This is a genomic window from Microvirga sp. P4_G7 (genome assembly GCF_056401005.1).
On record NZ_JBFUKD010000002.1, the window covers coordinates 1 to 51,098 of the forward strand.

General features: G+C 59.5%; 72 protein-coding genes, 1 tRNA gene and 2 pseudogenes. 25 read left to right on the forward strand and 50 right to left on the reverse strand.

Annotation, left to right across the window (positions count from 1 at the left end):
• Together AC1DT3_RS00265 and AC1DT3_RS00270 are read left to right on the forward strand one after the other, a co-directional pair.
• Positions 1–163, forward strand: a pseudogene (locus AC1DT3_RS00265) (5-aminolevulinate synthase); the annotation flags it as partial.
• Positions 164–281: 118 nt separating this feature from the next.
• Positions 282–356, forward strand: a tRNA-Thr gene (locus tag AC1DT3_RS00270).
• 140 nt (positions 357–496) lie between these two features.
• On the opposite strand, the gene AC1DT3_RS00275 is transcribed toward AC1DT3_RS00270, so the two are convergent.
• A complete protein-coding gene (locus AC1DT3_RS00275) occupies positions 497–721 on the reverse strand; it encodes a hypothetical protein (protein ID WP_477463212.1) in 225 nt (74 codons plus the stop codon).
• Positions 722–1,455: 734 nt separating this feature from the next.
• Here AC1DT3_RS00275 and AC1DT3_RS00280 point away from each other — a divergent pair.
• The 3 genes and pseudogenes from AC1DT3_RS00280 to AC1DT3_RS00290 all read left to right on the forward strand — a co-directional run.
• A pseudogene (locus AC1DT3_RS00280) lies at positions 1,456–1,605 on the forward strand (helix-turn-helix domain-containing protein); the annotation flags it as partial.
• 30 nt (positions 1,606–1,635) lie between these two features.
• Entirely contained in the window at positions 1,636–1,878 is a 243-nt protein-coding gene (locus AC1DT3_RS00285; RefSeq protein ID WP_477463284.1) for a hypothetical protein, read from the forward strand.
• A 378-nt stretch (positions 1,879–2,256) separates the two neighbouring features.
• Positions 2,257–3,045 (forward strand): calcium-binding protein, encoded by a 789-nt coding sequence (locus AC1DT3_RS00290; protein WP_477463213.1) that lies wholly within the window; start codon positions 2,257–2,259, stop codon positions 3,043–3,045.
• A gap of 4 nt (positions 3,046–3,049) precedes the next feature.
• Here the strand turns inward: AC1DT3_RS00290 and AC1DT3_RS00295 are convergent, their stop codons facing one another.
• From AC1DT3_RS00295 to AC1DT3_RS00365, 15 genes are all read right to left on the reverse strand, one after another.
• Positions 3,050–3,334, reverse strand: coding sequence for a DUF6378 domain-containing protein (locus AC1DT3_RS00295; protein WP_477463214.1), 285 nt, complete (start codon positions 3,332–3,334; stop codon positions 3,050–3,052).
• Positions 3,331–3,657: a DUF7768 domain-containing protein gene (locus tag AC1DT3_RS00300; RefSeq protein WP_477463215.1), complete on the reverse strand. Its 327-nt coding sequence runs from the start codon at positions 3,655–3,657 to the stop codon at positions 3,331–3,333. Before AC1DT3_RS00300 ends, AC1DT3_RS00295 begins: the two co-directional genes overlap by 4 nt.
• Positions 3,654–4,739: a hypothetical protein gene (locus AC1DT3_RS00305; protein WP_477463216.1), complete on the reverse strand. Its 1,086-nt coding sequence runs from the start codon at positions 4,737–4,739 to the stop codon at positions 3,654–3,656. Before AC1DT3_RS00305 ends, AC1DT3_RS00300 begins: the two co-directional genes overlap by 4 nt.
• 162 nt (positions 4,740–4,901) lie before the next feature.
• Positions 4,902–5,279, reverse strand: a complete 378-nt coding sequence (locus AC1DT3_RS00310) for a hypothetical protein (protein ID WP_477463217.1) — start codon at positions 5,277–5,279, stop codon at positions 4,902–4,904.
• Positions 5,279–5,788, reverse strand: coding sequence for a hypothetical protein (locus AC1DT3_RS00315; protein WP_477463218.1), 510 nt, complete (start codon positions 5,786–5,788; stop codon positions 5,279–5,281). Before AC1DT3_RS00315 ends, AC1DT3_RS00310 begins: the two co-directional genes overlap by 1 nt.
• Positions 5,754–6,398, reverse strand: coding sequence for a hypothetical protein (locus AC1DT3_RS00320; RefSeq protein ID WP_477463219.1), 645 nt, complete (start codon positions 6,396–6,398; stop codon positions 5,754–5,756). Before AC1DT3_RS00320 ends, AC1DT3_RS00315 begins: the two co-directional genes overlap by 35 nt.
• Positions 6,399–6,475: 77 nt before the next feature.
• Positions 6,476–6,817 (reverse strand): hypothetical protein, encoded by a 342-nt coding sequence (locus AC1DT3_RS00325; RefSeq protein WP_477463220.1) that lies wholly within the window; start codon positions 6,815–6,817, stop codon positions 6,476–6,478.
• A complete protein-coding gene (locus tag AC1DT3_RS00330; protein ID WP_477463221.1) occupies positions 6,817–8,793 on the reverse strand; it encodes a hypothetical protein in 1,977 nt (658 codons plus the stop codon). Before AC1DT3_RS00330 ends, AC1DT3_RS00325 begins: the two co-directional genes overlap by 1 nt.
• Positions 8,794–8,818: 25 nt before the next feature.
• Entirely contained in the window at positions 8,819–9,007 is a 189-nt protein-coding gene (locus tag AC1DT3_RS00335) for a hypothetical protein (RefSeq protein ID WP_477463222.1), read from the reverse strand.
• Positions 9,004–9,468 carry a hypothetical protein gene (locus AC1DT3_RS00340; protein ID WP_477463223.1) on the reverse strand — a complete coding sequence of 155 codons (465 nt, stop codon included), beginning with the start codon at positions 9,466–9,468 and terminating at the stop codon, positions 9,004–9,006. Before AC1DT3_RS00340 ends, AC1DT3_RS00335 begins: the two co-directional genes overlap by 4 nt.
• Positions 9,465–13,364, reverse strand: coding sequence for a host specificity factor TipJ family phage tail protein (locus AC1DT3_RS00345; RefSeq protein ID WP_477463224.1), 3,900 nt, complete (start codon positions 13,362–13,364; stop codon positions 9,465–9,467). Before AC1DT3_RS00345 ends, AC1DT3_RS00340 begins: the two co-directional genes overlap by 4 nt.
• 4 nt (positions 13,365–13,368) lie before the next feature.
• Positions 13,369–13,779 (reverse strand): hypothetical protein, encoded by a 411-nt coding sequence (locus AC1DT3_RS00350; RefSeq protein ID WP_477463226.1) that lies wholly within the window; start codon positions 13,777–13,779, stop codon positions 13,369–13,371.
• A complete protein-coding gene (locus AC1DT3_RS00355; protein ID WP_477463227.1) occupies positions 13,772–14,278 on the reverse strand; it encodes a DUF1833 family protein in 507 nt (168 codons plus the stop codon). Before AC1DT3_RS00355 ends, AC1DT3_RS00350 begins: the two co-directional genes overlap by 8 nt.
• Positions 14,279–14,282: 4 nt before the next feature.
• On the reverse strand, positions 14,283–14,660 hold the full coding sequence (locus tag AC1DT3_RS00360; protein WP_477463228.1) for a hypothetical protein: 378 nt from the start codon (positions 14,658–14,660) through the stop codon (positions 14,283–14,285).
• A gap of 1 nt (position 14,661) precedes the next feature.
• Positions 14,662–16,584, reverse strand: a complete 1,923-nt coding sequence (locus tag AC1DT3_RS00365; RefSeq protein ID WP_477463229.1) for a tape measure protein — start codon at positions 16,582–16,584, stop codon at positions 14,662–14,664.
• 59 nt (positions 16,585–16,643) lie between these two features.
• Between AC1DT3_RS00365 and AC1DT3_RS00370 the strand changes: the two genes are divergently transcribed.
• Positions 16,644–16,853, forward strand: a complete 210-nt coding sequence (locus tag AC1DT3_RS00370; RefSeq protein WP_477463230.1) for a hypothetical protein — start codon at positions 16,644–16,646, stop codon at positions 16,851–16,853.
• On the opposite strand, the gene AC1DT3_RS00375 is transcribed toward AC1DT3_RS00370, so the two are convergent.
• From AC1DT3_RS00375 to AC1DT3_RS00455, 17 genes are all read right to left on the reverse strand, one after another.
• A complete protein-coding gene (locus AC1DT3_RS00375) occupies positions 16,854–17,015 on the reverse strand; it encodes a hypothetical protein (protein ID WP_477463231.1) in 162 nt (53 codons plus the stop codon).
• 5 nt (positions 17,016–17,020) lie between these two features.
• A complete protein-coding gene (locus AC1DT3_RS00380) occupies positions 17,021–17,422 on the reverse strand; it encodes a gene transfer agent family protein (protein WP_477463232.1) in 402 nt (133 codons plus the stop codon).
• Entirely contained in the window at positions 17,422–17,883 is a 462-nt protein-coding gene (locus tag AC1DT3_RS00385) for a phage tail tube protein (RefSeq protein ID WP_477463233.1), read from the reverse strand. The genes AC1DT3_RS00380 and AC1DT3_RS00385 overlap by 1 nt, the downstream gene beginning before the upstream one ends.
• A gap of 26 nt (positions 17,884–17,909) precedes the next feature.
• Positions 17,910–18,305 carry a DUF3168 domain-containing protein gene (locus tag AC1DT3_RS00390; protein ID WP_477463234.1) on the reverse strand — a complete coding sequence of 132 codons (396 nt, stop codon included), beginning with the start codon at positions 18,303–18,305 and terminating at the stop codon, positions 17,910–17,912.
• Positions 18,302–18,772, reverse strand: coding sequence for an HK97-gp10 family putative phage morphogenesis protein (locus AC1DT3_RS00395; protein ID WP_477463235.1), 471 nt, complete (start codon positions 18,770–18,772; stop codon positions 18,302–18,304). Before AC1DT3_RS00395 ends, AC1DT3_RS00390 begins: the two co-directional genes overlap by 4 nt.
• 135 nt (positions 18,773–18,907) lie before the next feature.
• Entirely contained in the window at positions 18,908–19,261 is a 354-nt protein-coding gene (locus tag AC1DT3_RS00400) for a phage head closure protein (RefSeq protein WP_477463236.1), read from the reverse strand.
• Positions 19,261–19,833, reverse strand: a complete 573-nt coding sequence (locus tag AC1DT3_RS00405; RefSeq protein ID WP_477463237.1) for a head-tail connector protein — start codon at positions 19,831–19,833, stop codon at positions 19,261–19,263. Before AC1DT3_RS00405 ends, AC1DT3_RS00400 begins: the two co-directional genes overlap by 1 nt.
• A 1-nt stretch (position 19,834) precedes the next feature.
• Entirely contained in the window at positions 19,835–20,179 is a 345-nt protein-coding gene (locus tag AC1DT3_RS00410) for a hypothetical protein (protein ID WP_477463238.1), read from the reverse strand.
• Positions 20,166–20,381: a hypothetical protein gene (locus tag AC1DT3_RS00415; RefSeq protein ID WP_477463239.1), complete on the reverse strand. Its 216-nt coding sequence runs from the start codon at positions 20,379–20,381 to the stop codon at positions 20,166–20,168. The genes AC1DT3_RS00410 and AC1DT3_RS00415 overlap by 14 nt, the downstream gene beginning before the upstream one ends.
• 63 nt (positions 20,382–20,444) lie before the next feature.
• Entirely contained in the window at positions 20,445–21,647 is a 1,203-nt protein-coding gene (locus tag AC1DT3_RS00420) for a phage major capsid protein (protein WP_477463240.1), read from the reverse strand.
• 30 nt (positions 21,648–21,677) lie between these two features.
• On the reverse strand, positions 21,678–22,334 hold the full coding sequence (locus AC1DT3_RS00425) for an HK97 family phage prohead protease (RefSeq protein ID WP_477463241.1): 657 nt from the start codon (positions 22,332–22,334) through the stop codon (positions 21,678–21,680).
• Positions 22,321–23,565 (reverse strand): phage portal protein, encoded by a 1,245-nt coding sequence (locus AC1DT3_RS00430; protein WP_477463242.1) that lies wholly within the window; start codon positions 23,563–23,565, stop codon positions 22,321–22,323. Before AC1DT3_RS00430 ends, AC1DT3_RS00425 begins: the two co-directional genes overlap by 14 nt.
• Entirely contained in the window at positions 23,562–25,094 is a 1,533-nt protein-coding gene (locus AC1DT3_RS00435) for a terminase large subunit (RefSeq protein ID WP_477463243.1), read from the reverse strand. Before AC1DT3_RS00435 ends, AC1DT3_RS00430 begins: the two co-directional genes overlap by 4 nt.
• Positions 25,095–25,141: 47 nt before the next feature.
• Positions 25,142–25,576 (reverse strand): phage terminase small subunit P27 family, encoded by a 435-nt coding sequence (locus AC1DT3_RS00440; RefSeq protein WP_477463244.1) that lies wholly within the window; start codon positions 25,574–25,576, stop codon positions 25,142–25,144.
• A 147-nt stretch (positions 25,577–25,723) separates the two neighbouring features.
• Positions 25,724–25,954, reverse strand: coding sequence for a hypothetical protein (locus AC1DT3_RS00445; RefSeq protein ID WP_477463245.1), 231 nt, complete (start codon positions 25,952–25,954; stop codon positions 25,724–25,726).
• On the reverse strand, positions 25,951–26,262 hold the full coding sequence (locus AC1DT3_RS00450) for an HNH endonuclease (RefSeq protein WP_477463246.1): 312 nt from the start codon (positions 26,260–26,262) through the stop codon (positions 25,951–25,953). The genes AC1DT3_RS00445 and AC1DT3_RS00450 overlap by 4 nt, the downstream gene beginning before the upstream one ends.
• A gap of 203 nt (positions 26,263–26,465) precedes the next feature.
• The gene (locus AC1DT3_RS00455; protein ID WP_477463247.1) at positions 26,466–26,702 is read right to left on the reverse strand and encodes a hypothetical protein; all 237 of its coding nucleotides are present in this window, start codon (positions 26,700–26,702) and stop codon (positions 26,466–26,468) included.
• A gap of 276 nt (positions 26,703–26,978) precedes the next feature.
• On the opposite strand from AC1DT3_RS00455, the gene AC1DT3_RS00460 reads away from it, so the two are divergent.
• Both AC1DT3_RS00460 and AC1DT3_RS00465 read left to right on the forward strand, forming a co-directional pair.
• Positions 26,979–27,254: a helix-turn-helix domain-containing protein gene (locus AC1DT3_RS00460; RefSeq protein ID WP_477463248.1), complete on the forward strand. Its 276-nt coding sequence runs from the start codon at positions 26,979–26,981 to the stop codon at positions 27,252–27,254.
• Positions 27,255–27,339: 85 nt separating this feature from the next.
• Entirely contained in the window at positions 27,340–27,651 is a 312-nt protein-coding gene (locus AC1DT3_RS00465) for a hypothetical protein (RefSeq protein WP_477463249.1), read from the forward strand.
• A 465-nt stretch (positions 27,652–28,116) separates the two neighbouring features.
• Here AC1DT3_RS00465 and AC1DT3_RS00470 read toward each other — a convergent pair whose 3' ends face one another.
• The 8 genes from AC1DT3_RS00470 to AC1DT3_RS00505 all read right to left on the reverse strand — a co-directional run bounded on the left by AC1DT3_RS00470 (position 28,117) and on the right by AC1DT3_RS00505 (position 35,240).
• Entirely contained in the window at positions 28,117–28,818 is a 702-nt protein-coding gene (locus AC1DT3_RS00470; RefSeq protein WP_477463250.1) for a hypothetical protein, read from the reverse strand.
• A gap of 102 nt (positions 28,819–28,920) precedes the next feature.
• The gene (locus AC1DT3_RS00475; RefSeq protein ID WP_477463251.1) at positions 28,921–29,355 is read right to left on the reverse strand and encodes a VRR-NUC domain-containing protein; all 435 of its coding nucleotides are present in this window, start codon (positions 29,353–29,355) and stop codon (positions 28,921–28,923) included.
• A 205-nt stretch (positions 29,356–29,560) separates the two neighbouring features.
• Entirely contained in the window at positions 29,561–31,876 is a 2,316-nt protein-coding gene (locus tag AC1DT3_RS00480) for a bifunctional DNA primase/polymerase (RefSeq protein WP_477463252.1), read from the reverse strand.
• On the reverse strand, positions 31,869–32,063 hold the full coding sequence (locus AC1DT3_RS00485) for a hypothetical protein (RefSeq protein ID WP_477463253.1): 195 nt from the start codon (positions 32,061–32,063) through the stop codon (positions 31,869–31,871). Before AC1DT3_RS00485 ends, AC1DT3_RS00480 begins: the two co-directional genes overlap by 8 nt.
• Entirely contained in the window at positions 32,060–32,395 is a 336-nt protein-coding gene (locus AC1DT3_RS00490) for a hypothetical protein (RefSeq protein WP_477463254.1), read from the reverse strand. The genes AC1DT3_RS00485 and AC1DT3_RS00490 overlap by 4 nt, the downstream gene beginning before the upstream one ends.
• A 309-nt stretch (positions 32,396–32,704) precedes the next feature.
• A complete protein-coding gene (locus AC1DT3_RS00495; RefSeq protein WP_477463255.1) occupies positions 32,705–33,034 on the reverse strand; it encodes a DUF6511 domain-containing protein in 330 nt (109 codons plus the stop codon).
• Positions 33,031–33,624, reverse strand: coding sequence for a hypothetical protein (locus tag AC1DT3_RS00500; protein ID WP_477463256.1), 594 nt, complete (start codon positions 33,622–33,624; stop codon positions 33,031–33,033). Before AC1DT3_RS00500 ends, AC1DT3_RS00495 begins: the two co-directional genes overlap by 4 nt.
• A 20-nt stretch (positions 33,625–33,644) precedes the next feature.
• Complete coding sequence (locus tag AC1DT3_RS00505; protein ID WP_477463257.1) at positions 33,645–35,240, reverse strand: DEAD/DEAH box helicase; 1,596 nt, start codon at positions 35,238–35,240, stop codon at positions 33,645–33,647.
• Between the two features lie 31 nt (positions 35,241–35,271).
• Between AC1DT3_RS00505 and AC1DT3_RS00510 the strand changes: the two genes are divergently transcribed.
• Positions 35,272–36,489, forward strand: a complete 1,218-nt coding sequence (locus AC1DT3_RS00510; protein WP_477463258.1) for a DUF6161 domain-containing protein — start codon at positions 35,272–35,274, stop codon at positions 36,487–36,489.
• Between the two features lie 5 nt (positions 36,490–36,494).
• Here AC1DT3_RS00510 and AC1DT3_RS00515 read toward each other — a convergent pair whose 3' ends face one another.
• The 7 genes from AC1DT3_RS00515 to AC1DT3_RS00545 all read right to left on the reverse strand — a co-directional run bounded on the left by AC1DT3_RS00515 (position 36,495) and on the right by AC1DT3_RS00545 (position 40,358).
• Positions 36,495–37,448 (reverse strand): oxidoreductase, encoded by a 954-nt coding sequence (locus AC1DT3_RS00515; RefSeq protein ID WP_477463259.1) that lies wholly within the window; start codon positions 37,446–37,448, stop codon positions 36,495–36,497.
• Complete coding sequence (locus AC1DT3_RS00520) at positions 37,448–37,609, reverse strand: hypothetical protein (RefSeq protein ID WP_477463260.1); 162 nt, start codon at positions 37,607–37,609, stop codon at positions 37,448–37,450. Before AC1DT3_RS00520 ends, AC1DT3_RS00515 begins: the two co-directional genes overlap by 1 nt.
• 78 nt (positions 37,610–37,687) lie before the next feature.
• On the reverse strand, positions 37,688–38,197 hold the full coding sequence (locus tag AC1DT3_RS00525; protein WP_477463261.1) for a DUF669 domain-containing protein: 510 nt from the start codon (positions 38,195–38,197) through the stop codon (positions 37,688–37,690).
• 13 nt (positions 38,198–38,210) lie between these two features.
• Positions 38,211–39,011: an ATP-binding protein gene (locus AC1DT3_RS00530; RefSeq protein ID WP_477463262.1), complete on the reverse strand. Its 801-nt coding sequence runs from the start codon at positions 39,009–39,011 to the stop codon at positions 38,211–38,213.
• 87 nt (positions 39,012–39,098) lie between these two features.
• Positions 39,099–39,638: a hypothetical protein gene (locus AC1DT3_RS00535; protein ID WP_477463263.1), complete on the reverse strand. Its 540-nt coding sequence runs from the start codon at positions 39,636–39,638 to the stop codon at positions 39,099–39,101.
• A 10-nt stretch (positions 39,639–39,648) separates the two neighbouring features.
• Positions 39,649–39,873: a hypothetical protein gene (locus tag AC1DT3_RS00540; protein WP_477463264.1), complete on the reverse strand. Its 225-nt coding sequence runs from the start codon at positions 39,871–39,873 to the stop codon at positions 39,649–39,651.
• A 101-nt stretch (positions 39,874–39,974) separates the two neighbouring features.
• Positions 39,975–40,358 carry a hypothetical protein gene (locus AC1DT3_RS00545; RefSeq protein WP_477463265.1) on the reverse strand — a complete coding sequence of 128 codons (384 nt, stop codon included), beginning with the start codon at positions 40,356–40,358 and terminating at the stop codon, positions 39,975–39,977.
• A gap of 124 nt (positions 40,359–40,482) precedes the next feature.
• Between AC1DT3_RS00545 and AC1DT3_RS00550 the strand changes: the two genes are divergently transcribed.
• The 10 genes from AC1DT3_RS00550 to AC1DT3_RS00595 all read left to right on the forward strand — a co-directional run bounded on the left by AC1DT3_RS00550 (position 40,483) and on the right by AC1DT3_RS00595 (position 45,296).
• A complete protein-coding gene (locus tag AC1DT3_RS00550; protein ID WP_477463266.1) occupies positions 40,483–41,160 on the forward strand; it encodes a helix-turn-helix domain-containing protein in 678 nt (225 codons plus the stop codon).
• 375 nt (positions 41,161–41,535) lie between these two features.
• Positions 41,536–41,688, forward strand: a complete 153-nt coding sequence (locus AC1DT3_RS00555; RefSeq protein WP_477463267.1) for a hypothetical protein — start codon at positions 41,536–41,538, stop codon at positions 41,686–41,688.
• Positions 41,685–42,092 (forward strand): hypothetical protein, encoded by a 408-nt coding sequence (locus AC1DT3_RS00560; RefSeq protein WP_477463268.1) that lies wholly within the window; start codon positions 41,685–41,687, stop codon positions 42,090–42,092. The genes AC1DT3_RS00555 and AC1DT3_RS00560 overlap by 4 nt, the downstream gene beginning before the upstream one ends.
• Before the next feature lie 412 nt (positions 42,093–42,504).
• Positions 42,505–43,119, forward strand: a complete 615-nt coding sequence (locus AC1DT3_RS00565; RefSeq protein ID WP_477463269.1) for a hypothetical protein — start codon at positions 42,505–42,507, stop codon at positions 43,117–43,119.
• Positions 43,116–43,520: a hypothetical protein gene (locus tag AC1DT3_RS00570; RefSeq protein ID WP_477463270.1), complete on the forward strand. Its 405-nt coding sequence runs from the start codon at positions 43,116–43,118 to the stop codon at positions 43,518–43,520. The genes AC1DT3_RS00565 and AC1DT3_RS00570 overlap by 4 nt, the downstream gene beginning before the upstream one ends.
• A 232-nt stretch (positions 43,521–43,752) precedes the next feature.
• Positions 43,753–43,995 carry a hypothetical protein gene (locus tag AC1DT3_RS00575; RefSeq protein WP_477463271.1) on the forward strand — a complete coding sequence of 81 codons (243 nt, stop codon included), beginning with the start codon at positions 43,753–43,755 and terminating at the stop codon, positions 43,993–43,995.
• The gene (locus tag AC1DT3_RS00580) at positions 43,988–44,389 is read left to right on the forward strand and encodes a hypothetical protein (protein WP_477463272.1); all 402 of its coding nucleotides are present in this window, start codon (positions 43,988–43,990) and stop codon (positions 44,387–44,389) included. Before AC1DT3_RS00575 ends, AC1DT3_RS00580 begins: the two co-directional genes overlap by 8 nt.
• A 184-nt stretch (positions 44,390–44,573) precedes the next feature.
• Complete coding sequence (locus tag AC1DT3_RS00585) at positions 44,574–44,834, forward strand: DUF3850 domain-containing protein (protein ID WP_477463273.1); 261 nt, start codon at positions 44,574–44,576, stop codon at positions 44,832–44,834.
• A complete protein-coding gene (locus tag AC1DT3_RS00590) occupies positions 44,831–45,028 on the forward strand; it encodes a hypothetical protein (RefSeq protein ID WP_477463274.1) in 198 nt (65 codons plus the stop codon). Before AC1DT3_RS00585 ends, AC1DT3_RS00590 begins: the two co-directional genes overlap by 4 nt.
• The gene (locus AC1DT3_RS00595; protein ID WP_477463275.1) at positions 45,018–45,296 is read left to right on the forward strand and encodes a hypothetical protein; all 279 of its coding nucleotides are present in this window, start codon (positions 45,018–45,020) and stop codon (positions 45,294–45,296) included. The genes AC1DT3_RS00590 and AC1DT3_RS00595 overlap by 11 nt, the downstream gene beginning before the upstream one ends.
• A gap of 2 nt (positions 45,297–45,298) precedes the next feature.
• On the opposite strand, the gene AC1DT3_RS00600 is transcribed toward AC1DT3_RS00595, so the two are convergent.
• Entirely contained in the window at positions 45,299–45,550 is a 252-nt protein-coding gene (locus AC1DT3_RS00600; RefSeq protein ID WP_477463276.1) for a DUF982 domain-containing protein, read from the reverse strand.
• A gap of 47 nt (positions 45,551–45,597) precedes the next feature.
• Between AC1DT3_RS00600 and AC1DT3_RS00605 the strand changes: the two genes are divergently transcribed.
• From AC1DT3_RS00605 to AC1DT3_RS00625, 5 genes are all read left to right on the forward strand, one after another.
• Positions 45,598–45,978, forward strand: a complete 381-nt coding sequence (locus tag AC1DT3_RS00605; RefSeq protein WP_477463277.1) for a DUF2493 domain-containing protein — start codon at positions 45,598–45,600, stop codon at positions 45,976–45,978.
• Positions 45,979–46,168: 190 nt separating this feature from the next.
• A complete protein-coding gene (locus AC1DT3_RS00610) occupies positions 46,169–47,368 on the forward strand; it encodes a tyrosine-type recombinase/integrase (RefSeq protein ID WP_477463278.1) in 1,200 nt (399 codons plus the stop codon).
• Positions 47,365–47,763: a hypothetical protein gene (locus AC1DT3_RS00615; RefSeq protein ID WP_477463279.1), complete on the forward strand. Its 399-nt coding sequence runs from the start codon at positions 47,365–47,367 to the stop codon at positions 47,761–47,763. Before AC1DT3_RS00610 ends, AC1DT3_RS00615 begins: the two co-directional genes overlap by 4 nt.
• Positions 47,760–48,065, forward strand: a complete 306-nt coding sequence (locus AC1DT3_RS00620; protein ID WP_477463280.1) for a hypothetical protein — start codon at positions 47,760–47,762, stop codon at positions 48,063–48,065. Before AC1DT3_RS00615 ends, AC1DT3_RS00620 begins: the two co-directional genes overlap by 4 nt.
• Positions 48,066–48,756: 691 nt before the next feature.
• Positions 48,757–50,040, forward strand: coding sequence for an epoxide hydrolase family protein (locus AC1DT3_RS00625; protein ID WP_477463281.1), 1,284 nt, complete (start codon positions 48,757–48,759; stop codon positions 50,038–50,040).
• Between the two features lie 76 nt (positions 50,041–50,116).
• On the opposite strand, the gene AC1DT3_RS00630 is transcribed toward AC1DT3_RS00625, so the two are convergent.
• The gene (locus tag AC1DT3_RS00630) at positions 50,117–50,476 is read right to left on the reverse strand and encodes a diacylglycerol kinase (protein ID WP_477463283.1); all 360 of its coding nucleotides are present in this window, start codon (positions 50,474–50,476) and stop codon (positions 50,117–50,119) included.
• 298 nt (positions 50,477–50,774) lie between these two features.
• Here AC1DT3_RS00630 and AC1DT3_RS00635 point away from each other — a divergent pair, with 298 nt between their 5' ends.
• Positions 50,775–50,972 carry a hypothetical protein gene (locus AC1DT3_RS00635; protein ID WP_477463282.1) on the forward strand — a complete coding sequence of 66 codons (198 nt, stop codon included), beginning with the start codon at positions 50,775–50,777 and terminating at the stop codon, positions 50,970–50,972.
• The last annotated feature ends 126 nt before the right edge of the window (positions 50,973–51,098 follow it).

Sequence of the window (51,098 nt, forward strand, 5' to 3'; positions counted from 1 at the left end):
CAACTACCCGACAGTCCCCCGCGGCGAGGAGCGGTTACGGATCACACCCACCCCCCTCCACACCGAGGCGCATATTGCCGCGCTGGTGTCGGCGCTCGTGGAGGTCTGGAATGCCCTGGGACTCCCCCTCGATCCTAAAGCCGCCGCGGAGGCCGCCGCCTGAGGGCGCGGCCCCTAGCCTGCACGACACTTGTGCCTCTCGGAAACGCCCGAACAAATTTCACATTCAAACTTGCGCCGGCCGTCGCCCTGTGGCACTAACCGGCCCGCTTCAACAGCGCGCTGCCGTAGCTCAGTGGTAGAGCACTCCCTTGGTAAGGGAGAGGTCGAGAGTTCAATCCTCTCTGGCAGCACCATTTAATTTCATTGAAAATCAATTAGTTAGATCATAGGGCAGCTCAAAACTGAGCTGCCAATTTTTGCTCATGCACGCGGAACAAAGCGCGAAAAGTCGTGCAGATCCGTGCAAAATCCGTGCACGTAAATCGGTCTTTGTTCACGTCTCGCGCTGCCACCGATTTCGAAGTCGCTCTTCGATCGCTTCGACGTAGGCTCCGGCCAACGATGGCGGCGCTCCCGGCATATGGAAAGCGCGGTGCGCGTCACGCGCGATCGATAGCAGCATACCCATCGTGACAGGCGAATCGTCGGTGAAGGCTTGGCGTTCTACGCGCACGTCCTCGGTCGCGGCGTCTTGGCGCCGCGTTGCAGCTTCAAACATTTTTGGCAGTCCCCCATGACCCGGCCTGGTGGCCGGGGTTCCCACAGGTTTGCAGACCGATGTACGCGACACCGGCACACCCAAGGGTGTCCCGTGGCCCCGGCCGAAGGGCCGTTGCCGTCGCGTATTGGTCGGGCTGCAAATCCCGGTCCGCGCTCTTTCTGAGCGGACCGTAGGGATATATCACGTTGCGTTCGCCGCCTTCAATTTCGATCCGGCGGGCGGCGCATCAGCAAAAGGACGGGATATCGCAAAAGCGATGGAAACCTAAAATATCGCGCGCAAGGCGCATAGGATAAATTGCTTAAGACTTTGATCTTATCGCGCGGCATCCGCGCTTAGCGGTGCTGTATGAGCAGCCGAGCCGTCTCGCTACTTCCCCGGCCGTCAGGGATGGCTCAGACGCCAACAGCGTGGAGATCGCTTCCCGGAACACCGCAGGCCGCCCCTGCCCGGCCCAGGGGTTCCTCACGCGATCCTCCGCAGCGTCGAGGAGGTTCATTTCGAACCGCCCGTTGTGCCCCGGCATGAACGTTGCCCGGTTGGCCGTGCGGATAAGGTCGATCAACGTGCCGAGCGTGACAACCTGCTCGGAAGGGGTAGAGGCGGCTCTGCTCGTCATTGGTCTCTTTCCACGATTTTCGTTAACTGTGGAAACGGTAATCGTGATTCGCCACAACGTCAATGATAAGCGTGCACGTTGACGAAAATCGTTATTTTGCTAATAAGAAACTATGACAATAACACCGGCACAATCTCGCGCAGCGCGCGGACTCCTTGAGTGGTCTCAAACCGAGTTGGCTACAAGGGCCGGCCTCAGTGAGAGTACGATTCGAGATTTTGAGAAGGGCAGGCGAACGCCTTCTGAATCTAATCTTGATGCTATTGAGCAATGCCTCGTTTCGGGGGGTATCTTGTTTGTGCCCGACGAAGGAAGGGAGGGCGGCCCCGGCGTGCGGTTCAGTTTTGACGTCCGCAGTGCAAAAATCGCCCGCGTCGAACGGCATCTAGCCGCGTATGTCACTTTGGAGAGGGGCCTCGAAAAACTGCTTCTTGACGACGACGAGGAGGACGCGGGAATCAAGTCTATCTTGGATGAGGCCTATCGCGCACGCTGCAAAACGGAAGAGCTTCTTTCCAAGTTGAAGAAAGAGTAGCGATTCGACTCCCTCCCGACTCCGCGTTATGTTCTCTTTTTGTTCACGGGAGAGAGGACATGGACGAGTCGTGGACACTGACGCGCCTACAAGGCGCGGGATGGTCCGACATCGAGGGGTATTGCCCGCACTGCCGCCTTCTGTATGTCAGGCCCATAGACCCTTTGGTCGAGGAATTCGGCAATTTGCCGTTTGGGGAGTTCGCCAGCCGACTGATTTGCCGGGAGTGTTGGGCGCGGATGGAGAATGCCCGCCCCTGCCTGCATGGCTCCGCGAAGTACGAGGCGCCGAAACATCTGAAATGGCCGACTGAAGGTGTCTGGCCGAGCTAGACAGGCCCGATGTTACTCTGGCACTGTCGCGATAGGGAGATAGTCCATGGCCGTAATCAATTGGCAGAAGCCAGAGCAGCGTCTCAATCCACAAACCCAGTCGCGGTACGATGCCGGCTTTGATCTAAGGGAGATCTTTCGCCCGTTCGCGTACATCGAAGATGCGTCGCAATACAGCTTCAAGGCGTTCACGGCGGCAACCACCTATTTCAACATGGCGATCGATAAGTACGTCGGGATTTTCTACGGCTACACCGATGAAATTACCGGCGGCTTTGCAACGTCGCTAACGCGGACGGGGCAAGGAACGATCTCAGATATAAGCATCGACTATAAGGATATAGCTTCCGCCGCCGCGACCGCTAGCAAAACCGACGACATGGCCGTGTGGGAAAAGGCCCTGTCGGGCAACGACACCATTACAGGCACCAAGGTTAACGACCGCCTCGAGAGTTTTGCGGGCGACGACAAGCTAACGGGCGGAGGCGGTGCCGACGTGCTGACGGGCGGCAAGGGAGCCGACACGTTCATCTTTAAGACGACGAAGGATAGCACCGTCGCCGCCAGTGGCCGCGATACGATCTATGACTTTGTTCGGTCACAGAAAGACAAGATCGACGTGTCCGGCATCGACGCCAAATCGAACGTCGCGGGCAATCAAGCGTTCAAGTTCATTGGCGCGCAGCCCTTTCACAACGCGCCCGGCGAGCTTCGTGTCGAGAAGATCAAGGGCGGAGCCTACGTCCACGGCGACGTGAACGGAGATGGGCGAGCCGACTTCAGTATCTTCTTGAAAAGCATATCCGCGTTGACGAAGGCGGATTTCATCCTCTGAAGAATCAAGCGGCTTGCGCCACCTCCCCGGCGCAAGCCATGTATCCCGCAGCATCGACGTAGTCGTCGAGGTTCAGCGCGCCGCTCTGCGTCCTGGCGAGCTTCATGGCCGCCATCATATGCCCTACGTCGACCGCCGTCAGCGGCGCGGACTGATCGCGCCGGATGCTGAGATACGCATTCCACATGGCGGCAATCCGATTGAAGTTGTCCGCCTTCTGGCCGTGCTGCCTATCGCGGTCACCGCCGACGAGGTCCGCGGCCTTCGCTGCAATTTCGTGCGCTCTCATTCACCGATGTTCCTAAATTCAACTGCGATGCCTCGGGATGAGGCCCACTCAATTCCTGTCTTCATGCCGTCGCTGATCCCGCGATCAGCGTAGACGACACACCGCTCTGCCTGAGCCGCCCAAGCGAGCCCCGCCAGCATGCCGGCGTCGCGCTCCTCCTGCCGGCTGTCGTCTAATACTTGCGTGTAGAGAAGGTGAGACGCGAAAGGCGCCTCCCCCCGGTCCAGGCTGTCTTTGACTGCACGACGGGCATATTCGACGTTCGCACTCACATCGCCAGCGTAGGGCGATTCCAGAACAATCAGCTTTCGCACGAGCCTCATGCCGCCTCCTTCATGTTGTCGTTTGCTGGCCGGGGGAGATTGACCGTCAGCCGGTCCACCTCGCCAAGATCTTTATGCATGGTGATGCTGACCGCAGAACGCGGCGACACATACCCGCTCGCCGCATGCCAAGCGTCCTTTGCAGCGAGAGTGTTGAAACTCTCGGCCCGAACACCGCCGCCGGACTTCACGCGGTCGTGGTGCACGTGGCCGGTATAGGCGTAGCGGAATTCCGTCGCGCCCCAATCCTTCGGCCAGTTGGCCGCCATGAACCCGGCCATGTCGCCCATCTTCAGCATGTCGCCATGCGTCGCTGAAATCATGACCTTGCCGAACCGGTGGACGAAGAAGCGGCCGGGGTCCGTGTCGACTGTGACGCGAGGATTGTCTCGGAACCATGCGGCAAGCGCGATGGCGAGCATCAACGACGTTTCGTCGTCGTGGTTTCCAGGGAGCTTTCTATAGGTAACACGCTCGTGTTTCTGGAGCGCAAGCTCGATGCACTCGACGGCGAGTTCAACGCCGACCTGCAGGACGCGGGCATAGCGTGAGTCCACGTCCAGCGGGTTGCCGCTGCGCTTCGTCTGGTTGCGACTGTCGTCCGCGTGAAAATAATCGCCTAGATCGAGCACAAGCGCGGTACGCGAATTGGCTGAGCGCGCCACGAGATTCGCCACCGACCGACGCAGGAGATCTGCGGCGATCTTCAAATCGTAATCCGCGCCGGTCTCTCTGCCCCAGGCATACAGCCCGAGGTGCAGATCAACGATCGGATAGACCGTGAGAAGATCATCGTCGGTGTAGCTCGGCGCCGGCGGCAATACAGCTCGCCCCGCATATCCCGCGAATGCTGCCTCGATGGCCTCGCGGGTTGCGTCTTGCTTCCCGTCGTCGCGCGTCTTCACCCACTGCTGAATGACGCGGTTGTCAGCATCGACGAGGGCCGAAACGCCCTTGACCGAATGACCGGCCGGGACAGCAAAGACGTCGCCGTGCTCCTTGGTCTGTTTGATCCACGCGTCGCCCTCTTTCGAGGCCACGGACTTAACCGCAAAGCCCGGAAGCACAGGCTTGTACCCCATCAGGCCACGCTCGGCTGCACGCGCTAGCCGGTGGCGCAGCGTCGACTCGCTCACCCCCAGAGACTGCGCGGCATCTACGGTCGTTGCGTGCGCCGCGCGCGCCTCTACGGCAGCAGTCAATATCTCGTCTGAAAGCGGAGGTGTTGGCACCTGGCTTCTCTCCTACCGTGTTGCAAGCGTCTTGATGATGGCGTCGCCAATCGTCTCAAGACGCCCGCTGATTTGTTCGAGCCGCTGGACGATGCGATCCATGCCGACATTGGTTCTGCGCTCGGTGTCCGCGAGTTCTTGTTTCGTGGAATAGGTCTTGGCGACCTCTTCGCGAAACTCGGCATGCAGCGCCTTCATTTCTATGTGCGCGGCATTGACGGCGATCTCGAACTGCTCGAGTTCCTTCTTGATGCGCAGCTGCTCAACACCGTGATTGTGGATGTCGCGCGCTTGGCTCCCGAGCTTGAAAATCCATCCGCCGAATCCGACAGCGGCGAGGCCAAGCGCGAGAAGGGTCGCTGGCGATATGACGTTCGACCACTCCAGCATTACTTGGACGCCTTGGCTTCAGCGATCGCCCGGACGGCATCACCGGAGCGCTTCGAGCCGGCAGACGAGCCGAGCCAGTAGGACATCGCCCGCGTGAACTCCGCCGACAGCGCACCGAACAGAACCATTGCGACGTTGGAGTCCGGGACTTGCTTGAACAGCAGCGCATAGGTCAGGCCGATAAAGCCGACCGTCACCAATCCAGTAAGAACAGCCGGCGCCCAAGCCATAGCGCTACCGGCCTGCGCCAACTCGACGGTCTGACGTCGAGCGTCCTGAATGTCGGCGATCTGCGCTTGAAGTTGCGCGCTCTCCTCCGTGAGGCGAGCCTTGAAAGCCTCGAGCTGAACAGGGCTATTGATCGCCGCCTCGATGGCCTGCGGATTATCAGAACCAAAAGCCTCGCGCGCAACTTTCGCGCTAACCTCGACGAGATCCTTCGTCTTACCACTCTTGAAAGCGGCTCCTAGAAGGTCAGGAGCGACCTTGAACAGAAGGTCTAAAAGCATCGTAGAGTCCTTTGAGGAGCGTAACAAAAAACCCGCTCGAGGCGGGTCCGGTGGAGAGGGGTGTGGTTGATGCGGGTTTTGGAGGTGCGGCCGCTTGGCTCGCTAGGATGGCAACAAGGAACTTCCGATAGTATCCGGCAATGGCTGCCGCTTTGTCCGTGCCGTTGACAATTCGGCGCGCATTCACCGCGTCGAACTCCGGCCCGTCGTAGTCAGCAAGCTTCCGCCCGGTCCAAATTCCCTCGAGGTGCCCAATGATTGTCACCTCTGCGTCGATCGCGTCATCGAGGAGCAAGTCAGGCTGCTTTACGAATGGTCGTGAAAATCGCTCTTGGAGTCGCCGGTAGTTTCTCTCCCAGGTGTTCTGAATGCGCCCACGACCGTAGTAGGAAACACCGTTGACCGGCAGAGCATAGTTCGTGCTGATCTTCTTTGCCTTGTAGAGAGCAGCAACGGTAGAGCGCGCCGCCGCGTCAGTCCTGGCAAATCCTTCACGCACGGGGACCATCCGCCGGCCCGTCTCGTGAAAGACACCAGCAAGGATATAAGCAAGGTGCTCGTCTTTGCCGGTTGGTGCCAACCGCTCCCATGCGTCGAGGAGCGTCGACACTCCCCTCACTTGCTCGTCTGTAAGTCGGCCACCAAAGAGCGGTGACCGCACAGATCCAAAGAACACTGCGCGATTGATCATGCCTCGCCTCCCGAGGACGGCTCAAGAACTTCAGCGGCGCGCTCTTGTCCGAACGCCTGTTCGCACGCCGCCACAAGATCAGGATAGAAGTCGTCCTGATCGGAGATATAGGCGGCGCTGTCGAATAGGGCCGCCAATCGCGGAGGAAACTGGGCACGAATGGCTTCGTAGATTGGGAACTCAGCGTCTGTCAGGCGCCGGAAGATGTCGCCCTTGTATGTGATCCTCGGGAAGACAAGCGGCGGGGCCGCTGCTATGGAAGCTGCGAGTTCCGCAAGCAACTCCGGAGTTGCGTCCCTAAGAACGCCATCAGTCACGATCTGCGGTGTCATCGTCATCACACGAGCCCTCTCAATGAATAGCGCGTCGATTTGATATTCACGCCCGTGTCGACGAACATGCGAAGTTTCTGCGCCCGATTTGAATTGACTGCGCTCGATGGAAACAGCGACATCAATTCCAACACACGAGTGGTCGTTGTCGCATCTGAGTAGCCCCAGGATTCGCTCATGATCTGCGGCCGGGTTGTGTCGAGCCCAGGGAAGATAGTCGCGCGGGCGCTAAAGCCGATCGTTGAGTCCGAGGTGTAAGACATGCCCGACAGGAACGCGAAGGTCGCCGCCGTCTGTGTGAGCGTGGTCGGATTTGCGGACCCGTTGGCGAAAATCAGGGTGTTGAGATGTGTCGCCGCCGTGATGTACGTCGTGCCGTCGTAAGATATCTGTCCGACCAGATTCACACCGGCGGTAGATGCGGACTGTATGGTCTGAAGATCGAGCGCAAAGCGAGTGTATCCGGCGGGCAAGGTGAGTTCGACGGTGGCAACGTTCGTCGCGAGGGCAGAAAGAATAACAGGCTCTCGGTCCAACCATACCGCGGTCCAAGAAGAGCCAAGACTAACGAAGCGACAGGCCTGCTTTGCGAAAAGAGACGCGAACGGGGGTGTCGATGATGTGCCCGGTGAGAGGCTGATGCTGCCAAGTGAGTCATTTACGACAACAAAGCTGAAGCCGGCTGGTGCGGCAGACATCGCCGGAAACGTCAGTGACGCACCTGGGATCGTACACAAAAACAACTTGCCATTGTCGGCACCGGTGACGGTAGCCGAAGATGTCACGGTGACGGTCAGGAACGGATTTAGGTTCCCGGTGTCCCAAGGCGTCTTGCTTTCAAACAGATTGCTGCGCGCGGCAGCCTTGTTCGGAAGGTCGGATAGATTGTTGGTCCTGATGAGGGCGCCGCTCGCGTCGATCGCTGCGGCCGACCAAGCTCCTGAAACCCTGATTTTCAGCCCAACCGATCCAGTTGACTGATAGTAGGTGTCGCCGTCCTGTATCGCGGAGCCGTCCGGCCGCGTCGTAGGTTCGGTCGTGTACGAGCCATAGTAGATATTCTTGAAGCTCGCGAGAGAGGCTGCGGCGCCCGCCTCTGACGTTGCGGCGTTGGTTGCGGACGTTGCCGCGGCGGTTGCCCGGTTGGCTGCCGTCGTTGCCGATGTCCCCGCATTTGACGCGCTCGTTGCCGCCGCACTCGCCCGCCCTTGCGCGAAGGTTGCGCGCTCTTCGGCGACGGCCTGCGCCGCTTCGGCTGCCGTCTTTGCGGTGCCGGCTGAAGATGCGCTCGTAGCGGCCGCAGACGCAGACCCGGCCGCCGCAGAGGCAGAGCCCGCCGCAGCTGTCTGTGAAGCGCTCGCCTCTCCCGCCTTGGTCGTCGCCGTGCTGGCGGAGCCTGCCGCCGATGCCGCAGAGGCCGAAGCCTCGCCCGCCTTCGTCGTGGCCGTCCCGGCGTTGGCAGACGCTGACGTTGCTGACGCCGCAGCGGCGGCGGCTGCTGCAATCGCCTCTTGGGTGCTGGCGGCCTGGTCGGCCTGTAGCCTCTGACCAATCGACCAGTCGCCTGCCCCTGGTCCAGTCTTCACATAGAGCAAGAACGGGTTTACGTCGGTTCGCAGGTATAGAAAGCCTGCCAATTGGGTGTTGTACTGATCGCGCTGCGCAAGTGTGCCCGCGGCGTCCGGCTTCAACGGCAGGCCGCCGTCAATCTTGCGGATCAAGTCGGTGATCAGTGTGTTCGTGGTGACGGGAGAATTCCAGTAGTCGCCGGTTTTGGAGATTGCCCATCCCGCGAGATTGGTGCCGGTCGCACCCGGCCACGGTTCCCGCAACTGAAGCTGCGAAGTCGAGATCTGCGCTGCAATCTCCACAGCGAGCCCGTTGAGCAGGAACAGATCGCCCTCTGCTGCGACGAACTGAGTCAATTCGCCCACGACTAGAGAGCTGCCCGCCGTGACGGCGACAGTATTTGGATCGGCCATTGTTGCCTCAGATTTGGTGTTGTCGTTAGGGCTTCTTAAAGCGGGCCTTGACGGCCTCGCAGGCCTCAACCCATGCGCGTGTCTCTGCCGGAATTGGCTTGCCGTCCATGATGGCCCGGAAGCCCTTTTGGATGGCGTCAAGCGCGTCTCCGGGGCGTTCGTACCCAAGCGCGCGGTGAAGTCGATAGTCGGTGTTGTGGCGGAGCTTCTTCATGCGACCACAACCTCGAATTCGCCGGGGAGGTGGGGGACGGAGAGAACGCGCACTTGGTAGGATCCAGCATGGTCGAAAGCGAGTTCGACGGACTTGGCGTTTTCTTCGTACACGGTCGGAGCCCCAACCGGGTTCGAGATTTCGATCCGACAGGGGCGCGGCAAGTTCCGAAGAACTACGCCATCCAAAGACGCTGGACAGGGCGCCTTCTCGACAACCGCCAGCGACTCTACGTCGACGAAATGCGTGTCGAAGTGGCCGCGTTCTTTCAGATAGCGGCCCGCTCCCGCCTGCTCAAGATGGTTGATCCCTGCGAACGACATCTCACCCGCTTCGAGGATTTCACCGGTAAGAGGATTGAACCGGACAAACGGTGTCGTAACAAACCAATTAAGATTGTTACCGGCCCGATCGGTATTGACCGGGCCGGTGAACTTCGCAGGATCTTTAGGACTTGTCATTTTGAAAGCTCCGTCACCTTGAGCATCACGCCGCCCGCCGTTTGGTTGTGAGTGGTCTTGAGCGTGTAAGTTCGGCTTCCGGCGGCGGCTGAAGTATCCAGAAAGGTGATAGGTGTAGGGAGAAACCAGACGAAGGTAGGCAGCCCCGCGTTGCTGTCTAAGCCGTATGACGTCCAAACATCCTCGACCGGGGTGCCGTCCTTCAGGATCTGGACTAGTCCCGCGAATATGGTTCCGTTCTGGTTATATTGCGTCGCGGGGTTCCCGTTGAATACACCCTCTACTAGAACCTTTGAGTTGGCTCGGGCGAAGATGGTAACGCTCGTTTCCTTTCCGCTCGATGTGGACCTCACTGAGTTCGACACCGCACCGTTCGCAATGTTGAGATTGTCAACGGTCAGGTTCTTGATGTGGGCACCCTCGATAAGGGCGGTGCCAATCTGAGCCGAGTTTGTGAGAAGCGCCGCTGTCTTGATGAGCTTCGCCGCGGTAATCGTATCGTCGACGATGAGGCTTCCGCGCATCCTCATTGTGAAGATCGCACCGCCGCCGGTCTGCTGGACACCCTCAATCGTGAAGCCGCCCGTCACGCCGTCGATCGTTCCAGTGACGCCCCATTTGACCGCAATGCCGTCAATCGATGCGCCATAGGTTGTGAGCGTTGCAGTGTGCCCACCAACGGTCGTCTGCAAGACGCCGATAGAAGACGCAAGCGCCCCGTCGCCGTTGACTCGGGCAGTGATTTCTTGCGTCAACCGCGCACTCTCGGTTCCGAGAGTGGCGCTCATCGTCAAGATATCCTGAGCTAATGCACTATCGGCCGTAGAACGAGCCGTTGTTTCCTGCGTGATCGCCGCCTCGGCGCTTCCCATACGAGTGAGTAGCGTCGTGATCTGCTGGGCTAGCGCCTCGTCCTCGTTGACGCGAACTCTGGTTTCCTCTTGGATTGCCGCCATCGCATTGCCGATAGCAACCTTGATGAGGTTCCGCGCCTCATAGGAAGTTCCCGCCTCGGTGGCGGCAGCGTTCGCCAGTTCGTCGACCTTGTCCTGCAGCTTCTTGAGGTTGCCACGGATTGTCTCGTCGCCAAGCTTTGCAATGCTGGCGATATCCTTTTTGACTTGCGCCGCAAGGTTCTCCAGCTCGATCAGCAAATCAGCGAAGACATCACTGATCAAAGGCTTGAAGAGCGTCGCCGATGTCAATTGATACTCAGACGGAACGCCTTTCGTGTTGATCGCCTGAGCGCGAATCCGAAGGGTGGAATTGTCACCCTCTTTGAACTTGACCGTCTTGCTGCCTTCAGTGGCGGCTCCGTTGTGGATCCGCACCCAAGGTCCGTCTGTGCCATAGGCCATCCAGACGCGGTACAGATTACAACCTCGAGCGCGTCCGACCGTCCAATCAAGGACAAGCGAAGTGCTCTTCTGCACGACCTGTGCACGCACATAAGGCAAGACAGGCGCAAGGTCCGCCTCGTCGAGGAGGACCTGCTTGATCGGCGGAGCTGGCGGAACTTGCTCGCCTAGAACCGTCCAAACTTCCGGCGCGTCGTAGACCGCAACGACTTGCGCGCGGTCCGCCCCATCCGGTTTAGCAGAGCGGATAATATAGGGGCGATTCACCTCGCTGAGCGTGCCTATAAGCACCGTCACCGGTAGCCGGCGGCGATCCTTCACGAACAGGCTCGCCAGCGTCCGGCCGGTAAACTGCTCAATCGTTTGCACGTCGCCGGCATCGAGGATGATTGTGCGTGCGGCGGCGCCTGCCGAAACCGCGACCGGACCCCAAACCTGCCCCATCTCATCGCGAATGACGATGTGAGCGCTGGCTGGTAGGGTGAAGTCCTCCTTGAGCGTTAGCGTAAGGCCTGCGCGGTTTTCGACGCCGGCAGCCTGAGTCTGGTCAATGAACCACGACTCGACCCGAGCCGGGTCGTTGCGGTTGAAGATCCTTCCGAACCTTTCCGTCGTGAAGGAGCGACTTTCACGTCGGTAGAAGGCGGAGGCTGCATACCATTGCGCGAGGCGGTAAGCGTGCTTGTGGTCGGAGACGCCAAAGAACTGCATCCGCACAGGGGTGTTCGTCACCGCGCCGATAGTGGCGCGAACCTCTGCCCGGCGGTTCGGATCCCCGTCGACATTGTATTCGCCGATGACGTCGGAATCACCGTTGGACATGTCGAGGTCGAAGTCGACGCCCGACGTATCCTTGACGATCTGCCTGCGCGTGATGACGTGACCGCCGAATTGACGGGGCTCGTCGCGAGTCATCGACCACGTGTCGCCGATCAGCGTCGGCTCCGCCCGGATGACGCCGAGCACAGTCGAGGCCGCTTCGAAGACAGAGACCGGGCCACGGATGGCGCCGTCGAACGTATCTTGCTCCGTCAGCGTCGTGTCATAGTGCTCGAAAGTGGCGAGGTCGATAGTTTGCGTGGCGTAGCCGCCACCGTAGACTGTGTTCCGGAGAACGTCGAGCGCACACCACACCGCCTTGCGGGTTGGCTGCATGACGAAAGAATTGCCGACACGAACCGGAAGGATCGAAGTCGTTTCAACCCACACGTCCGAGAACGTCATCGAATTGCCGAGCGCCTCCGCGGACACGCGGATTGCGATCTCGGTGACGTCCGGCCGGGTCGGCTCATTGAAGAGATGCGCCCGCAGGCCGTCCCACATGATTGTGTTGACGGTTTCGACGCCAGGAATGCCGCTGTCCTTCGGCTGCGTGTTTTGTGCGCGAACGGAGTAGCGGCCCATGGGTACCGTCTTGAAGACGGTATAACGCAGAGGGTCCGTTGACATCGGCGTGTTGGACGCCTGGTGTTGCTCGATGTGGAGCGCCTGCCAGGGGCCGGTCGGGTTGCCGTCTTCGTCAATCGGCGCGTATTCCCATTTTGCGCTCCACGTCGCGGGCAATTGCCCTGACGACTTCTCGCGTGTGGAATAGACGCCTTGCGGCAAGGAAAAGTCGAGCTGGATCTTGCTTGTCTGAACGCCTGCGTCCGTAACAGGGAACGGTCCGGCGACATTGACCGGGTCCTCCGGCCGCGGGAGTTCCGTGCCGCTAACGTTGTCAGAGGAGACCACCGCGCCGGGCACCAAGGCTGATGGCTGGCCGGGGGTGATGAATTCCACCTGAGCGCCCGTGAAAGGCGCGTGGAGCCCATGCCCTTCGCTCCAGAACGGTGCCTGGCCGACCCGGATGGAATGAGTCTGATATTTACCCGCACCGACCGTCAGACGCTTGAATAAGATCTGGTCGTCGCCGTCGTAGATGAAATAATCCGGCTGCGAGAGGTCCGGTTGCGACCACATGCGCCCGTAATTGACCGGAATGCGGTCGCCGCGCCGAGGAAGATTGCCGCCACCTGAAACGCCGAAGAGCTTCTTGCTGTCGGTCGGTGTGTTGGCCTTGGCTTGCGTGGCCTTCGACAGGAAGTAACCGACGCCGGCGACGAGACCGGCCGCCACCACCTTACCAGCTATCGTCAGACCGGCGGTCGTTCCGAGAACGCCGCCCATCCCTACCATGGGGGCCAGCGCACCAATGAGATAGGGCGCCGCAACTGCGAGGGCAATCATAGCCACGGCGGCCCCGATGGCCTTGCCGCCTCCCCCGCCGCCCTTCCCGCCCATCGCTCCGCCGAGCGGCAGATATGTGATGATGACCGTATCGCGCGGCCCTACTAGCGTGTCCTTCCATTGCTTGCGAAGGCGCACGGTGGCGTTGGACGGGAACAACTCATCGCCCTCGCGATGGACCGACACAATGCACGGCCGCCCCTTTTGACGGCGCGCGGCAATCGTCGAGAGACGGCGACGACGGGGCGCAAGGGTCTCCGGCTGCCGTAGGTCTTCACCAACGTCATTGCGATAGACAAGCAGGGTCATGTGATCAATCAGTCAGAGGAATGAACCAGCGCGGCACCCAGCCGCGGACTCTTTCAAGCTCGATCAGGCGATCGAGGACGACGCCGTGCGGTTCGTCGGTATGGAGCACTCGACCGCCTTGGACCGCGAGATAAACGCCGGCGTGTTCGAGATGGGACGGGTTGCCGCCTTGCCGAGACATGCGCACGATCGCGCCATGCTGTGGGACGTCAGTTTCTTGCCACCCGTGAGAGGCGGCATCAGCCGACATCATGGCAGCGCGAGTTTCGCGGGTCGGCACGCCGACCGGGCCGATGGGGACGTCGCGGCTGAATAGATCGCTCTGGACCTGCCGGACAAGCGCCCAACAATGCAGGCCGCGGCGCTCCCAAGGTTTGTTCAGGAGTTCCGCGACGTAGCTATGAAGGTCATGCACCGTGAAGCGCCTTGTACTTGTCCATGGAATAAGTCAGGCGCGGGAATGCCTGCGTATCGTGCTTGGAAGACGGCTCAAGCGTGCCAACCGCAGCGGTCGGCGTGAGTGACACTTTCGTCAGAAGCATGCCGCCCCGGACCTCGCCCGGCGCCGATAGATCGCTCGCGACATAGCCGCGATATTTGACGGTAAGCGGTGTCCCGGCGTTGATGGCTTCATAGAGATAGGGAGGCAGCTTCGACGAAATATTCTCAATTCGAAGCTGGCCGGTTGTTTGGCCGTCGTCGTCGAACCCCATCAGCGTCAGCGACACGCCGAGCGCTTGGAAAAGCGCATTTCCGCCGCCACCGCCAAGCGGCAGAGTCATATCCGCGTCGGCATTGGTGACAATGCGGATAGGTGTCGCGAACGTGGCGTGGTCAAGTTCCAGCGTGTCGAGGATATCGTCCTCGATATCGGGATCGGCATAGGCCTCGATTGCGGCGTCGGTCAAAGACATGGAATCACCAATCGAAAACGAGGAGGCTGAAAGAGATCACGAAACCAGCGCCTAGCTTTTCGGCGGTATACGTCCCGTTCTCGAACATGACTTCGCGGGTTGGGTAGCATCCGCCGGCCGGCGTATAGACCGGCATCGTGAAGCGCGCCGAGCCATCGGCGAGCGTTGTCTTGTGGAATTGGCGGAAAGTGTTGAATTCAGCAGGCGTTCGGAAACGGATTTGGTATGCCAGCTTGGAGCGGTTGCCAATGCCGGAGCGGCGAGCCAAAGGCGGACCGTCTTCGAACTCGGTCCACACAGGCGGACGGGTCGCCTCCGCAACGCGAAAGCTTCCCGAAAGCGGCTTGTAGTTGAGCCCAGCGGGCCAGACTGGAAGTGCCATTCTAACCCCTCAATGCTCGCCCACCGGCACGCGCCGTTGAGGCCTTGTACAGCGCCCCGTGCCCGCGGCTTGCGCGGTCGCCGAGCGCGCCCTCAAGCATGGGGATAATGACGTCGACGCCGCCGTCGGATCGCCGCTGCGTCTGTGTCTCGACGCCGGCCTCGTTGATGACGTTGACTTGCACCGGAGAGCCACCGCCCCGGCCGTGTGGAATAATCCGGCCGGGTGATGTCGGAACGAAGGTCTCGCGGCCGCTCTCGCCCACGGTGTAGGGCTGACCTGCTTTGACCGGCCCGCCCGAAGCCTTGCCGGGGGCGAACAGGCTGCTTAGCAGGTTGCCGATTCCGCCACCGCCTGCGCCGCCCGTCCCGGTACTGAACAGATTGGAGAAAACGCTCTCGATCCCCTTAGATGCGAAAGTCTTCAAAAGTCTTCGACCAACCTCGTCCAGTTTCTCACCCTCGACAATCGCGTCGGTGAAGGCGCCTGACAATGTGGTCCCGAGATCTTGGATTGCGCCCGCGACTTGTTCTTGCGCGTCCCTGGCATCTTCGATCGCCTGCGTTGCTTCGCCGTACTTCGTCGCCATGGCGTCGATATCGGAGAGCATCTGCGGCGTAAGATTGACGTTGGCCTTCTTCGCCGCCTCGAGGAGTCGGAACGAAGCTTCTGCCTTTGCGACGTCGCCGGCAGATTTTCCAACCGTCGCACGCTCGGCTTCAAGTGCCCGTGTGCGTTCGCCAATCTGTTCTATTTCGCGCTGGTATTCGTTCTCGCGCTGGCTAGATGATTTGCCGCCTCCGCTCTTGTCACCGGGGAGCTTGAAGTCCGCATTCTTGACCGGATCGATCTTTGGAAAGAACCGCTGAACGCCGCGCTGGTCGTCCACTGCAGCCTGGCTGGTACGAGCAGCAGCGTCGACCTTGATGTCGGTGACGCCATTCATGCCGGCAAGTCCGACAGCATCCAGTCCGTTGTAAATCTTACGCCAGACCGAATTGTTGCCGATCTCGGTCATCTTGGTGGAGAGGCTGTTTAATGCCTCCATAGCGCCCGGGACTTTGTCGGCGATAGACGCAATCGCTTCCGCGACTCCGCTGAAGGATTCGCCAGCGTTCTTTGATGCTCCTGTCGCTTCGTCCAACTTACCGATCAGGTTGACCAGGGCGTCGCGGGTCTTGCCCATGCCTTGCGACATCGTCGCACTTGCGGAGGCTGACTTTGCCTCGATTACAGGCATCCCGGCCAGGAAGGCTCGAAAGAAAGCCTCGGATGAAACCTTGCCGTCCTTCACAAGCGCGGTGAGCTTCGAAACTGACCCGCCCGCCTCAACCATGCCCGCGGCAACAGCTTCCAGAACCGGGCGCGCGCCGTCTATGAGACTGTTGTACTCCTCGGCCTGTACCTTGCCGCCACTTAGGGCCTGCGAGAGTTGCAGCAGCGCGCCGGAGGCTTCTTGTGCGGAGGTACCGGAGATCCGCAGTGCCATGCCGACGCCTTCGGTCACGCGAAGAATTTCGGGGCCGGTGGCGTTCAAGTCTTTCTGAGCGGCGCTTACCCGCCCGTAGAGCGTCGCCATCGCCTCCAGGGGCGCCGACTGACGCTGCGAAATGGCATAGATCGCGTCGTATGTGCTCTTGAGCTTTTCGCCTTCGAGGCCTGTGACTTTGAGGGCGTTCTGCACACGCGTGTAGGAGTCCGCAAGTTGTGCGATCTCGCGCACGGAAACGCCGGCAAGAATACCCGCAAAGCCCGCCTTAAGACGGGCCGCGCCGCCGCCGATAATGCCATCGAGACGGCGCATGGATGCCGATGCGCTTCGCTCGACTGACTTCATGGCCGAATCCGTTACCTGACGGGTCCGGGCCATCTCCTTCTCATACTTCTTGATGTTCGCCTCAAGGACGACCGTCAGGCGTTCCATGTCTGTTGCCAATTCGGCCTCTCAGCGTGTAAATCTTCCCAAACAAACGGGAGGGGTCCATGGCTAAAGGGTTGCTGCGCTTTTTCGGCGTTATCAGCGTTCTGTGCGGATTTGTTGCCATCGGGGCGAGCTTTCTCGCCGGAAGCGCGATGCTCGTAACCTTGCCATGGGGCATAGGAATGCTGTTGGCGGGGGCGCCGCTATTAGGCTTCGCTTATGGCCTCGAGTTGCTCGAAGACATCGTGCGGAATACGGCGCCCCGCGCCTAACTATTCAATGCGATCAGGAAACGCGTCGTAGACGTCGCTTGCCGCCTGGAAATCAGCGTCGCTCATTTCCTTGCCTTCCTCGCCGCCGTGAGCGCGATCCCAGCCGTCCTTGCACGCAAGGAACTGCCAGATGCTCATCTGGTCGACGATCGGCGGCGACATTCCCATTACGACTCCGTTGCCGTAGAAGGCGGCGAATTCGATAAGGTCGCGTCCGTCGCCGCGTCGGGCGCTTCCTCTTTTCCCGGCTGCGGCTCTTGCTCGCTACCGTGGAGAGCGGCGCCAATGACCAATAGTGCGTGCGGATGCGTCTCGACGAGGGGACGGCCATCAACATACCGCCGGACAAGGTCAAGGGCCTCAACCGGCGACATGCCACCGCCAATCAATCCGATCCGCATGATTTCGCGCAGGTCGTCAACCTTCCAGTCGTCTTCCATAAGCCGCAAAAAGAGCCGCATCGGGCCGACGCCGGTCTTTTCCTGCAGCTCCCGCAGTTGACCAATCGGGAGGCGGAACCGGTGATGACCGTCCGCCCAATCAAACGATATCGACGCGTCGCGTGACATTAGGCAGCCGCCACGTTCGTTGCGATAAGCGCGCCGTCGCCTTCAACCGTCACCTCAACCTGAACCTTTTCGCCCCTGCTGCCGGTGATCGTGTGGCGGATGTGCGCGCGACCGGTATAGCGCTTGTTCGGGGTTCCCGTTCCGGTGCCCGCGCCGATGAGGTCAAAGCGGATATTCGTCGGCGCGGACTGGAAAGTCGCGGCCTCGAGCAGCGGAAGGGCTTCCTTGGCGAGTACGCCAGAACACGTTGCGGACCAGGCCTGCGAGACGACATCGCGCTCGGTCCAGGCCGCAGCGTCTGGGTCGTCGCAGTCCGGCACAGTCGTATCGTTGGTCTCTTTTTCGACTGCGAGCGTATACTCGGTGAACCCGCAGATCTTCGTGAAAAGTTCGGTCGGCGTCGCGCCGTCGCCGATAGAGAAGACGCCCGCACCGAAGCGGAAAGTCGTTGGTGCTGCCATGTGGGCGAGCCTCCTATTGTGAGTGATTAGACCGGGTCGACGAGCGCCCGGAACGTCAAAACGCCATGGCTCGTGATCCCGTCAGGGTCGTCAAGAGTCCGCGTGTCTTGATGGGTGTGCTCGACGCAGCGAAAGCCGACGAGCGCTGGCAACCATTCGTGAAGAGCGGACCGGCATGCGGCCGCAATCTGGCGGCATTCGACCTGCCCGATTCCCCGCGACCACACATGCAGCGTCACAAAAATTTCGGTCGAATCGAGGCAGTCCGCGCCGTCGCTGATCGTTTGAATGTCGCCAATTTGAAGATAGGGGAATGTCGTTGGCTGCGGCGCGCGGTCGTAGACACGACCAGATACCGCGGCCACCTGCGCCCTGAGGCGCGCGACATAGGCAGCCTGCAAGGGCAAAGCTGGATCGCTCATTTACCGGCCGCCTGTTTGATTGATTTCGTTGTTGCGCGCGATATGCGCGACTTTGTGCGCCGCTTCAGCGATCGATAGGCTGGGTAGAAGTAGGGTTGCGCCGGACCCGGCGGAATGAACGTGCCCGCAAACTTGCCGCCCGCGACGTGTCCCGCAGTGCCGAATTCGATGAACGCGGCATAGAACGCTTTTGCGTCCCCGGCATGAAGCGTCACGCTGAGATCGGGATCAGCACCACCGCCGCCGGCCGCGACACCGCGCACATTCGCATTCGCTGCCTTATGGACTCCGAAGGTGTACCCGATGCTATTCGCTAGCGCTCCGGTCTTCTTCGGCGCGAGGCGCTTTTGCGCCGCCGTGATCTCTTGGGCGCTCTGCTGGAGTGCGTCGTGAATTGCCTTCCGCGGCGCCCCCTGAATCGACGCCAGCTTTGCCGCCAGCCGATCGCGGCCCGTTACCGTCGTCATAGGTGGCCGCTCCAGCCTCTACAGCCGCCTTAGCGTGCGGCGTGGTGATTAGGGCCGACTGACCGGCTCGATTGGCGAGGACGGCGCCCGGAGAGACGCGAAAGTCAAAGTCTCGATTGAATGTGACTCGCGGCATCAGGTGGCGACTCCTTCTTCGAGCAGGAATTCGATGCCCGAATTATCCATCGTCGGGACGATTGACCGGATTTGACAGGTTCGATCGGCATAGGGGCCGGCCGTGAATACAACGCGGTCGGCGGCGGTAACGGCGGCCACCGCTGCAGACCTTCGCACCGTAAGTGCGCCGGTCATCGTGCTTTCAAGCCCTCCGGCCTCGAGTTGTTCGCGCCCGAACTTCGGCCGGAAGGCCGCCCAAACCGTCGCTAGCTCGGTCCATGTGGCCGGCAGCGGGTTGCCGTAGCTGTCGTCTGCGCCCGGTACTTGCCGTTCGAAGCGGACTCGGTTGTTGAGGTTGCCGCTGTTCTGCATCACACCCCCAAGACGCGATATGGTGCGAGCAGCGACTTAATGGCCGGATCCTCCATCAGGTCTGATTTCACCATTTCGCCGCGGTGCGCGTAGAGGTGACCGACGATCATAAGTATTGCATGCCGAATAGGTTCCGGCGGCGCCTCATACCCCGCTGTGAAGCGGATCGTCATGGCTTCAAGGCCGGGTCGTACCGCGGGCCAGGAAGAGCCTTCGGCAAGGCGGATCCCGCCACCCCTGCTCGTTCCAACGCCGAAAACGCGGTACTTTGTGGGTTCGAGCGTCTGTTCAACGCCGTCAGCATCGACGTATTTCACGGATGCCACCGACACGAGCGGCGGCGCCGGAAACCAGATAGCGCCGCACCAAGCGGGTGTAAGGCGCAACGAATCAACACGATAGTCGAACTCTTGCAAACCAAGAGTCCGCCCTGTGCGGTCGCCGACCGCCGTTGTTGCTGCGACAATCAACGACGTGATGTATGCGTCGTCGTCCGTGAAGTCGACGCGAAGGTGCGCCTTTGCTTCAGGGAGTGCGACGACAGGCGCCGCGTCGGTGACTGGTATCAGCATTTTAAGCCACAACTGCGGCCGTTGCCGCGCTCGTCTTGAGAAGTTTCCCGGCCCAATTTTTGCCGGTGACGGTGACGGTGATCACCTTGCCAATATCAGCTGTCACGGGGACATAGGTCGCTGCCGTGGCACCAGGGATTGCGACTCCAGCCGCGTTCCATTGTCGGGAAAGCACCGGCGTCTCGCGGCCGGCCCACGTTCCATTTGCCGCCGTAAGCGTCGCGCCGACCTGTGCGGTTCCGGTGATGCTTGGCGAGACAGAATTTGTCGGCACCGTTGGCAAGCCGCCCTTAGCGCCGATGAACCCGGCAATGCTTCGTTGACTCTGTGCCTTAGTTCTCGCCATCGCGCGACTCCTTGGCCTTTGCGGCCTTGTTCGCGGGTGCTTTTTCGGATTTGTTCTGAGCCGCCGGCTCGGCCTTGCGGAGCACACCCAAATTGACAAGGTGTTTCGCGTCGCTCTCGGAAAGCTCGCGCGTGTCGCCCTGGTAGTATGTCTTGTCGCCGTCCATCTGGCGAAGCACTTCGTAGGTATGAATTTCGGCCATTCGGGCCTCCCATCAAGAGGAAAGGAGGCGGCGCACAAAATGCACGCCGCCTTTTCGTTGCTGTTAGGCCACGCGACCGAAATCGCCGTAGATAAACGCTTCGGGACGATAGACCGCAAGAGCCAGACGCTCTTCCGCCAGGATCGTCACGAGGTTCTGGGTAAAGTCTTTGTCGTTCTCGGTTGCAAGTTCCACACGAGCCGCCCAACGGTCGAAGACCTGGGCGCCGAGCTTGAAAGCGCCAGTCAGGAACTTGTCGACTGCCATTGCTTGTGTAGTGACGACCGGCAGCCCCCAAAGCGTCGGCGAAATCGTACCTTGCGGATTGCCGATAATGTAGTTTCCACCAGCATCTTTCAGAGTTTCGATGACCGTCCAATCGATCGGGTTCATGACGTGCCCCGTAGCGGGAAACTCAGCCAAGGCCGCCTGCAACATGGCGAGGCGCATCTGGTCGATGCTGGTCGGGTTCGTCAGCGTGACGGGAGCGACGTAGGCAGTTGCCTGCGGCACGATGCCGAGCAGGTTCTGGCCTGTGCCGTCACCGTTCAGCAGCTGAGCCTCTTCCTTGTAGGCGAGACCGTAGAGGAGACGCTGGTCGATGATGGAACGCAGCTGAGAGAAGTCGTCGAGCACCTGGCGCGAGGCCTTCATCCAGTGCGCAATGACTTTGGCATTGGTATTGACGAGGTCGAACTTCAGGTCCGAACTTGGCTTGTCAGCACCTTCCGCGACCGTCGCCGCGTTGTTCGTGAAGCCGGTCTCACGGACGTACTCGAGCGAGTTGCCGTCCATACGGCCCTGCGAAATAAGATCGCGGACAGTGAGGCGGCGCTGTGGAAGCTCCAGAATGCCCGGCAGGCGAGAGGTTCGGACGCCAGCGCCGGCAGAACCCGCCGCATTGGTCGTTGCGAGGGTGATCGTTGCCTTGACTTCCAGGTTGGCCTTGCCGCGCTGGCCTGCGCTACCGGCAAGAGACTTGAAGCCTTCGCTTTCGACGAACTGTTCGCCAAGACTCTTGGCGTCTTCGTCGTCGCCGTCGCGGGTGCGCGCAAGCTTCTGCTCAAGAGTGGAAAGCTGCTCGTTCAGCGCGTTCATTTTGAGAAGAGCTTCGTCGGCGGTTTCCTTGGTCTTCGTGGAAAGCTCGCCACTCTTGGTGGCCTCGCCCATCGCCTGCTCGGCAACGGCCTTCACAGCATCAAGCGAGGTTTGGAACGCGGCTTTCACTTCGCCGGCAAGCTGCTCGGCGGTTTTCGTATCAGACATTGTTTGCCTTTCGAGGCAGAGAGGAATGAATCAGCCGCGCCGGAGTGCTTCCAGAAACGCGACAGCGTCGTTCGCCTTCGCCTCGGGATCCCCCCGAAGATGCGGCGCTGCCTTGCTCGCAATGGCGGCTGCAAGGGTCTTGGAGAAGCCGCCTGCATCCCGCAGGAACTCCTCGAATTCGCGGACGGTCGGCATGCTGCCGCCCTCCAGAATGGATTTGACCGTTGTCACGCGGGCCTGAATATTCATCGGCATGGTGACGAGGGAAATTTCGCGAAGGTCGATCGTCTTTAAGCGCGTTACGCCCTTGTTTTTCGCGTCAGGTTGGGCGCCACCGGCCGGAACCCGGTAGCCTATCGACATGCCACCGAGAGCTTTTGCGCGCAGCAAGCCGTGGGCGCGCTTTGCCAGCGGATCCACATCGACGAGCAGTTGGCCCTTCACGAAAAGGCCGTTGGAATCCTCGGAAATGTCCTTCCAGTATCCAATCGGCTCGTGCTGGTCGTGTTGCCATAAGAGGGGGATCGTCCGGCCTTCTAATTTTGCCTTCTCGATGCCCGCTACGAACGCGCCCGGGTCGACAACATCGCCGCCTTGGTCGACATTTCCAAATGTCGACGCGTATCCTTCAAACTCGCCAGAATCATCCGGGGCTTCTGCCTTGAAGGCAAAATCAAGCGTCTTCATTCGATGGTCCTTTGGCCGGAGCGGGCGGGGGTAGTTTCCCGGCCTCGGTGATCGGCACGTTTTGCATCTGCATGCGCGGAACGTCGCCACCTTCAACAGGCGGGAGGTTTTCAAGCGCGCGAACTTCGTTGATAGTCATCCAACCATTGGCAAGGCCGGCGTTGTAGAACGCAGATCGCGCTCCACTGTCACCGCGTAGAAGGCCTTCAAGGTTGAACTCGATTGAAATGCCGCTCGCTCGATCGGCTGGCGTAAGCAGTTGCTTTTCAAGCGCCTGCTCGATGCGCTTTAGACGCCGGCGTAGCGTGAATTTTGCGAACCCAAGCGTCTGCTGCTCGAGGCCCGTGCCCCAGCTCGTGCTTTTCTCTGTGTGCCCGATCATGAACGGCGGAACACCGAAGAAACGGCACACCTCTTCAACTGAAAAGCCCCTCGATTCCAGCATTTGCGCGTCGTCGGGGTTGATTGTGAGCTGCTCCCACTTCGTGCCGCCCTCGAGCACCATTGGGCGCCCGGCATTCATAGACCCGACAAACTTTTCGACGAGCTGGTTTTCAGCGATCTCGCGCTGATCTGCCTTCAAGAACTGGTCGAATGTGAGCACGCCAGAAGGCCGAAGGCCGTTTGCGAACGTCGAGCCGGCCGCTTTGTCGATGGCTGTTGCAAGGCCGAAGGTGTTGCGGCCGAAAGCGAGCGTTGACATGCCGCCAAGCGGGTTTCCGCCAAAGCCGCGTATATGCAGCATGTCGGTTTGGCTGACGACGTAGGCTTTACCGTCTTCACTCCAGCGGTACTCCAAATCGCCGCTGGACAGTCGCCGTACCGCGACAATGTCTGGACGGATTGGGTGCAGAGAGGTGATCTTTGCGCCGTTTCGAGTGATCAGCGAATACGCATTCCCCTGAAGCTCGACACTGGCAGCGGTGAAGTCCCAAAAATCAACCGCAGTTTGATCGAAATTCGGACTGTCATGCAGCAACCGGTACAGCGGGTGATCCGCCGCAACGCGCCGAGACCCTTTCCCATCCGTCTTGTAGACCATCAACGGAAGGGTTGAGATCGTACCCGAAAGCAGATTCACACACGCCCAAGCGGCAGAAAGGCCAAGAACGCTCGTTTCAGTGACATTCTCGCCTGCGTAACTTGGGCTTCCAGAATCCCTCCAACCGATAGGGTCTGTAACGCGCAAGGGCCGCCGAAATGGCTCCAGCATTTTTTGYAATAGGTTCATGCGGCCGCTTTCAGGCTGGAAAGGTATTCATCGAGATTGCCAGCGCCTTCCTCGACGTTGTCCCGCGCCTTCAGGCCGAGCCCCATTGCCGTTGCGACGGCGCCGTCGATTCGAAATCGCGTCTTGGATTTGTCGAGTTTTCGGTTGCCCGAGGGGTCGCTCGTCACGATCGCATTTGCGAAACAGAACCCAAGAACCGGGTTGCCGTTATGCTTCAGGCGCCGATGGACGACCGAGGCCTCGAGAGCTTCGACCGCCGGCGACATGTCGCGGTAGCCCTGTCCCCAAGGGACAAGCCGAAGCGCGCCGTCGAAGACCTTGTCTTTGCCCTCGATGTACGTGTCGACGCCGATACGATTTAGTTCGACGAGCAGTTGCTCAATACGCCACCGGTCATAGGCCAAGCCAACGATCTCAAAATCGTTCCGAATCTCGGCAATCCGCTGGGCCACAAAGCCGTAGTCGATCGCTCGACCGGGTGGCGTTTCAAGCCAACCTTCAGCCGCCCAAACGTCGTATGACGCGTGATCGCGCTTGGTGTGGTCATGCACCCATTCTTTCGGCTTCCAATGCCAAGCGCCAAGGCGCTCTTCGCCAGGCTCGGCCGAGATGCCAACAAGTGCAGTCAGATCGTGTACGCCGGACAGATCGAGCGCGAGATAGATTCTTTCGCCCAGCCGTAGAGTTTCGCCAGTTTGGCAAGCCTTCCACTCTGACCGCGGGATAAGCGGCGAGTTTTGGTCCACTCGCTGATTAAGATAAAGGTTGCGGAACGATGACTCCATCGAACGCATGCGACTTGCTTGAACAGCCAAAGCGCGAAGATCTTCGACAGAGCGGAAATCGCCCAAAGCCGGATTTGCAGCACGCCAAGCCTCCTCGTCGAGAATGTCGTCGACGTCGTCCGACACCGCATAGAGGTGCACGAGAACGGTCGGATCGTTGGCGACCAGTCCGTCGTCGATCAGCCGCGAAAGCGGGTGCTCCGGATCCGGCGATTGCGTCGAAATCACAAGCCCGAGGGGCTCTTGCCGGGCGCCCTGAGAGGTGTTCAGGACCTCGTAAAGCTCTTGATCGCGCGCTTGCGCCAGCTCGTCGTAGATCCAAACAGACGGGTTCGAACCATGCTTGCTGCCGGCCTCGGCTGACAGTGCGCGATAGAATGAGCCGTTGCTTTTGCAAAGCAACGTCTTGGTTGACGGAACAACCGTAATCAGCGCCGAAAGGTCGGCGTCCGCATCGACAATCTGTCGCGCGAACTTGAACACCTGTCCGGCCTGTTCGCGTTCGGTCGCGGCTGAATAGATTTCGCCGTTGTCGATCGCTTCCGGCCCAACAAGATGCGCTAACGCCAGGGCGGCAATCAACGCTGTCTTGCCGTTCTTACGGGCAACCGACAGGATAGCGCGGCGAACGCGCCTACGCCCCTTCGCGTCGTGCGGCGCATACAGGTCAAAAACGAACTGCTTTTGCCACGGTCGCAATTTTAGCTGACCGCCCTGCCCCTCGCCGCTCGGGACGCGAAGCAATTCGATGAAGTCGATAACGCGTTGTGCGCGATCACGGCCCTTGCTGGTTACGCCTTCTCCGCGCTTTGCCCAATCAGGCCGCTGAACTTCGACGCCGGCTTCTTGTCCGACCTTACGAGTCCTGCCCGTGCCTTTGGATCCAGCCCTAGCCGGTCGCCCATGGACATCATGATCCGGGCCGCTTCGTTTTTGATCTTGAACCACGGGTTTTGCGTCAGGTTTCCGGTCGAGCCAGCCACTAAGGCCGGCATCGTCTTGAGTGCTTCGGTCGCGCGCTTGTGGTCCGCCCACGCCTCGGCGTAGACGGCAACGCCACCGGTATCGGTGGCCGCGTAGGTGCCGGGAGGCATGGCGGCAACGATCATCTCGAAGCACTGCCGCGCGTCGTCATTGAGATAGTTTGGGATGTAGACATCGCCGGTCGGCTTTATCGACGGTGCACGCTTCTTTCGCTTGCCGGGGTTGCCCTTCAGCGCCTGCATTTCCGGCGTTTCAGGGCGCGGACCTCTTGCGCCCATGACTCTGACCTAATCCACAAAAATTGATGTAAAACATGCGGCGTCTAAATTGAGAGGGGGACGGCGGTCCGGGAACTGGGAGGCTCCAGACTTTCGAGTGCCCCCCCTGGCCTAGAGGGCGTCGCCGCGAGCGCTTTCGCACGAAGGCCAAAGCCGTTGACTCATCGACACCACGTTGTCGGCCTCGCCGAACGTCACGTGCTTGAGAGGGATGACAACGACAACCGCTTGCTCTTCACCAACAGTACCGATGGTTGTCACGTTCGCACCATGCACAGGCTGTCCATCCACTCGGATATCGAGCTTGCCATTGTGATCACGAACGATGGTCGCCTTACTCATGCTCTCTCCTCAACAGGCCAACCATCAAGACCGAACGTCACAATGGTCTGGCCTAAGTCTTCCCTCTGCCCCTCGCTGTCGTGGTGCGGTTTGCACAACGACTCCAGATTATCGAAGGACCAGAACAGATGCTCATCACCCTTGTGGGCAGTACGATGGTGGACCACAGTTGCGGGTTCCACGATCTCACGCTGTAGGCAGCGCTCGCATAGTGGCTGATCAGTCAACTTGGATGCACGTAACGCCTGCCATCGGGGTGTTTTGTAGAGACGCCGATATCGTGCCGCCTCGGGAGTGCGGCTACCCAAAGCACGGGACCGGCGGGCGACATGCCTTGCGAATGCGATCGAGGATTATGGCGAGCATGGATACCTCATGAATGAACGCGGCGGGGAGCGCACGTACTGCCAGGCGTTAGCCGGGGCTTGGCGCACTCAACCCGCCGCACACACCCAGCGCGAGAAGGAGAGAAGCGCGCCGGGGTGATTGGAATGAGATGGAAAAGGCAAGTCTACTCGTCGTCTTCGATATGCCGCATCGCATACCCGCATCCGGCATACAGTTGGTGCCGGAACGCCTCGGCGTTGGCCGTGTAGTAGGCGACATCGCCACCTTGCCGGACTTCGATCACGGCAATCGCCAGGATTTCATCGTCCTGCGCCGCCACGAGGCTTTCGCTCAAAACCTCGACGACCGCCTTAGGCGTGCCGAAGGGCTTCACAACCTTGAGGCCTTTGCGAGGTGGCATGGGGATTGCAATCTGATCTGAGAAGAAAAAATCGTACTGATTACGAAGAAATCAGTTGCGTACTGAGTACGAATTTTCTATAAAGGTTTGGTCAGGTGATTGTGCCTGACGAACCGAAAGGGGGTGACACCGTATGAAACTTCCGAAAGTCGTCCTGTCGATCAGGTTCCTTGGACGGGAACTCATCCTGATCTTCAGATAAGGCGAAGGGGGATCGGGCAAAAGCCCGGTCTCCCACGGAGGTAAATCGGTGTCACCCCTTGCGAGGAGATTAGCATGACCCCTGATCAGTTCAAGGCCTGGCGCAAACGAGTTGGTTTTCGATCCCAACAAGCAGTTGCCGAAGCTCTTGGGATATCAAAGGGATCCGTCGAGAATTATGAGGCCGGACGTCGGCGGGACACCGGCGAGCCGGTTGCTATCCCCGAGGCCGTCATCTTCGCGTGCGCTGCGATTTCGCTAGCGATCCAGGCGGGTGTTGACCCTCGAAACACAAGGTACCTTCGGAAGTGGGCAGAGGATCAACTCGCTGTTATGCGTGAGCCGGGGTAGTTATCCGCGTGAATACTGTTTGTCAGAGTCGACTCTCAAGTGGTTCCGTGGTCGGATACAGCCAAGCTACGTAGGGAGGCGAGCAGTGGCTGACTATTGGGTGACATTCAGGATTGAATCGGACGGTTCTTACCAGACGAGATATCAATCCATGCTGAACGCAATGATTAAAGCACGAGGGCAGCAAGCATCTTGGGGGGAGCCTACCTCATTCTGGTTGGTTCAGTCAGGGCTCGCAATCGACGCCTTTGCTAGACAGCTGACGGCCGGCCTCAAATCCACAAAGGACCTCTTAGTAGTTCGGCAACTCGCGGTGGACGATTCCGTCTATTTCGGCAAGACTGAGCACTTAGGCATACTCAAAATTTTCTTGCCGAAAATAAGAAAACTCGGTTGATCTATTGAGCAGGAAGTCCCGCTAGCAAAATCCTTCGCGCAGCCGGCCCCCATGCGGTGAACCTTTGGCTATCCGGGCTGACACATACGAAGCCGGTGCTGCGACGAAAGGCAATAGGTGGCGGGTTAAGTTTGTGGCAACGGGTGCCGCCGTCCGTTTAGCCGGTTCTCACATCAGACAGCTACGAACCGGGCCAAGAACACCGTCTGTATGAATTGATGCAGGCCGGGCTTGATACCGGCTCGGGGCATAAACCCGTCCAGAGGCAATGCCTACGGACCCCGCCATCGAATGCGTTTCCTTCAACGCCGCTGCATCAAAGTGGATTGGGGCACTGCGTGCGGCTGGCCGGTCATAAATCCGGTGCCCGTAGCGAGACCTACCCCAAACAAAAAGGGCCGCCCGAAGGCGACCCAAACTCGTATCTCTCATATATAGGTGGCCTGGAGCCGAACTGAGTATACGCTACGCCGCCAGATCCTCCCGACGTATCTCGCCGAGTTCATCGCGGACCGCGATCAGTCCAAGATGGGCCATTGCGCAGGCCGCGCCTTTTGCCCCCGCGTGGTTGCCAATGCCCATGAGACGCCCGACCGCTTCGTAAGTCTTCCCATGCAGAACCAGATCTTCGAAGGGCTCGACGATCACGCCAAGGCGAGTTCGAAGGCGCGCCAACAACACGCGGTCGTCAATCATGTCGTTGACCTTCCGGTCGCCATTCCATTTCTTCGCCACCGGTGCCGATGCGTGCATGACGGTTTCACCCGTGCGGCTCGCTTGACGCGGCGGCGTGTCGCCGATCGCTTCCGCCGATAGTGAGCGGCGCACGCGGCCAAAAACAACCTCACCCTTGTGATTGAAAGACGTCTCGTGAGCGACGACGAGATAGTCGCCTTCCGTCGGCGTTGTGCCAGTCAATTGCTGATCACTCGTCGCGCTGGCTTCAATCTGCCGATAGCGAATAGCGTACTTGACGAGGTCGTGATTACCCTCGGCGAACAGCGCCTTCACGAGCGGCCAATTGACGTTGTCGTTGTCGGCCTTGCCGTCCCAGCCGTCACCGATCGATTGCCGGGTCGTAATGCGGGTCTTTTGCTTTCTGATGGCTTTTGCCTCGGCGCGAAGCTCACGCTCCTTGGGCGTGAGCGCAATAACTTGTGCAGTCATGGGAAGGCTCCACGATGGGAGAGAAAGGACCCGGTAACGGGTGGCGGGAGTTGGCGGCTCCGACTCGCGCTCGATGGGCGCGATATCACAAGGTAACAAATTCTAGGCGGCGACGTCAAGGGATGAGACGGGGTTGTTGTCGTTTCCAGGCAGACGGGCCTCGACTAAGGCAAGTGTGAGAGCGGCGGTAGCTTCTGGGGTTGGCTCCTGGACCACGATCACCTCAAATCCCAACGCCCTTAGCTCGGCGTGCGCGTCCTCCTGGTCCTGGCTGAGATCTCCGTCCGTCGTCTTGTACTCGATGAGCAAAAGCCGCGGACCCTTGATGTAGACTCGAAGATCGGCAGACCCTGAATTTAGCCCGGTTGCCTTCGCCAAGCCGATCTCTCGCAAGCTCCGTCTCGCCGCGTTCATGTCGCCTTCGATCCGGATAGGCCAGCCTGCGTCGCGCATGCGGCGCAGCGCAGTTACCGCCGCACCCTGATGGCGCCATTCACGATCGGGCTTCGTTGCAACGGGTCGGCGTGATGCTCGCATGTTTGTGTCTCCGTGGTTTKTGGAATTGCCTAGATCATAGAGAGTCCTCTCTAGATCATAGGATTCTACGTGATTTATATATATGTCATTATTTACAATTAACTCATTGAAACCCTTACGGCATAAGGGAAAGCTAATTGTAAGCGATTTACAATTATGCAATTAACTCGAAGCGCTAATTGCAAACTGTAAATGCCGATTCAATTCACGCGGCCTCCTCTTTCGGGCGTCCGGAGCCCATGAGTGTAACCTGTAGCCCGCGTCCTTTTTTGACTGGCTGCTCGATATCGCCGACGGCCGCCAAGCGGTCGATCGCAGATCGAACGAGCCTGTCTTCCGCCTTCGACACACCGCGCGCCCGCAACAGCACGGACAGCGGTAGCGTCCCCGATTTCGATTGCTTCAGGGCCAACAGAACCGCCTTGCACAGCTCCTCGAATTGCGAGCCGGCCATGTGGTCCCGAATGCCGCGCGAGATGCTGTCAAGCGACCGTTGGACGATCGCATAGCCCCACTCGATGTCGTCTCGCGTCACGCGGGCCCTAGAGCCGTCGCGGGATAGCGCTCGCATCGTGGCGTATTTGATCGTCTGTTCGGCCGCACGACCAACGACACCGTCGCTCGCGCCGTTCTCTTCGATCTCTGCAATCTGCCAATCTTCGATTTCTATCCATCGTTTCTCGACGTCTTCCGATTCCCATGGCACCGCGTGAAGTGACGGCCGCATGTCGCCGGCGGCATACCGGGACATATTTCCGCCTACCTTCGGCATATCGGTCGTGACTTGCTTGAGGGCGGCGACGAGCGAGGGCGGTGTCACGATGAGCGGTGGCGCAACATGCCTGTCCGGCCTGTTCAGCGCCTCGATGACGGTGAGACGGGCCACAAAACCGTCGGAGAGGGATTCCTCTGTCAGTCCCTTGTAGAAGGTCGTTGGCGTCGTCATGCCCAGCAGTGACACCGTGGGGCAGTGAATCGGCGTCGCTGCCTCCCTCTTCGGGTCGGCATGCTCCTTGCCCGTCCAGATGCCCGTAGAAAGCCCGTACAGCTCGAGGAGCACCTTCCGGATGGTCTGGGCCCAGGATGACGCCGTACGCCCGTTCACGGACTGTAGAACGACGCCGATCTCATCCCAGGGCATGATAAAGCATGGCTCTCGGCGGACAGCTTTTTCGATCGCCGAACCGGAAGTCACCTCCCCCGGCCCGATCAGCTTGTCGAGCGCGGTGTCGGTGGCGAGCGTGCGAAGTGCCTTTTGTGGATGATCCTTACCGAACCCCGGCCCCGCCACGCCAACCATGTAGACGTTGAGTCCCGCACCGGTTGGACCGACGAACCGCCGGCCGTATAGCGCCGAGACGAAAGACAGCGCGCCGAGGATGGCGAATTCCCGAACCGGGCGCCGGCCGTTGTCGAGGATCCACTGGCTTATGACCTGCAGCAGTCCGCCGGCCGCCTGCGGCGTGAACGGGTCCACGCTCGCTCGCGGGGCGGCAACCGTCGCGACTTGCGGGGCCGGCATGGTCGGTGCGTCGACTTCCGGTTCATTTGCTGGCGGCTTTGGGAACCAGGGTTCCAGCCCGTAGAGGTCCGGCTCTTGATACCCCAGCCGCTCCCGTAACCATTGGTCGGCGTAGTCCAAGCCGCAGCCTAGAGCAGCCATGACGAGGTCAAGCGGCGTGTATCCCCGGTCGCCGTCGTGAAAGTCCTTGATGCCGTCGCGCGTGATCTTGAGATTCGAGTTTCGGTCATGGAGTGGCCGCCCACGGTTTGAGGGTCGCCAGAACGCGACGGCGAGATAGCCCTTGTGATTGGGCTTCAGCTTCGGCAGGTCGAGAGCGGGAACCCAATCTTCAAGGCGAGAGAGCGCCGCGCTGTTGAGATCGCGCCAGATCGAATTGCCGTAGCCGTCGCCGTTCGGCCTAGGCGCGTGCATCGGTGTGTATCCGAACGGATCTAAGGCGTCAGCAATGCGCTCGGCGATATCGTCGGGAAGCTCGGGCAGACGCTCCGGCGTGACGAACTCGAGCGTATCGTCCGTTACCCAAATATACGGGCGGCCGTTTTCCGGGTGTAGTGTCGGCGGAAGCACAGTTTGCTTTCCGTGTGCGAGGAGATCGACGACGCGTTCGCCATTGACGTTGTATGCGGCAGATTTCACGGCGGGGGTCGCTCGGTAAAATGCCGTGAAGCCCTTCGCGCCGCGCTTCGCAACCGGCGAAGGCGGAATGACCGCGGCGAGAGCGGCGCACATCTCGGGATCGTCCGTATCGATGTCGACGGCAACAACACCGCCGAGGCCGAGCGCCATGCAGACTCCCGCGTCCGGCCACTTGGACCAGGCACGGGTTTCGAACTCGCTAGGCAACCGGTCGCAATACTGCTGCCAGTCGTTCTTACCGTACCATTCCCCAAACGACATCGAGCCGGGGCGTTTAGACCCCGGCCGACACGGAATGCAGGAATAGCCATTGTCGACGAGTTTCGCGCCGACGAGAGCGTAGGGAGACTGATTAGACACTCGGCTTCTCTCCGCCATGTTCTTTGAGGTCATCGAAGATCAGTAGAGCGCCAAAGACGAGGACTGATCCCATGTCTTGCCAGTGTGTCGCGCCTACACCCCAATTGTGAACGGCAATCCACCCGAGGATCGCGATAGGAACCCAATAGGACCAGCGCTTGAGGACTACTTTGAAAGCTTCCTTCACTGTGTCTCTCCGCTCTCTTTGGGAAGGATGGAGTCAATGGCGGCGGTGATGCCCATCCGCACAAACGACACGTTCGGGATAGGAGACTGCGCCGAGTACATGACCTCCGCCTGTTTTTTGATGGTCGCCCCCACCATCTCCTCCGTTACGCCATCTCTCAATGCGCGAAGGGCGGCGATAGTGCGGGCGATGCTCGCCTGAATGCGCTGGTTTGATTGCGCCAAATCTTGCACTGCCACCCAGTCGAGRTCCCTAGATTCGGCGTACGCGTCYGACACKGCCCATGCTTCGGGGTCCACTGCCCTCGCCATCTTCTCGATCACCTCATTCATGGCTGAGTGTCCTTGTGCTTGATGGCTTCTAACTCGTCGTAGAGAGCGAGGATGACCCGCACGTCCTCCATGTCGATCCGAATGCTTCCGAGAGGCCTTTCAGCAAATGGCCGAAGGTCAGCGATCAACATTGATAGATGGAAGTCCCGGAGCCGCTTCTCCTCTGCGCTCATTCCTTCATTGGTCATTGCAGCACTCCCAAGGACCACAAGAAGCCGATCGTCGGCAGGACCGTCAGCCAAGCCAGGGCTGCCGCAATTAAGACCGCTGCCAGAAATCCAGATACCTGAACTCGCATTCTCAACTCCCCTAAAACGGCGCCTTGTGAGCGCGGATCTGACGGCGAAGACTGTCGCCGAACTCAACAACGGCACGCTTGACGAGTTCGCGCGCCTCGATGTCCTCAAACTCTGAAAGGTCTGTCTTGTTGATCTCCGACAGGTAGGAGCCAACGACGTTGACCGCGTCGCCGACAGCGGCGACCTCGTACATGTCGAGCCGCCGTGTCTCCCGGATCTGCTTCGCAATCAGGCTGCACTCGGTACAGAGCCAGCGGGGGCGGTTTACGTCACCGATGCCGACCGCATCAGCGCGGCGACTGCAGACGTGACATTCGGCCGGTTCGTGGTTTGGGTTCATGCTGCCACCGCCTTTGCATCGTTGTCGTTGGCAGCGGGCATGTGGTCTTTCCAGTCAAACCACTGGATCTGCGGCCGACCTTCGTGCCGCTTGTCCCACACGAACCACGCATGACAGACAGCGCTCCCAGCTTTTGGTCCGGTCCAGCCGTCGCGGTGCATCATCGGCAGGCGGCGCGAGGCGACATGCACACGAGCAAGTGGCGCAGCCTCAAACCACGGCTTGCGTGCGGCACCTTCGAGGAAGGCCAGCCGCAGCAGCATGGCAACGTAAGGCGCGCGCTGGAGCGAGGCCTCGACGAACTCCCGTGCAAGCTTGAACGGAGGATTCGTGATGATTGCAGCGGCACGTGGGTCGATGTTCGTTGTAAGGAAGTTGATGTTTCCTTCGCTGAAACCGCGATCGACCAAGTCTGTTACGTAGACGTTATATCCGGCTTCTAACAGCACACGGGCGATGGCCCCGTCTCCGCAGGCAGGCTCCCATATGGTGCCGCCAGGAAGCCATTTTCGCTCAACCGCCAACAAGGCGCGAGTTGCCTCGGGTGGGGTGGCGTAGAAGTCGTCGCCTCTATCTGCGTGACTGTGCATTCCGACTCCGCATACGGTCATCACGCTGCCTCCTTCTCTTCACTCGCCACGCGGTAGCCCGTCACCTCGTAGTAACGGCCCGATGGCTTGATGCTGATTTCCCCGGTTGGTTGAAGCTCGTCGGCTCGTTCCAACCACTCGACGACAGTCTTCGGCGCTGGCGCTTGCCCGCCGTGATCTCGCCAGAACCGATCCGCCTTCTGCTTTGCGAATCCCGTGTGCTGCGGGCAGAGCCAAAGCTTGTGTTTGTTCATCCCCATCGAAAACTCAGCGCGAACACTATCCGTGCCGCCGGGCTTGTCGTGGTATTTGAACTCGCGCCGATAAACCGGCATCCACTCGGCGGCCGCACTGCTTAAGATCGGCCCGGCGTCCGCCGTCGCTTTGTGCTTCGGCTTGTCTTCGAATTCGAACTCGTGACCGCAATCCGCGCATGTCCTCGCCGAAGCATGGACGATGCTATGGCACGAAGGGCAAACCTTGATCGGCGCCTCACCCTGCCCCTTACCGGGCTTGCGAGCCCGCACGTCGTCGACCGGCCCGTGTGTTCGAACCCAGCCGGCGAAGTCCAACACAAGGCAGTTGACCTTACCGGGTGCGAGCCGCGTGCCCCGCCCCACAGCCTGCACATACAAGCTGGGTGACAGCGTCGGTCGCATGGCGGCAATCAAGTCCACCGCAGGCGCGTTGAAACCCGTCGTAAGAACGCTGTTGTTCGTCAGGCAGCGGACGCGTCCGGCCTTGAAGTCTTCGATGATCCGGCGCCGCTCCTGCTTTGGCGTGTCGCCCGTGACCGTCTCGCAAGAAAATCCTCGCGAACGAATCTCATCTCGGACGTGATGAGCGTGCTCAACTCCAGCACAGAACGCCATCCACGACCGCCGTTCGCGACCATAGCCAACGACCTCGTCAACAGCGGCCCGAGTAGTTTCGTCTCGATCGACAGCAGCCTGCAAAGCACCGGGAACATAGTCGCCGCCTTTCTTTTGAACGCCTGATAGGTCGAAGCCCGTCTCTGTCGCCTTTGACACGAGCGGGGACAGATAGCCGTCGCGGATTCCGTCCGCGATTCCGTAGGTGTAGATCACCTTGTCGAACAGCCGGTCGTCACCCTCGTCGAGACGCCCCTGCCCCAGCCGGAAAGGCGTCGCCGTCAATCCGACGATCTTCATGTCGGGATTGATCGCGCGCAGGTCTGCGATAAACCGGCCATACATCGTGTTGGCCTTCTGCGGAATCAGGTGCGCCTCGTCGACGAGCAGGACATCGACATGCCCGATGCGCTGCGCCTTCGAATGCACGGTCTGAATTCCCGCAAACAGGATCTGCGAATGAGCGTCCCGCCTGCCGAGTCCGGCAGAGAAAATCCCCGCCGGCGCAAACGGCCATATTCCGAGCAGCTCCTTGTAGTTCTGCTCGATCAACTCGGCGACGTGGGTAACGACCACGATCCGCATGTCGGGCCAGCCTGTGATGAGGCGCTCGTTAACGGCCGCCATCAGGAGAGACTTGCCCGTGCCGGTGGCAAGATCTAGGAGCGGATTGCCGGGCTCTTCTCCCCAATAGTCGAACAGGGCGTCGAGGGCTTGTTGCTGGTAGGGTCTAAGCTGTAGCATAGTTGCAACGCCAAATGTTGGGGAGAGAAACTTGCGAAACAATTCGTTCGAAATTTTCGAGGGTCTCTTTGGAGCCCACTTGCCCGTTCAGAATGACAGCGAAGCTGAGAAGGTAATCGACGAGCAACGGAGCATTTGGACCAACCTCCTTGAACTCACAACACGGAACACGCACAATCTCGGGAACAACCAACGCTTCACAACCGCAATGCTTGCCGTGATACGAGGTGTCACCGGCTCTCCAGATTTCTTTAAGAAGCGGTACGACCACGAAACGAAGACGCTCCTGGTTGTGGGAGAGCTTCCCGTCATCCTTCGGATCTCGTCAAAGATCGACGAAAGTGTGCAACGTGCTCCCGAGTCGTTCGTGGCAGTACTACTCACCGAAGCGGGCGAAGCAGTCTTTCGTCTCGCCCGGCTCGGTGGTGAGGACACAGACTCGCTTCTTCCACCTACCGTCATGCTCGCGCTGGTACAGTACCAGCGCTACCTGATCACCGCAGACGTCCATAAGCTCATCAGCAACCTGAGCATCGATGAGAAACTTGCAAAAGCGACCTCGAACATGCGCAGCGAGGGTGCCGCAGTAATTGAAGATCTGAAAACCAAAAGTGCCACCTTCAAAGATATTCCGCAGCGATTTGACGTCGCCTTTGATCGGGCCAACGCGCTCGCGACCGAGCTTAGAGACGATCACAAGTCCCAATTTGAGAAACTCGTCGCCGATTCTCGAAAGCAAGTTGAATCCCTGCAAGCCAGTGTCCTCGAAAGCAAAACCCTTGAAGGCGCGCGCGCCATCTGGGCCTCGAAGATGAATGCCCATACAACTGGATTTTGGCGGGGGCTTATGGGGCTGTCTGCGCTTGTTTGCCTCTGTCTTGGCGCCCTTTGGTTGTTCTGGGGCGATATCATTGGCGCGATTCCAAAGAACAACGCGGGTGAGATCGTTACCTCTTCCCTTATACTGTTCGTAATCCCCATGGTAGCCGTCGCCTGGGTAGTCAGGATATTTGCGCGTTGGGTCACAAATGCGATGACGCTCGGCGAGGATTCCGCGCAGCGGCTCGCCCTCCTCGAAACATATTTTCGTCTGGTTGCGGAAGCCTCGGCGAACATGCAACAGGCCGATCGTATCCTTATCCTGAATGCCATATTTAGACCACTGCCTGGACATCAGGCGGAAGAAGTTGCTCCTCCGACGTTGCTGGACCTCACCAAAAGCGCGATTTCCGGGAAAGGTGGGGGGTAGCAACATCACGCCGCCTCTCCCCTCGCCGCTCCATCAACCCACAACTCACCTGACGCCAACCGGTAGGTAATCGTCTCCGCTTCCTCGTCGACATCGACTTGCTCGCCAGCGATCAGACCCGGCAGGAACAGGTGCACGGGACAACCCTGCCGTTGCTCGTCGAGGCCCAACGGCTTCGACCAGCGCGCGCAACTCCAATGCCCGTCGCCGCCCATTTCCGCCGTCGAATGCAAACACGAACGACAAGTCACGCGCGGCATTGCACCTTCGTGGCAGACGGCTTTGTGCTTGCACCAACGGCACGCGAACGCCGCCTTGGATTCCGGGTCCTCGTGCAGTTTTGACGGAGGGTCATCGCTGCGGATGATGCGTTCGGCGCGCGCAAGTATGCGCAGGCAAAACTCGGCGTCGTACTCGACTCGCTCGAAATACCGCTCGTCGTCGTTCTTGTTCACGACGAGGTAGCCGGCTCGCGAAAGCCCAAACATGTGCATGCCGAGCTGAAGCTGGACAAAGTGCAGCGGCTTGCTGGCCTTGACACCTTTCTTCTTCAGATCCTTGAAATTCTTCTCGTTGCTGCTCTTGAACTCCATGAGATGCTCAGTCTTCGGAGCCTCCGGAATCCCCACAGCCCGTCCGTCGATCTTTCCGCGCACGTGACCGGCAACCAGGCGAATGCGGTCTTGCTGGCCGAACACGTCGACGCCGATGCGCTGCAGGTCAGCGACGAGCGCGTCTTCCCAACGGTCGCCCGTGCGGAAGATCGAGAGCTTGCGGCCTTCTATCTGTTCCGGTTGCGAGGCCCAGCGCAGGCCGTACCAGAGCGCTCGATCGCATTCGTTGCCGAGTTCGCCTACAGAGATGCCGAGCGAGTCATAGTGCTCGTTCGCGGCCTCGTATGCCGCGTAGATCGCCAGCACGGTCGGCGGGGTAAGAACGGGTTCGGGAAGGGGCGCCATTAGGAAAGGTGCCCGTCGATCTTGTCGTTAATTATGTCTAAGCCGACGAGCACGACGGTGCCATAGCCGATAGTGACCGTAACGGGGTCGCGGTCGACCATGCCCCACACGATGAGCACGTACCCGATCAAGAGCGTTGCAATTCTGATAAATTTCGACATCTTTCACATTCCTTCATTCGTGAGGGAAAAGAGGGGTGCGGCGTGGAGCCGCCAAGCAAGCGCCGCACCCCGGCTTGGTTAGGCGCCGCGCTTTGAGCCCCACGGACGCGAGCCACCCGCCGCTGCAGTCGTTGCCGGGCTATTGTTGTTCGCCGCATGCCGCTGATTGTCGTTCGCCGGCGCCTGCCCATCGTCGAAGTAGAACTGCTTGATGCGGTTCTGGAGTTCGCCGGTATCCTTGCGCTTCTCGATACCGATCTTCGCTTTGAACGCCTTGAAGTGAAGCTCTTCACTGTCCTGGGGATTCAAGACACCGACAGCGCGTCTGAGAGCTGCGAATTCCCGCTGCGCAATGTCTTGCGCTTTCTCATTCTCGTGCTCGAGGTTGAAGTTGTGAAAGATCTTGCGGTCGGCGTACTCGCCCCCGATCACCTGCATAGTGGTCTTGAGCAACATGCCGTTGCCTTTGGCGTTCGCCGTATAATCACTCTCGACAACTTCGAGATTGTAGTCGTTCGCCGGGAGAGGATCGAACGATCCCGATGACGGATTTGCATCGGGATTATAGCTTCCACCGAGTTGTGCCATTCGCGATCGCTCCTTACGCTGCCGCGTTGTTGATGCCCGTGGGGGCGGGGAAATATTTGGAAAGCTCGGCGTAGCCGGAGCCGCGCCGGTATTGGATGCACGCCGGCATGTCGTACCTGTTTTTGGCCAGGAAGCCGGGCCGCTCCTCAAGGTGGATTTGACGGTCGCCGCCGCCCTCCCCTCGTGTCGTGGTCTTCTTGAATCCGACCTCGGTCTTTTTGATGCTGGTTCGGTAGTCAATGAAACCAACTACGTCGGCTTTCTCGCGGACCAACGCCGCCGCACGCTTGTTCAACTTGATCTCGTAACGGTCATACGGGTCGTTGACGGGAGAGTTGAACTTTACAACGCCTGGGTGAGCCAGCAGTACGACGGCGATTCCGCGGCGTGTGATTGCCGCTGCCGCAGAAAGCAGATCATTCCATTCGACATCCGCCTCTCGGAACCCACGCCCATATGATGCGGGAGAGTCTTTCGAATTGTCGTCAATGGATTCCGCGCCGATCCGCTTGCAGGTTGCCTTCCACACCAAGGCCTCAAGGCCATCAAGACTATCGAGGATGACCGTCTTTCGGTCATGGTCGTCGGTGATCACTTCGCTCAAGAGATCGAGCAGCTCGTCGAACGACTCAATTGTTCCCGGCGTGGCGAGACTGACGCCAACCGGTGGCCTTTCACCCTCGGTATTGAAATAAACTGGGTCTGGGAACTCAGCGGCGATGGTGGTCTTGCCCACGCCGTCGACGCCGTACAGAACGATGATAGGAGGGTCGACGGTTTCCGTCTTTCTCAGACTAGAGAGTGATTTTGCCATTGTATGAAAGCTCCGCGCGGATGAGGAACGTGATGATGCCGAGGAAGGCGACGACGAACGCCGCCTGCCCCAAGATGTTGAGGAGCGTCATGCGTAGCCTGCGGGATGGCCGGGGGTTGGCCGGACATTGGCCTTGTTCACGCTGACGTAGTGTACGAAGGGTCCGGTCGCCCCTTGGAACAGACCAACGGCGCGGATGTGTACGCCGCCACCCGAAACGCTGGTCACAACGCCGGTTAGACCAGCAGCCGGCCCTTCCGTGATGGTGACCTGGTCACCGCGGCGCGGCACGTACTCGACAACCTCGTCGACGAGATCGTTGACGCATTCGAGGTTGTCTTCGTCTTGGTATTCCGGCATCCGCGAATCGCTCCAGTGAACGGACGCAATGCCGTTTGCGATTCCTCGGACCTGACCGACTGTGGTCGACATGACGAAGTCGCCGACCTTGAGGGAGAAAATATCCTTGTCGACTACGCGCTCAAGGATGCGAGAGTCCGCGAAGTATGTTCGTCCGCCTCCCCGCAATGGGATGACACCCCACATTTCTTCGCCCGCGACTTCAAGTTCGCCGAGGTGCTCCTCGCCGCGCGCCGTTACCCGATCTCCAATCTTAAATGCTGTCATGTTCCCCTCCTCACGCTGCTTGGAAGGGAACGACGTTCGACGTGACGACCGCCGCGTCATCGACTGGAACGTCAAGCTCGTGTTCGGGAAACCAGCGTCTGTGCTTGTGCCCGTTGCCGAGGTCGTACTCGACGAGGTATTCGTTCTCCCGGTCGCGGCTGTCTTTCCGCGAGAGGATCCTGCCTTCGACGAAGGCCTGCACTTTCTCGTCGATGTGAAATTCGAATTCAGACATAGCTTCTCCGTTCGCGCACGATGGCGCGTTAGAATTCGGCGTTGCTGGATTTGGTGCGTCCGCACCCTGGAGCGCCGGCCCGCGGCGCTCGGGGCTGCGGGTTAAATCAGACGCGGCTCGATCTCACGAGCACGGAACGGCAGGGGGTAATTGCGCTCTTCTCGCGCTAAGACTTCCGGGGGCACGTCGCGGTATTGCACGCGGTGCCGCTTGAGCAGTTCTGACGCCTTCGCGTCATTCTTGCGGGACTTGGACCAAGAAAAATCCCATTCGTCGCAGCAGCCAATAGGGTCCCCTACTGACGAGACCTGGCGAACGTTAGAGCCGACGTACGGCGTGCCGTTGAGATGATGCGATACTCTATTCTGGCTCACACCTACCAAGGCGGCAATCTGGCCCCGCGAAAGACCGTCCGACGCCAACTGGACGATGGCTGCTTCGAGGGTCACGTTGTGGTTTGTGCTTGTCACGTTCGGTCTGGACATTTGATTCCCCTGGTAACTCTTCGTAAAGATTAACCAGTGGTAACCAGTGGTGTCAACAATTGTTTGTGGTAAGACGAGACAAGTGGTACGACAATCACTTGTAACTCATTGTAGGAATTGATTTATGACGCTCGCCGATCGCATTCGCGAAGCTCGGAAGGCCAAGGACATGAGTCAGGCGGCACTCGCAACCGCAGTGGGACTCACCCAACAAGCCATTGGGCAGATTGAAACCGGCGCCACCAAGGTGCCTGCAAGCTGGCGCGAGCTGGCGCGCGTCCTCGAGATCCCCGAGGAAGAGTTTGCCGAGTTGATGCGCGAAGGCCAGCGCGATTCGCGGCGCGACCGCGGTAGCGCCCCTGCCGGTGCGCGCGCCCCCATGCCGCCGATTCGCCCCTACCGGAAGATTCCCGTGCTTGGCCGTGTCGCCGGCAGCCCCTTTGGTGAAGGGCACCTCATCATGAATCAGACCGTCGATCAGACAGAGTGTCCGCCTTGGCTCGATGAGGCGGAAGAAGCATACGCGCTGTATGTCGTGGGCGAATCAATGGTGCCGCGCTTCCTGCCTGGTGAGCTAATCTTTGTTCATCCCTGGCGACAGCCTCGGCCAGGGGACTATGTGGTCGCGCAGATCAAGAACAGCGACAGCACCGAGATCAGCGGGTACGTGAAGCAGCTAGTCCGCGCCGACAAGCGCGGCGTGCTAGTTCGACAGCTTTTCCCTAAGGAGGAAGATCTGCCGATTTTCCCCACGTCTTCGGTGCTGAAACTCCATAAAATCATAATCCCCGGACTCAACTAGTAACAATTTCAACAACCAACTTGTTGACTCCGCTTGTGACGCTTGTTACCTTCACATTGTTGAAGGAGAGCGAGCAGTGCAACAAGCAGCCTTTGTTACCCCCAGAAGACCTCGGCCGTGTGCCGCCACCGACAGAAGAAGAGAATCGGCGGCTCTAAAGGCAAAGGCGGAGAGCTTCATCAAAAGCCCCGCTGATCTGAGAACAGTACTCAATGGCGCGCGAGTGCGGTTGGATGACCACGACTTGGTCGCCCGGCTATCGTCGGTGCGCGCCGTTGAGATTACTCGTCGCGAGCAAACAGTCACCGACCTGTTTATTGATGACATTGATGCCGCGCTGATAGCAGCGCGATGGGCTCGACGAAGGAGGCGCCAATGAGCGCGCTCCTCGAGATTGTTCAAGTCGCAGGCGCGCTTCTGATCATCATTTTGGTCTGCGTCGTCTGGACAAAAGCCACCACCGAAAAATCGCAGGACGACGCACACGCCGAACCGCATGGCGACGTTCCTTTTTGGAGTGAGCGATGACGCACGTTTCAACAACGCAGATCGAACGCGCCGCCGCTGCAATGATGCTCGAGCGCGAGCAGATGATCGACAAGCCGCTGGCACGGATTTGGCATGATCTCGCGAAAGCGGCACTCGAGTCGTCACCAACGTCATGGCAGGACATTGACCGTGCGCCAAAGGATGGACGCACGCAAGTTGATCTGTGGATGTCTTCAAGCGAACGCGTCACTGGTTGCTGGTGGGATGCTCGCCAGCAGGTCTGGGTGCATTGGTGGGCCGATGGATACGGCAGTATCTGCGAAACACCGGTAGTTGGGGCCGCCACCCATTTCATGTTGCCCCCACCCCCTCCGGACGTTCCACCTCCGGATTGGGTAGTGCGAGTGCGCGAACGCGCGAAATCCGAAGGAACTTCGCCATGACCATTAGTTCAGATGCAAGCGGCTGGAAGTGGGTTCCGGTAAAGCCGACCGAAGATATGTTGGATATGGGCTCCTGCTACGAGGATCCAGAGGGCCGCTACGCTGGCGATCCATTATGGTCTGACGGTCATATAGCTGACGACATATACCGCGCGATGTTAGCAGCATCCCCGCAAGCCCCCTCACTATGGATGCCAATTGATACGGCTCCGAAGGATGGGACCGAATTTCTCGCGCGATGCGGACCAACCCTCAGGCCATTCTCCTGTTTCTGGGATGGGTGGGGATACGTCCACTATGACCACGATGACGGGTTGATTCAATATCCCGCTAATGAGTGGACGCCGATCCCTACACCTCCGGAGGCCCAGCCATGAGCACAGAACGCGCGCTTCCCAGCGACTCGCCGGTAATGAATGCCTGGAACGAGTACAAGGCTACCGATGAGTTCGCCAATTCGAAACGGTGGGCGACCCACCTGCAACACGTTGATGGCTCGCTATGGGCGTCATTCTTGCAAGGCTGGACTGCCGCGACTCTCACCTCTCCCACTCCCTCCGTCTCTTTGACGAGCGGGGGAGTTGCACTCTTCGAGGAGCATCGCGAGCGGCTTGAATTGATGGGCGAAGGTAACCCCAAGTGGGATCTATCGCCCAATGACCGAGCCGCTATCAATCAAGCGGTGTCGGTGATTGATCACCTCACAGAACGCCTCTCAACCGATGCGGATCGGGTGAAGGAGCTTGAGGCGGAGAACGCTCGTATACGCAGCTACCTTACGGACGGTGCATACGAAGCCCTGGAAAGCGAGATGGCATGGAAACGTCGCGCCGAATCCGCAGAGGCTCAAGTCAAGGAACTGACGGAGGCGCTGAAGCCGTTCRCCAACTTTCCCCGAAGCGGCGCGCACGCGGGAGCGAAGTACAACGCGGACCCGGTTTACGCATTCGAGGGATATGAGCTGACGGTCGGAGACTTCCGCCGCGCCCGTGATGTGCTCGCCTCCCATCCAGGGGGAGAGGCATGAAACACCTCTGGGACGTCGAGCATCCTTACTACATGACCGAGGGCAACTACTTCTCGAACGACTGTCACTCGCGCTTTGATGCGTGGGCCGGATTCATGAGCCAGTTCGGGGACTGCGACATGGACTATAACTATGTCGTTCGTTGGGATTGGCGCGAAGGCGACGGCTGGGGTCTTGGTGACTACAACGGCGATGATTACTACCGCCATGCCAGATTGTTTGTGCAGTTCGTTGGGCAGAGGAAGGCGACTCTCTGGTCGGCTGAGATCCATGTCTGCCGAGCCGATGAGCCGGCGATTATCGAATGGCTCATGCCCCGGTTCGAATACGCAAGAACGATGTGGGCTCCGTTCCATTCCGGTGACAGACAAGCACTCCACGAATGCGAAGGGGGAGAGTGATGGCGACGGCTCACACAGAGCGCCAGTGGCGCAAGGTCGTGTCGAGATCGAAGATCGTACAGACTTGGCGCGGCCAAGGATCGGCCCGGTACGAAACGCTTGAGTGTGGCCACGACATTCGCGTGACCGGCGATAAGGCTCTTGCACTCGCCTCCCGGCGCATCTGCCAACGGTGCCAGAAGGAGGCGGATCGCGCGGCTCGTCTCGCCGCAAGCACTACAGGAGCGGAATGATGGCTAAGTTCTATGTCGAAGTTCCGTTCGCTGGGTATGTCAGCGTCGAGGTCGAGGCGGACTCCGCAGAGGGGGCAATCGACAAGGCAATCGAAGAAGCCTGCCACCTCAATATTTCTCCATCCAAGGACGGCATCGGCGTCGAAATTATGGAGTGGGACGTACTGCACGACATCGTTCGCGGCAACGTCTGCTATGCGCCTCGGTCTCACGCCAGCGCGGAGGAAATCTCCGATGACTGATCTCGCACATCTCATAGAGAGGCTGGAGAAAGCCGTGGAACCGGATCGTCGGATCGATGCGGAATTAGCCTGCGCGATGATTTTCATTCAGCTTCGGCCGGCAGAGCCTTTCGATTTTGATGGCCGATTTACTTACGAGCCAGGCAACATCAAATGCGAGCACGGGTTCCTTATGAGTGACCACTTTACTGCTTCTATCGATGCAGCTCTGTCCTTGGTGGAGAAGAAGCTGCCGGGGTGGACGTACACCGTAGACGCCTCCGCACCGGAGTCCGGGATCGACTTTGATCTGTTTCCTCCCGGCAGAGCCGACAAATGCTCTGTCACTGCGAAATCTCTCCCTCTCGCCATCCTCATCGCATTGCTCCGCGCTCTTCAGGAGAAGGCAGAATGACAACTTGGACACCGCTTTGGGAAGAATGGCCATCTCAGCATCAGTTCGTTGCCAAGATAGTTCTGCGCGACGGAAAGTTTCAGAACGTCATCGGCCTCCAAACAGACGACGGAAGCCTATTCGTGCCTGACTGGCCTGATGCTCGAATAGTGGCTTGGGCTCCGTTGCCGGAGGACAAAGCACAATGAAGACGCACGATCTGAAAACGAGCCCGGTGTATTGGGATGCCGTGTTCATCGGCGAGAAGAATTTTGAAGTTCGTCGCGACGACCGGGGATTCCAGAAGGGCGACATTCTCCGCCTCTGGCGATCAACCGATCCTTACGGCTGGCGCGCCCCCAGCGTTTCAAACCTCGAACGGCGTGTGACGTGGATTCTGACCGGCGGCCAGCTCGGCATCGAGCCGGGCTACGTCGTCCTTGGTCTTGAGGAGCCCCGCCCATGACTGAACACCAGACCCAGCAAACAATCATGTCAGGAGTACTGCGCAACAGGCGCAAGTGGATGCTCGCGTTCTACGGCGAAGTGACCGCAGAAGGGCTGGAGCATATCCGCAAGCACTTGAAGCTGGTGATCGAATTTCTTGAAGAAGAAGAAGCCCTAGAGGCGGCGAGCGGGACAAATGGCGATGGAATCTGAACACCAGACCCTACGGGAGGAGATCGCGCGGATCATTTCTGGTGCTCCGTTTCCGAGCCCGCGCAGTTTCGCGAAAGCCGACGCGCTCCTTCCTCTCATCACCCGCGAAGCCGAGAGGATGCGGGAACGGTGTGCTCATAAAGCCGAGGTCATGTTTCTCGTCATCGAGAATTTTGACCCGACAGGCGAGCAGAAAGTCGCATGCGATACGGGCTATGCAATCGCCAATGCTATCCGCGCCCTTCCCCTCAAGGAGGCCGCAGAATGACCTCACCCCATCCCCATCAGGTTCCCCGCCTCGCGCGCTGCGGCCTCAAATGCCGCCCGGAACTCCCTCGGCTGGCATTTCCCCTCAAGACACGACAGGCACACCCTGACGGCCTTTGCATGGGCCGGGGTGTCCATCGCCTCTTCCGGCCATTCGTACAGCAGGATCTCAGCCGCCCGTTCGACGCGGGTCACCTCGAAGTGCTTGCCGCTCGGCAGCATCACCGTAACAGGTGGATTGAACCACGTCGCCATGTGCATTCCCGCAAGGAATTGCGCTTTTCCGATAGTCGAGGTGCGCCATGCGGATTCTAGTGTGTGGCGGTCGGGATTTCCATGACCGCGAGGCCATCTTTCAGGCGCTCGACGAGCAGGACGCGAGGGCCCGAATTCACACGGTGATTGAGGGCGGACAACGCACCCGCGACCTCAAGGGGAAGATCATTGGCGGCGCTGATTTTCATGCATTCCAGTGGTCTCATTCCCGAGGGCGTGACCACCTAAAGTTCGACGCCAATTGGAAGACTTACGACCGAGCAGCGGGCCCCATCCGCAATCAACGAATGATCGACGAGGGGAAGCCGGACATGGTTCTGGCCTTCCCAGGTGGACGAGGGACAGCCGACATGGTGAGGCGGGCGAAAGCTGCCGGCATTCCAGTTCTAAGCGGGATAGGAGGATAGCACGGATGGGGCATGCGAACGATAACGGCCCGCTCGGCAAGGTCTACGACCTCGCGGAGGCCGCGACCTACCTCAAGATGACAAACCGGGCGCTCGCCCGGATCGCCAAGAAGACGTCACATTGCTCGCTTCGCGGGCGCGATATATTGTTCAGCGAGAGTGACCTCCTCGCAATCTGGGATTCAATGCGATGCCCCTCCAACTCGTCAAGCGCTCTGCCAAAGGTAATTGGTACATCCGGGGCACTGTCCGAGGAACGAGCGTTTTCGAATCTACTCTCACGAGCAGCCGCGAAGCGGCAGAAGCGATCCGAGTCAAAACGGAAGCGCGCCTGCTAGAGGAAAGCATCCACGGGAAGAAGGTCCAAGTGACATTCCCGGAGGCCGCAGACTCTTATATCGCCGCGGGGGGCTCCGATCGGTTCATTCTGGAAACTAGGGCCGATGGCCGGAACGTTGGTCTAGCCATTCACTTCCAGGGGAAGAAACTTCTCGGCATCACCCAAGCGGACCTGGACGCTGCCGCAAGCACCCTCTACCCCGGCAAGGCACCGGATACTCTCAATAGGCAGTGCTACACGCCATTCATTGCGGTGTGGAATCACGCCGTTACGAACCAATGGGCCGAGCTTCGCAAGTGGCGTCGCCCCCGCAAGCCAAAAGGTACCGCAATCGTGCCGCGCGCGAAGCGTAGCGGGACGGCCCCAGTCACCTTTGACCAAGCGGCCCGGTTTGTGGCGGCCATGTCCCCCGCACCGGCAATGGTAATGACGGCCCTATTTTACACTGGCATGCGGCCGATCGAACTTTTTGCGCTCGAGGCTACGGACGTGAACGTGCCCGGCCGGTGGCTCGTGATCGCTAATAGTAAGACAGGCGAACCGCGTGGCATCCCGATGCATGAGTTCCTCGTACCGTTGTTCGACGGTCTTTTGAACCGGCGCGATCTTTCCGAGGAACCTCGCATTTTTCGCACGCCGCGAAATGAACCCTACCCCCTCACCGAAGACGGGGGCGGCCAACTCAAAACGGCCATCAAGGGTGCTCACATGAGGCTGGCGCGGTTGGCCCACCCGGACAAGGATCCCAAGAAGCTCGTAGTTAAGGATTCCCCACTTTACGGGATATCCCCCTACACCGCCCGGCATACCGTCTCGACGCAGCTCGTGGTCAACGGGGTTCACCCGCACATCAAGGACCAGATCCTCGGCCATGCGGCGGACGACATGAGCAGGCACTACACTCACGTTCCCCAGGCCCCGCTTATCGAGGCTATCAACACGCTGCCGAGGTGGGAACCGCTGGAGTGGATGGCGGATCCGGTTGGCTGGACGCGGAAGCTTGCGGAAGGCACCGGCGCGCGGAATGATTTGAAGGAGAAAAGGGCGTGAGGACGAGACCTTTTGAGGAATTGAGCTGCCGCGCGCTCAACGCCATCTGTCAACGGTTTGGCTGCACAGAGGACCAAATCAACCTGGACATGTTGCAGTGGTTTTCAGACAATCCGGATGAATCTCTGCGGCCAAGCAACTTCGGCAAGAAATCATTGCAGGAAATCCGCGAAGTGATCGCGCATTATTCCTTCGGCCCGCACTTTCCGGCGGCGGCGGAAGAAAGTCCCACCCGGAAAGCCGCGAAGGAGCGTGGAGAGATGATTGCTGAAATCGTCCGCCTATCCTCAAGGAAACATGCGGCAGAGTTTCTCGGGATCAGCATCTCACGTGTCACGCAAATCATTGCAGGGGACACAGACCGCACTTTCGGCGCCGAGGAGGCACAGGCGTGAGCAGGATGATTGATACAGAGAAGCTGCAGAAACTGCTTCCCCGTGACGACGAGGGGTTCTTCCACATGGAGTTTGATGTGGGGCAGCACTTGGCGTTCGCCCCAGCAAAAGACGACGGCTCCGGACCCGATCGCGGAACGGCGATGATGGCCGATTTTGAGAACAAGACGATGGTTGAGGTCCCCTTCCTGTCGATTTTCGGTCGAGATGGGAACACGCTGGCATTGGTCAATCACGAGGATTTCTTCGAACTGGCAGAAGCAATACTGAGCGGAGAAATTCCCTTTCAGCATCATCACTAATCCGTGCAAATCCCGTGCTCGGCAACTCTCCACTCGCAAATTCCCCTACAGCCGCCTAGCTTTATCGACCTACACCCGTACCCTTGGTAAGGGAGAGGTCGAGAGTTCAATCCTCTCTGGCAGCACCATTTAATTCAGCAATCAAATCAGATGCTTATTGAACGCGACGGCCTCCCCTGAGAGTCGCGGGATATTGCCTGTGCGTATGCAAAAAATGCGCAAAATGTCGTGCAAATGCAGACAGGCGAGGTTGCCCGGCCGGCCAATATGCCAGCGGTGTCGCTGACAGCCATCAAAGAACGCCGCTGGGCCAAACGCTGCCAGCGACTCTCATCGGCCGCCCGCCGCTCGCTTGCGGGGCCCTCCACCGAGGAGTATCTTTTCGCCCAATCAAGGTCCCAGCTTTGAACTTGGCTCCCGACGAGCCATTTTTTATCGACAGCTTTGCCGACGTCGCTCCTGAACTGAGTGGTTGCGTAACCCGAAGAAGGAGGACCTGATCGCAAAAGCCGCAGCCTCCATCGACATGCGTGACCCTGTCCGCAAGGCGGAAGCCTCCATCGTCATTTGAGATGGGCTAGGGACAACGACGCTGCGGTGGCCTGTGCACACAAGGCCACGAATTTGCGGTTGTCCGTTCGCCAATCTCGATGATCGCCTCTGTGGCGACTTGAACGAATGGAGAAGATGAATGTCGGAACCATCAACACATCCGAACCGGCGCGACGTCCTGGCTGCCTCGGCTGCGGCAGCTTCGTTGAACGTGCTTCCCGCAGGAACAGCCACAGCCGCCGAAGGCGTCGCGATCCGTCCGTTCCGCGTCAACATCCCGGAAGAGGATCTCCTCGACCTTCGTCGGCGCATAAGCGCGACGAGGTGGCCGGAACAGGAACCAGTCGCGGATCAATCGCAAGGTGTGAAGCTCGCGACGATGCAGAAGCTCGCGCGCTACTGGGAAAAGGATCACGACTGGCGCAAGGTCGAAGCGAAGCTGAACTCCTATCCGCAATTCATCACCGAGATCGACGGCCTCGACATTCATTTCATCCACGTTCGCTCGACCCATTCGAACGCACTACCGCTGATCATAACGCATGGGTGGCCAGGCTCGATCATCGAACAGTTGAAAGTCATCGAACCATTGACCAATCCCACCGCCCATGGGGGGAGCGCGTCCGACGCGTTCGACGTCGTGATCCCGTCGATGCCCGGCTACGGATTTTCCGGGAAGCCGACGACGCCGGGCTGGGATCCAGTCCACATCGCACGCGCTTGGGTCGTTCTGATGAAGCGCCTCGGATACACGCGGTTCGTGGCGCAAGGCGGCGATTGGGGTGCGCTCATCGTCGATATGATGGGGGCGGAGGCGGCGCCGGAGTTGCTCGGCATTCACTCGAACATGGCCGGCACGGTTCCCGCTGACGTCGGGAAGGCACTGCAGACGGGTGGCCCACCGCCATCCGGTCTCACGGCTGAGGAAAAAAGCGCATGGGACCAGCTCGACTTCTTTTTCAAGCTTGACGTCGCCTACGCCCAGGAAATGGGGACCCGCCCACAGACACTGTACGGTATCGCGGATTCACCGATCGGCCTGGCCGCCTGGATCATCGACCATGACATCCGCAGCCTCGAGCTCATTGCCCGGGTGTTTGACGGTCAATCYGAGGGTCTGACGCGAGACGACATCCTCGACAACATCACCCTCTATTGGCTCACGAACACGGCGATCTCGTCTGCTCGTCTCTACTGGGAGAACAAGCTGGCCTTCTTTGCCCCCAAAAACGTCGCCATCCCTGTTGCCGTAAGCGTCTTCCCAGATGACATCTACGCGGCGCCGCGAAGCTGGACGGAGCGCGCGTATCCAAAACTGATTCACTACAATCGGCTTCCCAAGGGCGGTCACTTCGCGGCGTGGGAGCAGCCGGAGTTCTTTTCAGAAGAGGTTCGCGCCGGCTTCAGGCCCCTGCGCAACTAGTGAAGGCGAAACTGCGCGGCGACGGAAGCACCAGACGCTTTCGTCGCCACGGGCACCGCTGTGAAGCCGTCGAGCATTAGGCCGGGAAGGCGGCCAGGCGTTCGAGAAGCGCCGTCACCCAAATTAGACAGACGATCAGGATGGTGCAGAGAACGGCCGCGGACCCGAAATCCTTCACGCGGCCGATGACGGGGTGATGGTCCGGATTCACGTGGTCACAAAGCTTCTCAATCGCCGTATTGAGAAATTCCACCGCGAGCAGCAATAGAACCGACGCTATCAAGGCGGTCCGGACCCAGAGCGTCGTGCCGATGAAAAAGGCTGCTGGGATGGYGACGGCAAGGATGACGAGCTCCTGGCGCACCGCTCGCTCGGTCGCAGCCGCATACCGCAATCCGCGCCATGAATTGAGTGAAGCCGCCCAGAGTTTGTTTATCGTCCTCGGTTTGTTCATCGTCCTCGGTTTGTTCATCGTCGCGGTCTGCCGCCGTGTGACGGAACTACAGTTTGGGACGGCGTTCTGCAACCATGGATACTCGGTTTCAGGCGAATTCGGCCCCTCATCCACATCCCGCGCTCGCGTTTCAAAGCGTTCGAACCGGGCCTTCGGCTTCAGTTTACCATCTCACGTCCACATGGGCGACCGAGGCTGGTATGCGTCTGGTGCGCCATTGCACCTTCTTCTTGCATCGGCCCGCCTACCCTGATTGAGCCAGAAACGAATCAGGTGGCAAATGAAGTTCAAGCCTTCTGCAGTGCAGAAAAATACGCCGACCGACCAAGGTCTCTCGGGACTGAGGCGCAGCCAGTTGGAGGTGAGCTCGGATGACGATTCAACGCGTCTTCTTCTCGCCGTCGCATTGGTGCTGATCGGCGTTTCGTTCGGAATTCTCTCCTGGCTGACGACCGAACAATTCCTCGCGCCATTCTAAGTGCGCGAGGACAAGCGACTATCGTCATGCCCCAATGCCGGAATGCGTCCTGATCTAGGCTGGGGTTCTGGCGGCGCGGTATTCGCGGGCGAAATCGAGCGCCTGATACGACCAGTAGGTCAGTTG

Coding starts and splice junctions, on each gene's coding strand:
- AC1DT3_RS00275 (WP_477463212.1), bottom strand. CDS start 721: ATGTTTGAAGCTGCAACGCGGCGCCAAGACGCCGCGACCGAGGACGTG.
- AC1DT3_RS00290 (WP_477463213.1), top strand. CDS start 2,257: ATGGCCGTAATCAATTGGCAGAAGCCAGAGCAGCGTCTCAATCCACAA.
- AC1DT3_RS00295 (WP_477463214.1), bottom strand. CDS start 3,334: ATGAGAGCGCACGAAATTGCAGCGAAGGCCGCGGACCTCGTCGGCGGT.
- AC1DT3_RS00300 (WP_477463215.1), bottom strand. CDS start 3,657: ATGAGGCTCGTGCGAAAGCTGATTGTTCTGGAATCGCCCTACGCTGGC.
- AC1DT3_RS00305 (WP_477463216.1), bottom strand. CDS start 4,739: ATGGGGTACAAGCCTGTGCTTCCGGGCTTTGCGGTTAAGTCCGTGGCC.
- AC1DT3_RS00310 (WP_477463217.1), bottom strand. CDS start 5,279: ATGCTGGAGTGGTCGAACGTCATATCGCCAGCGACCCTTCTCGCGCTT.
- AC1DT3_RS00315 (WP_477463218.1), bottom strand. CDS start 5,788: ATGCTTTTAGACCTTCTGTTCAAGGTCGCTCCTGACCTTCTAGGAGCC.
- AC1DT3_RS00325 (WP_477463220.1), bottom strand. CDS start 6,817: ATGACGATGACACCGCAGATCGTGACTGATGGCGTTCTTAGGGACGCA.
- AC1DT3_RS00330 (WP_477463221.1), bottom strand. CDS start 8,793: ATGGCCGATCCAAATACTGTCGCCGTCACGGCGGGCAGCTCTCTAGTC.
- AC1DT3_RS00335 (WP_477463222.1), bottom strand. CDS start 9,007: ATGAAGAAGCTCCGCCACAACACCGACTATCGACTTCACCGCGCGCTT.
- AC1DT3_RS00340 (WP_477463223.1), bottom strand. CDS start 9,468: ATGACAAGTCCTAAAGATCCTGCGAAGTTCACCGGCCCGGTCAATACC.
- AC1DT3_RS00345 (WP_477463224.1), bottom strand. CDS start 13,364: ATGACCCTGCTTGTCTATCGCAATGACGTTGGTGAAGACCTACGGCAG.
- AC1DT3_RS00355 (WP_477463227.1), bottom strand. CDS start 14,278: ATGTCTTTGACCGACGCCGCAATCGAGGCCTATGCCGATCCCGATATC.
- AC1DT3_RS00360 (WP_477463228.1), bottom strand. CDS start 14,660: ATGGCACTTCCAGTCTGGCCCGCTGGGCTCAACTACAAGCCGCTTTCG.
- AC1DT3_RS00365 (WP_477463229.1), bottom strand. CDS start 16,584: ATGGAACGCCTGACGGTCGTCCTTGAGGCGAACATCAAGAAGTATGAG.
- AC1DT3_RS00370 (WP_477463230.1), top strand. CDS start 16,644: ATGGCTAAAGGGTTGCTGCGCTTTTTCGGCGTTATCAGCGTTCTGTGC.
- AC1DT3_RS00375 (WP_477463231.1), bottom strand. CDS start 17,015: ATGTCGCCGCCGATCGTCGACCAGATGAGCATCTGGCAGTTCCTTGCG.
- AC1DT3_RS00380 (WP_477463232.1), bottom strand. CDS start 17,422: ATGTCACGCGACGCGTCGATATCGTTTGATTGGGCGGACGGTCATCAC.
- AC1DT3_RS00385 (WP_477463233.1), bottom strand. CDS start 17,883: ATGGCAGCACCAACGACTTTCCGCTTCGGTGCGGGCGTCTTCTCTATC.
- AC1DT3_RS00390 (WP_477463234.1), bottom strand. CDS start 18,305: ATGAGCGATCCAGCTTTGCCCTTGCAGGCTGCCTATGTCGCGCGCCTC.
- AC1DT3_RS00395 (WP_477463235.1), bottom strand. CDS start 18,772: ATGACGACGGTAACGGGCCGCGATCGGCTGGCGGCAAAGCTGGCGTCG.
- AC1DT3_RS00400 (WP_477463236.1), bottom strand. CDS start 19,261: ATGCAGAACAGCGGCAACCTCAACAACCGAGTCCGCTTCGAACGGCAA.
- AC1DT3_RS00405 (WP_477463237.1), bottom strand. CDS start 19,833: ATGCTGATACCAGTCACCGACGCGGCGCCTGTCGTCGCACTCCCTGAA.
- AC1DT3_RS00410 (WP_477463238.1), bottom strand. CDS start 20,179: ATGGCGAGAACTAAGGCACAGAGTCAACGAAGCATTGCCGGGTTCATC.
- AC1DT3_RS00415 (WP_477463239.1), bottom strand. CDS start 20,381: ATGGCCGAAATTCATACCTACGAAGTGCTTCGCCAGATGGACGGCGAC.
- AC1DT3_RS00420 (WP_477463240.1), bottom strand. CDS start 21,647: ATGTCTGATACGAAAACCGCCGAGCAGCTTGCCGGCGAAGTGAAAGCC.
- AC1DT3_RS00425 (WP_477463241.1), bottom strand. CDS start 22,334: ATGAAGACGCTTGATTTTGCCTTCAAGGCAGAAGCCCCGGATGATTCT.
- AC1DT3_RS00440 (WP_477463244.1), bottom strand. CDS start 25,576: ATGCAGGCGCTGAAGGGCAACCCCGGCAAGCGAAAGAAGCGTGCACCG.
- AC1DT3_RS00445 (WP_477463245.1), bottom strand. CDS start 25,954: ATGAGTAAGGCGACCATCGTTCGTGATCACAATGGCAAGCTCGATATC.
- AC1DT3_RS00455 (WP_477463247.1), bottom strand. CDS start 26,702: ATGCCACCTCGCAAAGGCCTCAAGGTTGTGAAGCCCTTCGGCACGCCT.
- AC1DT3_RS00460 (WP_477463248.1), top strand. CDS start 26,979: ATGACCCCTGATCAGTTCAAGGCCTGGCGCAAACGAGTTGGTTTTCGA.
- AC1DT3_RS00470 (WP_477463250.1), bottom strand. CDS start 28,818: ATGACTGCACAAGTTATTGCGCTCACGCCCAAGGAGCGTGAGCTTCGC.
- AC1DT3_RS00475 (WP_477463251.1), bottom strand. CDS start 29,355: ATGCGAGCATCACGCCGACCCGTTGCAACGAAGCCCGATCGTGAATGG.
- AC1DT3_RS00495 (WP_477463255.1), bottom strand. CDS start 33,034: ATGAACCCAAACCACGAACCGGCCGAATGTCACGTCTGCAGTCGCCGC.
- AC1DT3_RS00500 (WP_477463256.1), bottom strand. CDS start 33,624: ATGCACAGTCACGCAGATAGAGGCGACGACTTCTACGCCACCCCACCC.
- AC1DT3_RS00505 (WP_477463257.1), bottom strand. CDS start 35,240: ATGCTACAGCTTAGACCCTACCAGCAACAAGCCCTCGACGCCCTGTTC.
- AC1DT3_RS00515 (WP_477463259.1), bottom strand. CDS start 37,448: ATGGCGCCCCTTCCCGAACCCGTTCTTACCCCGCCGACCGTGCTGGCG.
- AC1DT3_RS00520 (WP_477463260.1), bottom strand. CDS start 37,609: ATGTCGAAATTTATCAGAATTGCAACGCTCTTGATCGGGTACGTGCTC.
- AC1DT3_RS00525 (WP_477463261.1), bottom strand. CDS start 38,197: ATGGCACAACTCGGTGGAAGCTATAATCCCGATGCAAATCCGTCATCG.
- AC1DT3_RS00530 (WP_477463262.1), bottom strand. CDS start 39,011: ATGGCAAAATCACTCTCTAGTCTGAGAAAGACGGAAACCGTCGACCCT.
- AC1DT3_RS00535 (WP_477463263.1), bottom strand. CDS start 39,638: ATGACAGCATTTAAGATTGGAGATCGGGTAACGGCGCGCGGCGAGGAG.
- AC1DT3_RS00540 (WP_477463264.1), bottom strand. CDS start 39,873: ATGTCTGAATTCGAATTTCACATCGACGAGAAAGTGCAGGCCTTCGTC.
- AC1DT3_RS00545 (WP_477463265.1), bottom strand. CDS start 40,358: ATGTCCAGACCGAACGTGACAAGCACAAACCACAACGTGACCCTCGAA.
- AC1DT3_RS00550 (WP_477463266.1), top strand. CDS start 40,483: ATGACGCTCGCCGATCGCATTCGCGAAGCTCGGAAGGCCAAGGACATG.
- AC1DT3_RS00555 (WP_477463267.1), top strand. CDS start 41,536: ATGAGCGCGCTCCTCGAGATTGTTCAAGTCGCAGGCGCGCTTCTGATC.
- AC1DT3_RS00560 (WP_477463268.1), top strand. CDS start 41,685: ATGACGCACGTTTCAACAACGCAGATCGAACGCGCCGCCGCTGCAATG.
- AC1DT3_RS00570 (WP_477463270.1), top strand. CDS start 43,116: ATGAAACACCTCTGGGACGTCGAGCATCCTTACTACATGACCGAGGGC.
- AC1DT3_RS00575 (WP_477463271.1), top strand. CDS start 43,753: ATGGCTAAGTTCTATGTCGAAGTTCCGTTCGCTGGGTATGTCAGCGTC.
- AC1DT3_RS00580 (WP_477463272.1), top strand. CDS start 43,988: ATGACTGATCTCGCACATCTCATAGAGAGGCTGGAGAAAGCCGTGGAA.
- AC1DT3_RS00585 (WP_477463273.1), top strand. CDS start 44,574: ATGAAGACGCACGATCTGAAAACGAGCCCGGTGTATTGGGATGCCGTG.
- AC1DT3_RS00590 (WP_477463274.1), top strand. CDS start 44,831: ATGACTGAACACCAGACCCAGCAAACAATCATGTCAGGAGTACTGCGC.
- AC1DT3_RS00595 (WP_477463275.1), top strand. CDS start 45,018: ATGGAATCTGAACACCAGACCCTACGGGAGGAGATCGCGCGGATCATT.
- AC1DT3_RS00600 (WP_477463276.1), bottom strand. CDS start 45,550: ATGGCGACGTGGTTCAATCCACCTGTTACGGTGATGCTGCCGAGCGGC.
- AC1DT3_RS00605 (WP_477463277.1), top strand. CDS start 45,598: ATGCGGATTCTAGTGTGTGGCGGTCGGGATTTCCATGACCGCGAGGCC.
- AC1DT3_RS00610 (WP_477463278.1), top strand. CDS start 46,169: ATGCCCCTCCAACTCGTCAAGCGCTCTGCCAAAGGTAATTGGTACATC.
- AC1DT3_RS00635 (WP_477463282.1), top strand. CDS start 50,775: ATGAAGTTCAAGCCTTCTGCAGTGCAGAAAAATACGCCGACCGACCAA.